The sequence below is a fragment of the Pseudarthrobacter linnaei genome (assembly GCF_055412825.1).
Genome location: NZ_JBVAYX010000005.1, coordinates 112,371 through 167,412, shown reverse-complemented (window position 1 = coordinate 167,412; position 55,042 = coordinate 112,371). Strand labels below are relative to the sequence as shown.

Here is a 55,042-nt window from a genome sequence, read left to right as displayed (position 1 = left end):
CGATCTCCAGTTCCTCCGGGGTGAATTCGGCCATCGCTGCCGCCGTGTGGCGGGCCAACGGCTGGAACATGGCGCCGCCGTCACGGTAGGCCTTGGGGGTCATCCGGAGCTGGACCTGGCGGCGGTCCGTGCCCTGCCGTTCGCGGACCACATGGCCGGAGTTGTGCAGCCGGTCGATCAATGCCGTGGTGGCGGGCGAGCTCAGGTGGAGTTCCTTGCGGAGCACACCGGGCGTAACGATCTGGTTCCTCGCGGCGTGCTGCATGATCACGGCCAGGGCGTTGAGGTCTGTCCGGTGCATGTCGTTGCGGCCGCCGGCGGAATCCACGTAGCGGTTGGCCTCCAGGCTGAATTCCTGCAGAAGCCGGACCAGCGGCGGCGGTCCGGGGGTATCGGGGGATCCGGGACGTACCGGGGGATCAATTGTCACGGTGCACCGTCCTCTCTCCCGTGGCCTGTGGCGCCTGCTCCGCAGGTGGCGCCCTCCGGAGTTTACTTCAGCGCCGCCCGGCATCGTTCCCGGGGCGTCACGCGGTATTCCGAAGTTTTAAGCGCACAAGGGTTATCTCCATTATGGAGATAGTCTATTATGGACTCAATTCTACTCGTCCGAGGCAAGCACCAGAAGGAACCATGAACAAGACTCCACACACCAGTGCCCGCGTCCCCTTCTGGCTGCGCTGGCTGGTTCCGGTCCTGCTGGTCATCACCTGGCTGGCCATCGCCGGGATCGGCGGACCGACCTTCGGCCGGCTGGAGGAGGTCTCCTCGAACGACCAGGCATCCTTCCTGCCGGCCGGGGCCGAGGCCACGGCAGTCCAGGACTGGCAGGCCAAGTTCCGGGACACCAACGAGATCCCCGCCGTCATTGTGATTGAGAGCGAATCCGCCTTCACCCCGGCCCAGCTCGGCGAGGTGGCCGCCATGAAGGGCGAGCTGGAAGCCGTCGGCGGCGCCAGCACCGTCATCGGCCCCATTCCCTCCGAAGACGCCAAGGCCGTGCAGTTCGTCGTCCCGATCGATTCGGCCGGCGAAGTGAAGGAAATCGTCAAGGAACTCCGCGACGAGGTGCAGGCGTCCGCCCCGGAGGGCATGCAGACCTTCGTGACCGGTCCGGCGGGGCTGACAGCGGACCTAGTCAGCGCCTTCGCCGGCATTGACGGCATTCTGCTGCTCGCGGCTCTCGGTGCGGTGTTCGTGATCCTGCTAATTGTCTACCGCTCGTTGCTGCTGCCAATCGCCGTCCTCTTCACCTCGGTCTTTGCCCTCTGCGCGGCCATCCTGCTCGTTTTCGGCATGGCCAAGCTCGGCTGGATCCAGCTCAACGGCCAGAGCCAGGGCATCCTGTCCATCCTGGTGATCGGTGCCGCTACGGATTACGCGCTGCTCTATGTGTCCCGGTTCCGCGAGGCGCTGACACACACCACCAACCGGACGGCCGCCGCGCTGACAGCATGGAAAAATTCGTGGGAACCCATTATCGCCTCCGGTGCCACGGTCATCATCGCGCTCCTCTGCCTGCTGTTCTCCGATCTCAACTCCAACAAGGCCCTCGGCCCGGTGGCGGCCGCGGGCATTCTCTGCGCACTCTTCGCCGCACTCACCCTCCTGCCGGCGATGATGGCGCTGCTGGGCCGCGCCGCGTTCTGGCCGTTCCTCCCCAAGCTGCTCCCGGAGACCGAGCGTGAGCCTGAAATCGTCACCGGCCTAGAGGGACAGAAGGGCCTGTGGCGCGCCACCGGCTCCCTCGTGTCCCGCCGGCCCCGGACCGTCTGGATCGCCTCCGTTCTGCTGCTCCTGGTGGCCTCCGCCGGCGTCCTGCAGCTCAAGGCCAACGGTGTCCCGCAGACCGACGTCATCCTCACCGCCTCCAACGCCGTCGACGGCCAGGACGCCCTGGCCCGGCACTTCGACGCCGGCACCGGCAGCCCGGTCGTGATCGTCGCCAACGAGGCTACGGCGCAGGAAGTGCTGGAACAGACCAAGGCGACTGACGGCGTTGGTGACGCCTACCTGCTTGCCGACGGCGGCATGCCGATCGTCACCGGCGCACCAGCTGCCCCCGGTGCCCCCGGGGCGCGCCCGGCTCCCGCGGCTCCCGCGGTGCGGGACGGCAAGGTCCTGATCAACGCGACGCTGAACTTCGCCGCCGACTCCAATGAGGCTGAAAACGTCGTGGTGGTCCTGCGCCAGGACCTCAAGAAGGTCAACGACGGCGCACTGGTCGGCGGAGTGACCGCGACGGCCCTGGACACAAACACCACCGCCCAGCGCGACCTCGTCACCATCATCCCGGTGGTCCTCGCGGTCATCCTCGTGATCCTGATGATGCTGCTGCGCTCGGTGCTGGCGCCGGTCCTGCTGGTTGCCTCGGTGGTCCTGTCCTACGGCGCCGCACTGGGCGTCTCCGCCTTCGTGTTCAACAACATCTTCGGGTTCCCGGGGGCCGATGCCACTGTGCCCCTCTTCGGCTTCGTTTTCCTGGTGGCCCTGGGAGTGGACTACAACATCTTCCTGATGAGCCGAGTCCGGGAGGAATCCCTGAAGCACGGCACCCGGCCCGGCACCCTGCGCGGCCTAGGCGTCACCGGTGGGGTGATCACCTCCGCCGGCGTGGTGCTCGCGGCGACCTTCGCGGCCCTGGGCGTCATTCCCATTATGTTCCTGGTGCAGCTGGCCTTCATCGTGGCCTTCGGGGTCCTGCTCGACACGGTTCTGGTCCGCTCCCTGCTTGTCCCGGCACTGGCCTACGACATCGGCCCGCGGATCTGGTGGCCGAGCAGGCTGGGGCGCCCCGAGACGGATGCTGCCGTGCGTGCTCTGCCCTCCGCTCCGGACCCGAAGACTGCACGGGCGGGAATCCGCTAGCCGGCACCTGAAACTGCAGCCGCCGTCACCGGTCCTGGTTCCCCCCACCAGGCAACCGTGGCGGCGGCTGCTTCTTTGAGTGGGGTGGGACGCAGCCCCAGGGCGGCCTCGCTGGCGCTTGAGTCCAGCACAAAGGGGTGCTCGAACTGGTACAGGGTCTCGGCAAGTTCCCGGGCCCCGGGGGAGAAGGCCGCCATCGTCCGCAGCACCCAGCCGGGGACCACCGCCACCCTCGGGGTGCGGGCGCCGGCAGCGGCGGCGAATGCTTCGGCGATCTTCCGCTGGCTCAGCGCCGGTCCGGTCGGGGCATGCCACACCCGGTTCCACAGCGTGGGATCCTGCGCGGCCCGGATCATGGCCGCGGCCAGATCCGGCACATACGTGAACGAATGCGGCAGCCAGGCATTGCCGATTACCAGCAGGGGTTTACCCGCCAGTGCCGGCTTCACCATGCGCTCGCCGGCGTGCGCGCTGCGGACCCTGGGACCGAAGAAATCGCTCGCCACCACACTCACGGTGTCCGTCGCGGAAACTGCCCTGGCCTTCAAGAGCTCCGTGCGGATGCCGCGCTTTCCGCCGCGGGCCGTGCGCGGGCCCGCCTCGGTCATCGGCCGGTCCGGCTCGCTGTAGGAGTACAGGCTCTCCGGAAAGACGGCCACGGCGCCCGCCTTGCCCGCCGCGGCAAGGACCGCCTGCTCGGCACGGGGAAGCTCCTCCGCCCAGGTCCTGGCGCTGTACGTCGAGCCGTGGATGCAGTGGAACACGGCCTTGGCTCCGCGGAACAGCCCGCCGAGCTGCGCCGGGTCGGACACATCCACGGCTCCCTTCTCGACGCGCGGGTGGTCGGGCCCGCTGCCGGAGCGGGTGAGCACCCGCACCCGGTGTCCGGACGCTGCGAGCTGCTCGGCCACCGTCCAGCCGACCGGTCCGGCGCCAGTGACGACGTACAGGGCCGGGGCCGATGGGGGTTCGGGCTGGGACATGGGGTGCTCACTTTCGCTGTGGTCCATCGCCTGCGGCCGGGCGGGGTCGGCCCTCGGCGGTCCCGCCCGGTGTTGAGAGCAGTGTTCTGAGATCAGAATGCAGCCTGTCCCGGCGGGCCGTCTACCGCCGTCGACCCCTGTTGCCTTCCGGCGGCGCTCGATAGACTGCCCGTGCGCCTGCCTGGGCGCGCCGAGGCTTCCAGGAAGGATCCAACCATGTCCGAAAACAACGAGTTTGATCGAACGGCAGCAGAACCCGACGACGCGGCGGCCGAGGGCCAGTACGTCGAGGGCGACTATGGCGCGGCCGGCACCGCCGGGGAGAATCCGCCCGAGGCGAAAGAAGGCGAGTACCCCACCGGTGACTACGGGGCTGCAGGTGTCAGTGGCGCCACCGCCGTCGGAGCGGAAGAGGGCGACTACCCCGAGGGCGACTACGGTGCGGCAGGTGCCGGCACGACGCCGCCCGCCGCAGTGGAGGGAGAGTACCCCGAGGGCGACTACGGAACCGCCGGCGAAGCGGACGCCCGGCGCGCCGGAAAGGGCCAAGCTGCAGGGGCGGGCGATCGGGCCGGCGCCCGGGACGACTCCGCCGGCGAAGCGGACAGCGGGGACCGCTGAGCGGCGACTTCGCGCACAGCGAAACCAGCTGCGGCCGGCCTGGCCGCCGTCTGGGAATTGCCGGAATTCCAGGGAACGGACCGCCCGATGGGGGCACCCGGCCTCCCCTCAATCCGAAGTTGAGCGCATTGCGCTCAACTTCGGATTGACTTTGAAGCGGGCCTGAGTAAAGTTGAGTGCAGATCGCTCAATAACGGCCGGATCCCCGCGGTCCGCGGCCATCTCAGCAAGTTTTTCACGGAAAGAAGGAAGCAACACATGTCACGTGCAGTAGGTATTGACCTCGGAACAACCAACTCCGTCGTCTCCGTTCTCGAAGGCGGCGAGCCCACCGTCATTGCCAACGCCGAGGGTGGCCGCACCACGCCGTCGGTTGTTGCGTTCTCCAAGTCCGGCGAAGTGCTGGTTGGCGAGATCGCCAAGCGCCAGGCCGTCAACAACATTGACCGCACCATCGCCTCCGTCAAGCGCCACATGGGCACCGACTGGAACGTCGCCATTGACGACAAGAAGTACACGGCGCAGGAAATCTCCGCCCGCATCCTCATGAAGCTTAAGAACGACGCCGAGTCCTACCTCGGTGAAAAGGTCACGGACGCCGTGATCACCGTTCCGGCGTACTTCAACGACGCCGAACGCCAGGCCACCAAGGAAGCCGGCGAAATCGCGGGCCTCAAGGTCCTGCGCATCGTCAACGAGCCCACCGCGGCAGCCCTGGCCTACGGACTGGACAAGGGCAAGGAAGATGAACTCATCCTCGTCTTCGACCTCGGCGGCGGAACCTTCGATGTCTCCCTCCTCGAGGTAGGCAAAGACGAGGACAACTTCTCCACCATCCAGGTCCGCTCCACCGCGGGTGACAACCGCCTCGGTGGCGACGATTGGGACCAGCGCGTCGTCGACTACCTGCTGAACCAGCTCAAGGTCAAGGGCATCGACCTGTCCAAGGACAAGATCGCGCTCCAGCGCCTGCGTGAGGCAGCGGAGCAGGCCAAGAAGGAACTCTCCTCCTCTTCCAGCACCAACGTCTCCCTGCAGTACCTCTCCGTCACCCCCGACGGCCCGGTGCACCTGGACGAGCAGCTAACCCGCGCCAAGTTCCAGGACCTCACCAAGGACCTGCTCGAGCGCACCAAGAAGCCCTTCCACGACGTCATCAAGGAAGCCGGCATCAAGCTTTCCGAGATCGACCACATCGTGCTGGTTGGCGGCTCCACCCGCATGCCCGCTGTCTACGACCTGGTCAAGGAACTCGCCGGCGGCAAGGAGCCGAACAAGGGCGTGAACCCGGATGAGGTTGTCGCCGTCGGCGCCGCCCTGCAGGCCGGTGTCCTGAAGGGCGAGCGCAAGGACGTTCTCCTGATCGACGTCACCCCGCTCTCCCTTGGCATCGAAACCAAGGGCGGCATCATGACGCACCTGATCGAGCGCAACACGGCCATTCCGACCAAGCGGTCCGAGACCTTCACCACGGCGGATGACAACCAGCCGTCCGTGGCCATCCAGGTCTTCCAGGGCGAGCGCGAGTTCACCCGCGACAACAAGCCGCTGGGCACCTTCGAACTGACCGGGATTGCTCCGGCCCCCCGGGGCGTCCCGCAGGTCGAGGTCACTTTCGACATCGACGCCAACGGCATCGTGCACGTCTCCGCGAAGGACAAGGGCACCGGCAAGGAACAGTCCATGACCATCACGGGCGGTTCCAGCCTCTCCAAGGAAGACATCGACCGCATGGTCAAGGACGCCGAGGAGCACGCAGCAGAGGACAAGGCCCGTCGCGAGGCAGCCGACACCCGCAACACTGCCGAGCAGCTCGCCTACTCCGTGGACAAGCTGATCGCCGACAACGCCGACAAGCTGCCGGAAGAGGTCAAGACCGAGGTCCAGGCCGACGTCGACGCCCTCAAGGCCGCTCTCGAAGGCACCGACGACGCAGCCGTGAAGACCGCGTCTGAGAAGCTGCAGGCTTCCCAGACCAAGCTCGGCGAGGCCATCTACGCCCAGGCTGGTTCCCCGGACGGCGCCACCGGCGCCCAGGGTGCGCCCGCCGGCGAGCCGGCAGCAGGAGCCGACGAGGACATCGTCGACGCCGAGATCGTTGACGAAGACGAGAAGAAGTAACCATGCCGCACCACGGTAACGAAGAAGAGCACGGTTCTTCCGAGAGCCGTCGCGACGCTGAACAGCGGGAGAACGAGCCGCAGAAACCGATCATCCACGACAACCGCAAGGTTGATCCGAAGACCGGCCAGGCCCGCCACCCCGACCAGGAGCACCACGCCGCAGGGGCCCCCGATTCCGGGGACGCCCTGTCCCAGGCGGAGGACATCCTCAACAGTGTCGAGGTGCCAGCCGCGGAGTCCGTGGCCCAGGGTGCCGACGACGCGGCGGCGGAGGAGCTCAGGAATGACCTGCGCCGCCTGCAGGCCGAGTACGTCAACTACCGCAGGCGCGTCGAACGCGACCGTGCCGTGGCAGGGGAGATGGCCGTCATCGGCGTCCTGAACTCCCTGCTCCCGGTACTGGACGACGTCGACGCCGCCCGCCAGCACGGTGACCTGACGGACGGACCGTTCGCCGCGATCGCCGCCAAGCTGGAGAACGCGCTGAAGACGTACAACCTGGAGCGCATCGATCAGACCGGCGTGGAGTTCGACCCCACGATCCACGAGGCCCTCATCCAGCAGCCCGGACCGGATGTCGAAATCGACACCGTCAGCCAGGTCCTGCGCTCCGGCTACAAGACCGGCGACCGGGTCCTGCGGGCAGCCCAGGTCATCGTGGCTGTTCCGGCGTAGCAGTACCCCATCGAACTGTCACCTCGGCACACAGATTTGAAAGGAAACGCCATTGGCTAGCCAGGACTGGGTGGACAAGGACTTTTACAAGATCCTTGGAGTCGCCAAGGACGCTTCCGACGCCGACATCAAGAAGGCTTACCGGAAGCTCGCGCGGCAGCACCATCCGGATACCAATGCGGGGAATGTCGCGTCGGAGAAGAAGTTCAAGGACATCTCCGAGGCGTACTCCGTGCTCTCCGATGCCGATGAGCGCCAGCAGTACGACGCGATCCGGGCAATGGGCGGCGGAGCCCGGTTCGCCCCGGGCGGTGGCGGCGGCGCCGGCGGAGGGGCTGGCTTCGAGGACCTCTTTGGTGGTTTGTTCACCGGTGGCGGCGCACGCCACACCGGCGGGTACAACACCTCCGGCGGCATTCCGCCGGAGTTCGCCGATCTCTTCGGCGGCGCCGGCGCCGGCGGCGGCTTCGGCGGCGGCCAGTCGTTCCAGCGTGCCCCGCAGAAAGGCGCGGACCGGACGGCGTCGACCTCCATTTCCTTTGCCGGATCCATCCGCGGGACCACCATCGGCCTGCGCGAACCGGACGGCGAAGTCATCGACGTCCGCGTCCCGGCCGGCATCAAGGACGGCCAGAAAGTGCGTGTCCGCGGCAAGGGCCAGCACGGTCCGGCCGGTTATGGGGACCTCATGGTCACGGTCTCGGTGAAGCCGCACGATTTCTACGTCCGCGACGGCGACAACCTGCGCATCCACGTGCCCGTCACCTTCCCGGAGGCTGCCCTGGGCGCCGACATCGAGGTCCCGACGATCGACGGCGACAAGGTCAAAGTCCGCGTCCCGGCCGGCACGCCGTCGGGGCGCACCCTCCGCGTTAAGGGCCGAGGCGTCAAGCACACCAAGGCCACCGGGGACCTGCTGGTGACTATCGACGTCGCCGTCCCGCGGAAGCTGAACAAGGAAGCCGAGGAGGCCGTCAAGGCCTTCGCCGCGGCCACCGCCGGCGAGGACGTCCGCGCCGAACTGGCAGCCAAGGCCCGGCTCTAGAAGCGGACGCCTGCCATGGCCATCGAGTACGACCAGCCGATCTTCGTGATCTCCGTCGCTGCGGAACTGGCCGACATGCACCCACAGACGCTGCGGCAGTATGACCGGCTGGGCATCGTCTCGCCCAGCCGCGCCCCCGGCAAGTCCCGGCGCTATTCGCAGCGCGACATCACCATGCTCCGTGAGGTGCAGCGGCTCTCTCAGGAGGGCGTCTCCCTCGAAGGCATCAAACGGATCCTCCAGCTGGAGAACCAGGTGGCGGCCCTGCAGCGGCGTGTCGCCGAGCTGAGCGAAGAACTCGAACGCCGCCCCCGCAGCCTGGAGTCCCGCATTTTCGCCGCCGGAGCCGCGGGCGACGTCGTCAGCCTGGTCCGCGGCAAGCGCCCCCGCGCCCGGACCCAGGCCGTCGTTGTGTGGAGGCCGCGGAACGGCGAGTGACGCTGGCCGCCGGCCGCCTCCAAGTAGCCCGACCGGGCAGGGGCAGGTATCCGCGCGCCCGCCCGGGTAGTCCGCGGCCGGAAAGACGGGTACAGGGTTTGCGTGACTTCGTGCCCGCCCCGCCGTTTGAATTGTCCTGGCACGAACGACTGGCATCACCGCCAGCGGAACAGCGAGGAAAGCCGGGGGGCACCGCATGTTTGATCCTTCTCCGCCGGGCATATCGGCACCTGGACCCGCGCCGAACGTGGGCAGGGCATGAACTCCGGGCTCCAGGCCCTGGCCCTGTTTGCAGGATCCCTCACGGGCTCCATCCTGCTGACCCTGGGCCAGACCATTGTCGTCATCTGTGTCTGCTTCGACATGGTCCGCGCCCTCTCGGTGCCGCGTTCGCACGGCCGCTACATGGCCAATAGCGTTTTCACCACACTGGCCTGGCCCTCGATCCTGATCTGCGCCGTCAGCGTGCTGATCGATGCCGCCAGCGGGACGTGGCGGGACGTCGCCGCCGGGGTCTTCGTGATGGTCATGGTGATCTACCGGTGGCGGCACGGCGGTGATGAGGACAGCTGGTGGAAGGGCAGGGGCAAGAAACTGGCCACGTGGTTCCGGAAGCAGGCGGGCTCCCGTTTCGTGACTGCGGCGGCCGCGCCTATCCTCCACTAACGCGGGGTCACTCCGCGCCTATCCTCCACTAACGCGGGGTCACTCCGCGCCTATCCTCCACTAACGCGGGGTCACTCCGCGCCTATCCTGGGGGTTTTACCGGCGCCAAGTGACCCCGCGTTGGTGCCCGGGGCGGGGGTGCGTCAGTCGGTGAACAGCGCGGCCAGGTCCTCGGCCGTCAGCGCCCCGCCCGAGAGGGCATCGCCTTCCATGACGTCCGCGAACAGCTGGGACTTCCTGGCCTTAAGGGCCATGACCTTTTCCTCGATGGTGTCCTTGGCGACCAGCCGGTAGACCATAACGTTCCGGGCCTGGCCGATCCGGTGCGTGCGGTCCACCGCCTGCGCCTCGGAGGCCGGGTTCCACCACGGGTCCAGCAGGAACACGTAGTCGGCCTCCGTCAGGTTCAGGCCGAAGCCGCCGGCCTTGAGGCTGATCAGGAACACCGGGGCGGCGCCGTTCTTGAACTCGTTCACGACGTCGGTGCGGTTGCGGGTGCTGCCGTCGAGATAGCAGAACTCGATCTTCTCCTCGACGAGCCGCTCGCGGACCTTGCCCAGGAAGCCGGTGAACTGGCTGAAAATCAAGGCCCGGTGCCCCTCGGCCACAAGGTCCTCCAGTTGCTCAAAGAGCACGTCGAGCTTGCTGGAGCGCACCCCGGCGAGCGAGGGGTCGATCAGCGACGGATCCAGGCTGAGCTGCCGCAGCAGCGTGAGGGACTGGAAGATGGTGAAGCGGTTCTTGTTGACGTCATCGATCAGGCCCAGGATCTTCTGCCGTTCCCGCTGCAGGTGCGTCTGGTAGACCTTCTGGTGCCGCGGGTTCAGCACCACCTCGAGGATCTGCTCCTGCTTCGGCGGCAGGTCGTGGATGACCTGCTCCTTGGTGCGGCGCATCATGAGCGGGCGGACCCGGCGCCGGAGCTTGTCCAGCTGGGCCTTGTCACCGTTCTTTTCGACCGGCTTCTGGTAGTACTCGGCGAACCGCTTCGGACTGGAGAAGAGCCCCGGCGCGACGATCGAGGTGAGCGCCCAGAACTCCATCAGGTTGTTCTCCAGCGGGGTGCCCGTGATGGCGAGTTTGAACGCCGCCGGGAGTTTCCGGGCGCACTGGTAGGCCTTGGACTGGTGGTTCTTGACGAACTGGGCCTCGTCCAGGACCAGGCCGGCCCATTCCTTGGAGGCATAGGCCTCATAGTCGATCCGGAACAGGGCGTAGGAGGTGATGACGATGTCCGCGCCCGCCATGGCCTCGGCGGGGCTCGAGCCGCTCTTGGCAAAGGTTTCGCCGACGGCGCGCACCGTGAGGCCGGGGGCGAACCGCGCAGTCTCGGCCTCCCAGTTGCCCACCACACTCGTCGGGGCCACCACCAGGAACGGTGCGGCGCCGGCGGCAGCGCCGCTCGGATCCGACGCGGGAGGCGCCGAGGCGCCGGCCAGGGTGGCGGCAGCACCGCCGTCGGACGCTGCGGCGGGCCCGGACGCCAAGTCCTTGGCGGCGCAGATCAGCGCCAGGGCCTGCACCGTCTTGCCCAGTCCCATGTCATCGGCCAGCACCCCGCCGAGTCCGTGCCGGTAGAGGAAACTGAGCCAGTTGAAACCCTCCAGCTGGTAGGGGCGCAGCTCGGCGTTGAGGGTCGCGGGCAACGGCAGGCCCTTGACGCCGCCTTCCAGCAGCCCGCCGACAGCCTCACGCCAGGCCGCGGCCTGTTCGTCCACGATGCCCAGTTGCGCGAGCTCGTCCCAGAGCCCGGCCTGGAAACGGCTGATCTGCAGCGGCGCGTCCTTGTTGTCCTGCAGTTCCCGCGCCTCTTCAATCAGCGCCCGCAGCTGGTGCAGTTCGGGCAGGTCCAGGGAGAAGTAGGCGCCGCTGGGCAGCAGCATCTTCGTCTGGCCGGCCGCGAGGGCGGAGAAAACCGCTGCGAAGGACACCGGCTGGCCCTCCAGGGAAATCTGGATGCCCAGGTCGAACCAGTCCCGTTGCTCGGTGGCCTTGGTGGAGATGGACACAACCGGGGCCTCCTCGGCCTCGCGGTAGTCGGCGATCTCGCCGGCCGTGTCCACACTGACGCCTGGGACCTCGCGGAGCCGGGGCAGTAGCTCCTCGGTGAAGGCAAGGGTGTCGAGGCCGCTGAGTTCGGCCGAGGCAGCCAGTCGCGGTGTTCCCCAGCCGCCCGTGGCCGACTCGCCCAGCGCCGGCACCACGTCCCACGGCTGTCCGAGGGCTTCGAGGGTGCGGGCCTCGGCGGGGTCGTCCCGGTAGCCGTGATCGCCGGGGTGGCGCCACAGCGGCTGCGACGTGACGAGCGTGCCGGACTTGTAGTGCCACTCCCAGTGCAGCCGGACCCGGTGGTCGGCGCCGTAATTCGCCAGCAGCGACAGGGTGGGAACAGCCAGCTGGGGCAGCACCACAGACTCGTCCGAGGCCGTGACCCGGGCGCTCTGCTTGAGTTTGGGGTAGAAGCCGGTGAGGAAGCGGCTCTCGTCCCGGGCCGGGATGTGCAGCGTGGTTCCCGCCGTGACGAAGGTCAGGAGCTCCTCGCTGAGCCCGCTCTCCAGCGGGGCGAGCGTGATGGCGGAGTCCGTTGGCGCGACTCCCGGCAGGGCGTCCGCCCCGGAGGTCAGGAAGATCCCGTGGGCCGGGCGCCCGATCGTCCCGACGGTGGCCGGATCAACCACCTCACCCTCCACGGTGATGCGGGGGGACAGGGACAGCCCGCCGTCGTCCCCGCCGGTGATGGCGGGCACGACGGCGCCGTCCCCCTCGACGGGGGCCGGAGCGGTGCCGAACCGGGTCAAATTGAGCCCGACGGCGGCTGGCTGTTCAACGAGGCGCACGGGCTCCGGGCCCCGGCTGTGGACCAGGGCGAGGCCGATCTTCCCCGCCCGGGCCAGCAGGCTCCACAGGTTCTTCCCGGCGTAAGTGTTCAGGCCCAGCCACAGTCCCGTTCCGGCGTGCTGGCGGTTCGCCTGGGCGGTGTGAGACGCGAGGAACTCCTGCATCCACTCGACGTGGGCCTCGTTGCATTCGCGCCGGTAGCTCAGGTAGCTCAGGGTGTTCCAGGAGACGTCGCCGCGGATCCATTTGCCCTTGGCGCCCATGATCACGGGACGGGCCTTCAGCTGGCGCACGCTGCGCAGCGGATCCCGGCGTCCGGTGTAGGAGAAGTGCGGGGCGGGTTCTTCAATCTCGAACTGGAGCGCCAGGGGCACCCCGCTGGTGGACTGCGTGATCCCCGGCTGGGCGATCAGCGGGCTGAGGGCCTGTTCCCAGTCCGGGACTTCGAGCACCGGTGTCTGCCGGGAGAGCCGGCTGACGTCGGCGGGAGCCAGCAGCTGGACCCGGATCGCGGGGTTGTCCTCGGCTGCGAACAACAGTGCGGCCACATGCTTGCAGTCCTTCCGGACCGGGCAGCTGCAGACACCCACGGTGCAGCTCCAGCCGCCCGCCTTCCGGACCAGTTTCGCCGTCGTCGAATACGGCACATCGGAGCCGCCCCGCACTTTTCCAAGCATCAGCCCGGTGGCGGCGTCGAAGGAAATACCGGAAACGCGGCTCCCCATGGCGTAGGCAAGTCCGGCCGCGAGGGAGCGGTCGTTGATCGCGGGAGTCTGTATTGCCAGTGCCGCACTATCGTCCGGATGGGATGGCATGTGCGCGCTACTTTCAGCAGTTGGTCATCGGCTCCATCTTAGCGAGCCTGGCCGGGGTCCCCGTACTGGGTGCCCGGCTAAGTGGATATCCGGCTAAGTGGATATCCGGCCGGGGGCGTGCCGGTCCCGGGACACCCAAACTTCGCCGGACGTTCAGCTGAGGCTCAACCCCGGTGCGGGCGGCGCCACGTAGCGTGGAAAGGGTTCGGAGCGCCACCGCCTTTCAGCAGTGAGGATTTTCCATGAGCAACAGCCTTTCCACCACCCTTTCCGCCACCGGCTACGCGACGGTCCTGCCGCAGGGGATCAGCAACGGCAGTGACGCGGACGTCGTCGACGCGAACGTGGACGTGGTCAACGCCATGTACGCGGAGCTGCTCGACATCGGGGAGATCGCACCGAACGCGCTGCGCAGCTATTACGTCGACTTTTACCTGACGCAGGCGCTGGGCGGCGGGTTCGCCCAGTACGTGTTTACCGCGCCCGACCGTGAGGACATCGACGCCTACGTCCGGGCCGGGCTGGAAAACATGGGGGCCGCAGCGCACCTGGCGCTCTTCAACCGTACCGTGGACGCTTTCGAGGCCCTCTCCGAAGAGGAAGCCGACGCGTATCTTGACGGGGACGCGGATCTGGACGGCGGCACGGACGTCCCGGCCGCGGTCCGGCTCCTGGAGGAACTCGACGGCGAGTTCGAGGCGCTGCTGGAAACCGAGGACATCACCGCGCTCAACGCCGCCTGGCTCCAGGGCCAGGCAGACCTCCTGGTCCTGGACGACGAGGAACTCGACCGACACATCGCCGAGCGGGTGTCCCGGATCCCGAACCTGGCGGAGCGCCAGGCCGAGGCGGCCGAGGATGACCTGCTGGACACCCCGGAATTCGAGGTGATCATCCGCGAGCTCTGCGACGTGGCCGGCCACACGCTCGTGAAGATCACCATGGGCGACCCCAACTATGACCGGGACGGCCAGAGAACCCTGGCGTGGCATTTCACCACGGACCAGGGCGAGTTCCTGATGCTGGACGACGAGCAGGAAGCGGTCATGATCCACCCGGACACGAAGGAGATTCTGGCCGCCGTCGAGTTCGAGGTCGAGGACGACTGAGCCCGGCCGTCGGCCGCCGGGGACGTCTTTCGCTAGTACCCGGCGGCGCCTGTGATCATTTCACCTGATGGGGCGACGAGGTACCAGACGCTGCCGACGCCCTGGCCCAGGATGTCCCCGGCCGCCAGATCCTTGGCGTAGTAGTACACGGGCATCCCGTTGACGGTGAGCTGCCTCTTGCCATCCGGGGTGGCAATGGTGCCCACGGTGCCGGTGACGCCGTCGACGGTTGGAGTGTCGGCGGTGGAGAGGGCCGGGGGCCACGCATCGAGGCAGCCGCCGGTGCAGGTGCTCGTCCCTGAGTCTTTGACGTCCTTCGTGTAGTAGTAGACGCTCATGCCTTTGCCGTCGACCACAATCCTGCCGGCGGCCGAATCCGCGACCTTGAGGGCCGGGGCGGCCGCGGCGGGTGCTGAGGTCGACGCCGGAGCCGAAGTCGCCGCCCCCGACGTCGGCGACGTGGCAGTGCCGCTGGTGCCGGCACAGCCGGAGAGCAATGCGGCGAGGGCGAAAGCGGACAGGCCGATGCCAAGGTGCTTTTTCATCTGCTGCTCCTTTACTCGAACCGACCAACGGGCCAGGCCGGCGCTACCCGATACGACGGCCCCGGGGGAAGAATGGTTCACAGCAGGCCTTGGGCGGTTCCCCGGAACCCGCGCGCGTGAACCGTTCTTCCGGTCCGCGCGTCATAGGGGGCAAGCGCAGAAACCCTAAGGGCCAAGGGAGGGCGGTCATGTCGCTGGACGAAGACGTGGTGGCGGCGATTTACCGCGACCACGGGCCGGCCCTCCGGCGTTTCGTGCTCAGTGCCTCCCGCGACCCGCAACTGGCGGATGACGTGGTGCAGGAGACCATCCTGCGGGTCTGGCAGCAGGCCCCCCAGATCACCGGCAGCCTGCGCAGCTACCTGTTCAGGACGGCCCGCAACATCATGATCGATAACTACCGCAAGGCCCAGCGCCGGCCCCGTGAGACGTCGGACCGGGAGCTGGCGGACCCGGCCGACGGCGCGGAACGCGTGAACGAACTTCTCAACCGGGTGCTGATGGAAGAGGCGCTGCTGCGGCTCAGCGCCGAGCACCGGGACGTTCTCGTGGCCCTGCATTACCGCCGCTACACCGTCCAGGAGGCATCGGTCAGCTTGAAGATCCCGAGCGGAACGGTAAAGTCGCGGGCGTTCTACGCCGTGCGGGCGCTCCGCGCGATCCTCGATGAGATGGGGGTGGAACGGTGAGCGGCACGGAGCGGCACCAGCTGCTCGGCGCCTACCTTCTGGGCGGCCTGGAGCCTGAGGAGGCCGCCGCCTTTGAGCAGCATCTGTTCAGCTGCGCGGACTGCCGGCGTGAGCTGGACGAACTGGCCAGCCTCCCCGCGCTGCTGGACGCGCTTCCGGTCCCCGACGCCGTCGCGCTCGCCGCCGCTGCTCCGGCTGCTGCCGGGCGGGAACCGTCGCCGTCGGATCCCGCGCCGGATCCCGCGCCGGCCGCCGAGCCCCGGCGGCTGCTCGAGGAACTGTCCACGCGCCGCCGGAGCGCACGACGCCGCTGGACCGCGGCGCTCGCTGCGGTGGCCGCGGTGTGCCTCGCCCTCGGAATCCTGGCCGCGCCGCTGTTCAACCAGCCGCCCAAACCGGACGCCAGTTACTCAGTCCAGGCAAGTGAGGGGCTGCAGATCACGGTGGGCATGGTGAAGAAGACCTGGGGCACCGAACTCGCGGTCGACGGCCGGAGCCTGCCGGTGGACGGCACCTTCTCGCTCTGGGTGAAGGACAGTGACGGCGTGGAAGACCGCGCCTGCGCGTGGACGGCAACGCCCAGCGGCAGGGTCAGGATCACCGGGGCCACGCCCCTGCAGCTCTCCAACATCGCCAGCGTCGAGATGCGGGACGGGCAGCAACAGACGATGGCGGTTATCGCCGTGCCGCGGGGATAACAGCCTCGGCATCACGGCCCCGCATTAACTGTCGGACCTCCCTGCTCTACTCATGGTGGGGGAGCCGACGGCTTCCCCACCACCTGCGGCACGCACGTCCGCACCGGCGATTGGGGATTCGTTATGGAACAGGCTTTTGTGGTTGTCACTTCCGGCAAAGACCTGGCGCTGCAGCTGACGGCGGCCGGGCGGACCAGGCCGGCGGCGGTTATCTCCTGGCATCCGGAGCAGCGGGAAAACCGCATCGACGTCGAACGCATCGCCCGGGAAGTCGGTGATCTGGCCGACGTTTTCTGGCTGGAAAACGGTCCGGAGAGTTATGCCTTCGGCGACATCCTCCCGTCCGGCGCCCACGTCTTCGGCAATGCGGCACGGGTCTACGCGGAGGATCTTCGCTGGATGACGGCCGTGCACCGCAGCCCGCTGCGGATGGCCCGGGACCGCGAAGCTGCTGTCCGTGCGACCGAGGACATCATCGAGGACGTGCTGGGCCTGATCACCGTGGTCCCGCCGAAGTCCGCGCCGGTCCGCACCCTGCCCCGGCGCGTCCGGGGCACTGTCAAGGCCTTCGCCAGCGCAGGTTCCCGGGCCATCGTCGAGCTGGGTGACGGCAGCTGCTGCACCATCCAGCGCGAGCACGTGGTCCCGCCGGTCCGCCTTGACTGGATGCTGGACCTGGGCCAGCCCGTCGAGGGCGGTCTCAACGCCGAGGACAGGACGCTCGACATCAACGGGCTGAAGACCGTGCCCCGTCTCGCCGAGCTCTACCGGCCCGGCGACCTGGTCCTCGCCCTGGCCGAACAGGTCAGCGCCAAAAACGCGAAGCTCACCCTCTACCCGGGCTCCAGCTGGACCGTTGACCAGGCCCGGATCTCTTCCAACCCCCTCGACGCCGCCGACAGCCTCGTGACGGAAGGCGAGGTGGTGGTGGCGCGGTTCCTGCGGGTAAACGGGGCGGTGGTGTTGTCCCTGCTCGACGTCGACGATGACGCCGACGTCGTGCCCGCGCCCGCGCTCCTGGCCGGCGGTACGCCCTGGCTGCGGTCCGGGCGGCACCTTACCGAGCAGCCCACCTCGGGCCGGACGTTCCCTGCCGAGGCTCCCGCCGGCTCCGGCCCCGGGGGAGCCGGGTCCGGAGCGCAGGGCAACGGTTCCGCGGCGGCGGGACCCGCCCCGGGGCCCTCGGCCGCGCTGATGACCGTCCAGCTCCAGCTCGAAGCCGAACGGAGGAAGGTCTCAGCCCTGCAGGAACTTGTCGTCGCCGCCAGCGAGGCCGGGGCCGGACTGGTCAGCCTCCAGCAGGAGCAGGACGCCCTTCGGCGGGAACTTGGGACGGAACAACAGCTTGCTGAGGATGCCCGGGGGGCGCTGGAGGACGCCCAGGTCCGGCTCGCCCGGCGAAATGAGGAACTCCTGGACCTCAGGGCCTACAAGCGCCGGACGCAGCCCGCGCTCAAACGCGCCCTGGCTGGCGGTTCGGACGCGCTGTTCGCGACGGCCGGAGAGCGCCTGCGGCACGACGTGTACCTCGCGTGGGCCAATAACGTTCCGGGGTCCGAGAAGGCACGGCAGCCGCTGCCCCCGGACTGGAGGGCCGGACCGCAGTTTGCGGCGTCCCTGTACGGTTTCACCGAGCCAGGCATCGTGGCAAAGGCGCTCAAGGCCATGGTGGAGGTCCTGACCGGGGCGGCGGAGCGGAACGCGGCGCGTGAGGTCCACGCGCTGCGGGCCCATACGGGCGCAGACACGGCCCAGCGAGTGCGTGAGGACGGGGCAAAGTGCTTCCGTGCGGCGATCGAGCAGAATGTGGCCTCGGCCCGGCGGCTGCACTTCTGGCGTCTGCCGGACGGATCGATTGAGCTGTCGCGCGTCGTGGTCCACGACGACTTCAAGCCCTGACCCCGGCAGGGCGGGGCAAGGGCTGGCCGCCGCGCAGAACCGCGGCCAGCCCGAAGTCACCATCGACCGCCACGATATCCGCGCGCATGCCTGGCTTAAGGCTGCCGATCTGGTCCTCGAGGCCCAGGATCCCCGCCGGAACCAGGGTCGCTGCCTTCACCGCGTCTTCGGGCGGCACCCCGGCCCCAATGGTCCTCCGGACCACCTCGAGCAACGTGGCCGTGCCGCCGGCGAGGGCCCCGTTGCTCTTGAGCGCGGCCACGCCGCCGTGCACCGTCACGGCGGAGGGGCCAAGCTGGTAGTCGCCGTCGGGCAGCCCGGTCGCCGCCATGGAATCGGTGATAAGGACGACGTTGTCGGTGCCGGCCAGCTCGAACACCATCAGCACCGTCTCGGGGTCCAGATGGACGCCGTCGCCAATGAGTTCCACGGCCACGGTGCCGTTGGCCGCCAGGCGCAGGCACGCCGCCGCAGGTCCGGGGTTCCGGTGGTGGAGCGGCGGCATCCCGTTGAACAGGTGCGTCACCGTGGGCCGCCGTCCTGCTCCGGTCCCGTCGGCCCGCAAGGATTCGGCCGCCCCGGTCAGTGAGGCAGCGGCGGTGCGGGCGTCGGCGGCGGTGTGGCCCAGCGACGGCGTGACACCGTTGCCGGTGAGCATGCTGACCAGCCGGCCGGCTCCGGGCAGTTCGGGGGCATACGTCATGGTCCTGAGCGTGCCGCCGGCCGCGTGCAGCAGCCGGTCGAGCAGACCCAGGTCCGGGATCCGGAGCCACTCCGGATTCTGCGCCCCGCAGCGGGCCGGGGAGAGGAACGGGCCCTCGGCGTGGATGCCCGCAATGAGCCCCTCGTCCGCCAGCGGTCTCAACACCCCGATTCCCCGGAGGAGTTCCTCCGCGGGCGCCGTCACAAGGCTGGCCAGCAGCGTTGTTGTTCCGCTGCGGTGCAGGAAGCCGACGGCGTCGCGGCATGCGCGGCTGTCGCCGGTGGGGAAGCCGCCGCCGGCCGCGCCGTGGCAGTGCAGGTCGATGAGTCCGGGGAGGATCGAGCTGCCCGGCGGAAGGGTGATTTCCCGTGCGCCGCGGAAGCCTGCGGCGCCGAACCCTCGCCTGGGCCCGGCGTAGGCGATCCGGCCGCCGGCCACCGCAACGACTGCATCAGGTGTGGTGTGCCCGTCCGAGATCAGTGTTCCGGCCAGGACGTAGGGGGACTTCGGGGCGGCTGCGCGGGGTTCCGGGCTGGGCATGGTCGGGCGACTACATCTTGGCGAGTTTTGCCCGCACCATCATGAAAATGCCGTAACAGATCAGGCCGATGCCCACGGCGGCCAGCATGTACATGCCGAAGGGCTGGTCGCGCAGGCCCTTCAGCCCGCCGTCGAGCCCGGTTGACTCCTCGGGGTGCACTTTGGCTGTCGCGATGACTATCAGCACGCCGGCCAGCAGCAGGGCGATGCCCTTGGCGGTGTAGCCGACGACGCCGAGGACGGTTACGGCCGTCCTGGCCTTCGCCGAGTCGGGGAGCCGGAGGTGTTTGGCGAAGGACTGCCGGAAGCCGCGGATGGCATAGACGATGCCGGCAATTGCGATGCCCGCGCCGACCGCGAGCAGGAGCAGATAGCCCCCAGGGGCTTTCATGACGGACGCGGTGAGGTCGCTCGTGGAGGTGCTGTGGTCCTTGCCGGCGCCGCTGGCGAAGGAGAACAGGGTGACGGCGAGCCCGGCGTAGACCACGGCCTGGAGAGCGGCCTTGGCCTTCTTTGCCATCTTTTTCTTCGCCGGAAGGTGTTCAAAATCGAAGATGGCATCGCTGGTCTGCCACACGGCGAGGGCCACACACGCCGCGAAGGAACTCCACAGCAGTACCGGCCCGGCCGGCTGCTGGGCGAGTTGCTCCACGGCGCCGCTGACGTCGGCATCGCCCTGGCCGCCCATGGAAAGCCGGATCGCGACCAGGCCGATCAGCAGATGCAGGACGCCGCTGACTGCAAACCCGGCCCGCGCCGCAAGCTCCAGCGTCCGGGAGTTGGTGATGTCCTCGGCCGCGTCCGCGGCGTCCTTCAGTTCTCTTTTGATGATGGATCCTTCAACTGACTCGGTGGTTCTGCCGGATCGCAGGTCCGCCCGGTTCGTGCCTCTGACGTAATCGTGCCACGCCGAACCCGCCGGGAACAGCACTCCCGCGTGCCCGGGTCCTGCGACGGTGACTCACCTCGGTCGGGCGCTCAGCGGCGGCGGTAGCTGAGGTCGAAAATGAGCCGTCCGGCCTCGTGCGCCTTGTTCTCGAAACTCGTCAGGATCCGCCCGTCAAACCGCGGCGCCCAGCCGCCTGTCTCGTCGGAGCCCTCGTTGGGGCCGGTGTGTTCGGTGCTCACGGGTGCGCGGCCCTCCTTGACAGGGGCCCCGCCCACGAGGGACTCGACGCCGGATTCCCACACCTGGGTGAGGGGGCTCTCGGCGCCGCTGCGCTCGCCGTCGTGCAGGTTCTCGAAGTCGGCGGAGTCGGCCAGGACCTCGCGCACATGGACGGCATAGTTGGACCAGTCCGTCGCGATGCGCCATAGTCCGCCGGGTTTGAGGGCCCGGGCGGCGAGGTCGGCAAAGGCTGGCTGGATGAGGCGGCGCTTGTGATGGCGGGACTTGTGCCACGGGTCCGGGAAGAAGACCCACAGTTCCGTGACGGAACCGGCCGGCAGCATGGTGGCGAGCACCTCCGGGGCGTTCGCTTCCACAACGCGGACGTTGTTCAGGCCGCGGCTGTTGATCTTGATCAGCGTGTTGGCAAGCCCCGGGGTGTAGACCTCAACGGCGAGGAAGTCCTTGTCAGGGTTCTCCTCGGCGGCGTGGCACACGGCGTCGCCGAGCCCGGAACCGATCTCCACGATCAGCGGGGCCATCCGGCCGAATTCGGCCTCGGCGTCGAAGACGTAGTCCGGATGCACCGAGGTGTTGGCGACGTGGCGGGGAACCTCGACGGCCCAGCGGTCAGAGTGTTCGTCCCAGGCCACCTGCCGGCGGCCGTGCAGGCGGGTGCCGCGGCGCACAAAGCTGACCGGACGGCCTCCATAGGTGCCAAAGGAGGCCTGGGTGCCGGGCGTCACCGGGCGCGAAGGCTGCGGTGTTTCGGGGGATTCTGGGGATTCACTCATCCCTTCCAGAATAGTGGAATCCCGGCGCCCGCCCGGGCGGGCAGGCGCCAGCTTCCCCGTCGGGGGTCCGTGGCAGACTGTCCGCATGGATGACGCAACACGCGAATACTGGGACGGGCAGGCAACCTCTTTTGACCGGGAAGCAGACCATGGTCTGCTTGACCCCGGCGTCCGCCAAGCCTGGACGGAGCTGATTCTGCCTCTGATGCCCCTGCCCGGCAGCGAGGTCGCTGATTCGGGCTGCGAGACCGGCAGCCTGTCCCTACTGCTGGCGGAGGAGGGCCATCGCGTCCGGGGTCTGGACCTGTCCGGCCGAATGGTGGAAGCGGCCCGGGTCACGGCTGCCAGGGCCGCCGTCGCCGGGCTGCCCGCGGCTGCGGAGTTCCTGCAGGGTGATGCCTCGGAACCGCCGTACCCTCCGGCGAGCTGCGATGTGGTGCTGGCCCGCCACGTCCTCTGGGCACTCCCTGATCCGGATGCGGCCCTCGGCCATTGGTCAAGGCTATTGCGGGAGCCAGGGACATTGCTGCTCGTGGAAGGGCTGTGGGGCACTGGCGCAGGCATATCCTCGGCGGAATGCCGTGAACTAGTGCTTCGGCACCGCCACCACGCCGAGGTCGTGGCGCTGGCAGACCCGGCCCTGTGGGGGAAGGAAATCAGCGACGAACGCTACCTGATCCTGAGCCGGAGCTGACGGAACCGCCTACGGCGACGATGTTGACACCTCCGCCTGCACAGGGCCTGCCAGAATGGGTCCGTGACCATACCGAAAAGCTCCCAGGACTCCACCGCCAGCGGCACCGAGGTCGGGGACCGCCCGGGCCTGCTGGTGGACGCCGAAATCGATGACGTGCCCGCGGCTGAGCCCACGCGGGTCGGCAGCCGCCGCACCCTGGCCTACCTGGGTGTGTGCCTGGTCCTGATCGGGCTGAATCTCCGCACCGTCTTCTCCAGCTTTTCTGCAGTACTGCCCGAGGTGACGGCCGACGCCGGGCTGCCGGGCTGGGCGGTCGTCGTCCTCACCACGGTCCCGGTCACCCTGCTCGGGGTGTTCGCCCCGCTCGCTCCGGTCCTGGCCCGCCGCTTCGGGGCAGAGCGCGTGCTGCTGGGCGCGATGGCGGTGCTCACGGCCGGACTGCTGCTGCGCCCGCTCGACGCCGGGGACGCCGGGCACCTGCCCGCCCTGCTGGCAGGGACGGCGGCCTGCGGTGCCGCGATCTCGCTCTGCAACGTGCTGCTGCCCGGACTGGTGAAGCGTGACTTCCCGCACCGGCTCGGCCTGATGGGCGGGCTCTACACCACCGCGATCTGTGCCTCCGCAGCCCTCGGCGCCGGGTTCACCTACCCGGTCTTCAGCGCGACGGGGGACTGGACTGCGGCGCTGCGGTTCTGGGCGCTGCCCGCCGGCGTCGTTCTTCTGCTCTTCCTGCCGCTGGCCATCCGGCAGCGCCACGGCCGGCACCAGAGTGCACACGGCGGAGTGAACGTGTGGCGCTCACCGGTCGCCTGGCAGGTGACCATGTTCATGGTGCTGCAGGCGATGATGTCCTTCAGCGTGTTCGCCTGGCTGGCCCCGATCCTACGCGAACGAGGGGTGGACGGCGGCACCGCCGGGGTGATTGTCTCCGTCTCGATCCTGCTGCAGATGCTGGGGTCCCTGTTCGCCCCGGCGCTCGCCACCAGGTTCCGGGACCAGCGCGCGATCAACACCGTGGTGGCGCTCATGACCGGCGGCGGCTTCGCTCTAAGCATCTTCGGCCCGCTGGAGCTGATCTGGCTGTGGACCGGGCTGCTGGGACTGGGCCAGGGCAGCCTGACCGCCGTCGCGCTGACCATGATCATGGTCCGCACCCGCGACGGCCACACCGCCGCGCACCTGTCCGGCATGATGCAGGGCGTCGGCTACGGGGTGGGTTCCACCGGCACCCTGATGGTCGGCCAGCTGCACCAGGCCACCGGCTCCTTCACGGCAGCGGGTGTCCTGTTCCTTGTGGTCGGATCGCTGGCCGCGGTTTTCGGCTACCGCGCCGGGAGGAACCGCTTCATCGGCGGCTGACCGGCGGGCCGGCTGACCGGCAGACTAAAGGACGCTACTGACGGCAGGGGCCTACGGGCGGCGGGCCTGCAGGTACTGATCGGTGAGGTGGCCGGCCATGGCCAGGCAGGACGTGGCGGCCAGCGACGGCGCGGATGGCCTGGTGCGCCCCGCCCGCCGGCTGTGGCATGCTTCCCCTTTAGCCAACATCCCCGTTCCGCCAACATCCCCGTTCCGCCAACATCCCCGTTCCGCCAATCCCCGTTCCGCCAATCCCCGTTCCGCCAGGAACCGTCGACCGGCCAGAGGCCCGGGCCTCACCACCGGCTGAGGTTCACCGGTTCGGTCCACAACTAGCGATCAGGCCACGACCTTGCCCCGTACCGCCCCCGCCCCGAGTCTGGATTCAGCCGGCATCTTCAACCGCGACTATGTGCTGGTGACGCTGGGCGCCTGTGCTCTCGTGTTCCTGGTCGCCTTCGAATCGCTGGCCGTGACCACGATCATGCCGCTGGTCAGCCGCGAGCTGGACGGGGCTGCCCTTTACGCACTGGCGTTCGCCGGCCCGCTCGCCACCGGCGTCATCGGTATGGTGGCCGCCGGCAGCTGGTCCGACCGGCGCGGGCCGGTGGCGCCGCTGTATGCCTCTGTGGCCCTCTTTGTGCTGGGCCTGCTGATCGCCGGAACAGCGGCGACCATGCCTGCCCTGGTGGCCGGCCGGCTGGTCCAAGGCCTGGGCGGCGGCGCGATGACGGTGTCGCTGTATGTGGTGATCGCCCGGGTCTATCCGCCCGTGCTGCACCCGAAAATCTTCGCCGCATTTTCCGCAGCCTGGGTGATTCCCTCGCTGGTCGGTCCCTTCGCCGCCGGCCTCGTGGCGCAACTGGTCAGTTGGCACTGGGTGTTCCTCGGCGTGGTGGGGCTCGTGGTGCCGGCCCTGTTGATGGTGGTGCCGGCCCTGCGGGGGCTGCACGGCACGCCCGACGGCGGAACCCGGAAGGCCGCCGCGCCGGGGGACATGTCCCCTGAGGCTCCGCGGAAGTCCTCGGGCTCCACCCGGCTGGCCTGGGCCGCGCTCGCGGCGCTCGCCGTGCTCGGCCTGAACCTCTCCGCCCGGCTTCCGGTGGCCGGCGGGGTCGCGGCGGTCGCGGCCGTCGCCGTGGCCCTCATCGCCGTCCGCCCGCTGGTGCCGCGGGGAACCCTGACGGCACGCCGTGGCCTGCCCAGCGTCATCCTCACCCGCGGACTGGCCTCTGCCGCGTTCTTCGGCGCCGAGGTGTACCTGCCGTACCTGCTGGTGGAACGCTACGATTTCTCTCCGACGTTCGCCGGGCTGGCGCTCACCGGCGGGGCCGTCTCCTGGGCCGCGGGCTCGGCGGTGCAGGGCCGGCTCGGGGCGCGCCTGGACCACCGCCGCGCGGTCCGGATCGGCGCGGCGCTCGTTCTCGGCGCCGTCGTCCTGGTGCTGGCGACCACGGTCCTGAACTGGCCGGGCGCCGTCGCGATCGCCGCCTGGGTCTTCGCCGGAGCCGGCATGGGGCTGATGTACTCGCGCCTGAGCGTGATGACCCTGGCCCTGTCCAGCAGGGAAGACGAGGGCTTCAACAGTTCGGCGATGTCCATTTCCGACTCGCTCGGCGGGGCGCTGTCCCTCGCCGCCACGGGCATCATCTTTGCCGCGTTCCCGACGACTTCGGCCTCTTTCGGGGGCGTCTTCGCCCTGACGGCCGTGATCGGCGGCGCCGCGGTGGTCATAGCAGCGCGGGTCACCGTGCGCCGATAGGTCCCGCCGCCACGCCCGGCCCGGCCGCTTGCGCGAGACCGCCGACAACGTGCCCCGCCGCCACGCCCGGGCCGGCCGGTTGCGCGAGATCGCCGGTAACGTGCCCGGTCGCCGGAATCTTCCGGCGACCCCGCACGTTACCGGCGACGCCGACGCAGGACATCGAGAGGCGTCCTGCGGTGGCCGTCGGCCGGTCCAGGCTCAGCGGGCGGCGAGACGGGTGGCGCGCAGCACGGCGTCCGTCAGCGCGGCAGCCTCGCCGTCGGGCCCGGTGGCGCTGCGGTGCCGGGTGTCCACGACGTCGAGCCGCCACTCGGGAGCCTCAATCCCCAGCTCGCGGGCCAGTTGCTCCGCCGTATAGAACCGTTCCGCCGCATGATCATGGTGCTGACTCCACGGCGGAAGCCCGTCGGGGTGGTGCCCCACGATCAGCAGCGTGCCCCCGGTCCGTACCGCCGCGGCGGCCAGCTGCAGGGCCTGCTGCCAGGGCATCACGGTGGAGTGCAGGAACTGCGCCGTGACCAGATCGAAGAGCTCCCCGGGAACCCAGGTGGCGAGATCCTGCCGCACCCAGGTGATGTTCCCAGTCTGGCCGCGTTCCTGCGCATGCGCCTCGGCCCGCTCCAGCGCGACGGCGGAGACGTCGACGGCGGTGACTTGCCAGCCGCGGCTGGCAAGCCAGATGGCGTCCGCGCCTTCGCCGCAGCCCAGGTCAAGGGCAGTCCCGGGAGGAAGATGCGCGGCCTCGGCGATCAGCTGCGGATTAGGCTCGCCGCTCCAAATTTTGGCCCGGCTGCGGTACTTCTCGTCCCACATTTGGGCCGCACTGCCAGTGCTGTCGTGCTCGGCGTGCTCCGCGTGCTCGGCGTGCTCGGTGTGCTCCGCGTGCTTGGGGTGCTTGTGGTCCGTCATCGTTGTCCTCGCCGGTTCTGGGGTGTCGGGGGGGGGTGGGTCGCTTCCCACATCATGGCAGGGGAAGGCTCCGGACGACACCGGAAAATCGGCTGCGCCCGAAATTGACACAGGAAGATCACCGCCTGGAAACGCCCGCGAAACCTCGGTGGTGGAGGCTGGAGCCGGAGAGCGGAACGACGCTGGGGTTCATCCGGATCTGAGAAAGGAACAGGCCATGACTGTAGACGTTGTGCAGCAGGTGACATCGTGTGAGGAGCTGTCTGTGGGGGACAGAGTTGAAGCGTGGCACAACGGCAAGCTCTTCCACCGGGGTGAGGTAATCCGGACGGTGGCGGCCACAGACCTTTTCTGGATCTTGGAAGAACGGACCGGAACCCGGCGGCTGATCGACGCCGAGGTGCTGGTGATCCGGCGGGTGGCGGTCCCGGCGTCGCACGTCCCGCTGTTCCAGTCCCCCAGCCTGGCGCACTGAGGGACAAATCGGCCCTGGCCCCCCTCGGATGATAGACTGAGGGAACTTGATGTGCAGTGATGCCCACTTTGGTCTTGAATGATCGGTCCGGTTCATCAACCGGTTCCCCTGCGGATTTCTTTCGGATTCCTTCAGGGAGTGGGACTTTTTCATGTGAGAGGCACATCCTGCGTCGATGAACGCGTTCTATTTGGTCCCGGCCGCCGCCCCAACTGGCAGCTGGCCGGTTGATCACCTGACTTTTCTTCGGCGAACCCCTGGGCCAACCGGCACCGGGGGCCGATATCCGCACGGATACCGCCTGAAAGACCTTTGAAACATATGACTACTTTCGCTGCCCTCGGCACGCCCAAGGCGCTCGCCGACACTCTTACCGCCCAGGGGATCGTTGAACCGTTCCCCATCCAGGTCAAGACCCTGCCGGACACCCTGGCCGGACGCGACGTCCTGGGCCGCGGCCGCACCGGCTCCGGCAAGACCATTGCCTTCGCCATCCCGCTTGTAGCACGACTCGCTGAGCGGGAAGCCAAGCACTTCCGCAAGCCCGGCCGCCCGATGGGCCTAGTCCTCGCGCCGACCCGCGAGCTGGCCACCCAGCTGAACGCGACCATTGAGCCGATGGCCAAGGCCATGGGCCTGAACACGACCGTTATTTATGGCGGCATCTCCCAGGCCCGCCAGGAAAAGTCGCTGCGCGCCGGCGTCGACATCGTCATCGCCTGCCCGGGCCGCCTCGAGGACCTGATCCGCCAGCGCGTCCTGACCCTCGAAGGTGTCGAGATCACAGTGCTGGACGAGGCCGACCACATGGCCGACCTCGGCTTCCTCCCCGTGGTCAAGAAGCTCATGGACATGACCCCCAGCCAGGGCCAGCGCATGCTGTTCTCCGCCACGCTGGATAACGGCGTGGACAAGATCGTCCAGCGCTACCTGTCCAACCCGCTGACCCACGCGGTGGATGAATCACAGGCTGCGGTCACCACGATGGAGCACCACGTGCTCGTCGTCAACGACCAGACCGTCAAGAAGCAGCTGATCGTCGAGCTCGCCTCGGGTGCCGGCCGCCGGGTGCTCTTCCTGCGCACCAAGCACCACGCCCGCAAGCTGGCCAAGACCCTGACCGACGCCGGCATCCCAGCCGTCGACCTGCACGGCAACCTCTCGCAGAACGCCCGTGACCGGAACCTGGCCGAGTTCTCCTCCGGTGAGGTCCGCGTCCTGGTCGCCACCGACGTCGCCGCCCGCGGTGTCCACGTCGACGACGTCGAGCTGGTCATCCACGTGGATCCGCCCACGGAGCACAAGGCCTACCTGCACCGCTCGGGCCGTACCGCCCGCGCCGGCTCCGACGGCACCGTGGTCACGCTGACCCTGCCGGAGCAGCAGTCGGACGTCAAGAAGCTGATGAAGGCTGCCGGCGTCGAGGTTAACTTCGAACGCGTCACTGCCAACTCGCCGCTGGTTGCACAGCTGGTCGGCGAAATGGCGGACAAGATCGACCCGCGCACCCGCGCCGCACTGCTGGCCGCCAGGTCCAACCAGGGCGGCGGCAGCTCCACCGGCGCCAACGCCGAGCGCAAGCGCGCCCGCCGCACCACCCAGGCCGCACCCACCGCGGGTGGCCGTGGCGGACGTGGCGGACGCGGACGCGTCGGAACTGAGGCACCCCGCACCGATCTGCCCCGCGCCGAGCGCCGTGCCGTGGCCTACGAGGGCCAGGCCGCCGCGCGCAACGCTGCAGAGCGCGTCATCGAACGGAATGAGGACCGGCAGGATGCCGAGCGCGCCGAACGCCGCAGCGTCCGCAGCCGCTCAACCTCCTACGGCACCCACCGGAACGACGTTCCGGCCGCCGGTGGCCGCGCCTCGGCAGGCCGTGGTTCAGACGGCCGCGCCGCAGAAGGGCGCAGCGACGCCCGGGGCGCTTCGGCTCCCCGCACCGGCGCACCCCGCACCGGGGCTCCCCGCACCGGGGGCGCCACCGGCGGACAGCGCGGCGGGCGTCCGGCAACGGGCCAGCGGGCAGCTGCCGGCGCCAAGAGCGGCGGCAGCAACGCCGGTGGCAACTCGGCTGTTTGGTCCTCCAACACCGGCGGCACCTCGGGCGGATCCTATGCAGGCGGCGGCAACGGCCGTTCCAGCGAAGGCCGTCCGGCACGCAGCGGCGGCCCCCGCCGCGCGTCCGCCCCGGCGTCGAACGAACGCCGCAGCCGCTAAGGGTTCGCGTTCTCGCTACATAAAGTAACTCGCGCTACGCGAAATGCCGGACGCTACGGGAATACCGCAGCGACCGGCATTTCGCGCAGCGCCAGCCACGTAGCGCAGCGCCAGCGTCGAAGCGCAGCGCAAACCACGAAGCGCGGTGCCAGCGTCGAAGCGCAGCGCAAACCACGAAGCGCAGCGCAAACCACGTAGCGCGGTGCCAGCGTCGAAGCGCAGCGTCAGCTACGAAGCGCAGCGCAAACCACGTAGCGCAGCGCCAGCTACCAGCCGCGGGCGCGCCACTCCTCCAGGTGCGGGCGTTCCGCACCCAGGGTGGTGGGCTTTCCGTGGCCCGGATGCACCACGGTGTCATCCGGATACGCATCGAACAGCCGCTCGCTGACATCGCTGATCAGCTGGGCGAACCGGTCCGGATCGTTCTGGGTGTTGCCCACGCCTCCCGGGAACAGCGAGTCGCCGGAGAAAATGTGCGCCGGGCCCTCCGGGTCCTCGTACACGAGCGCGATCGACCCCGGGGTATGGCCGCGCAGGTGCACTGCTGTCACGTCGAAGCCGTCGAAGTTGCCGACGTCCCCGTGATCCAGCAGAACATCCACCGGCACCGGCAGCTCCGGGGCGTCATCCGTCCCGGACGCCGTCTTCACCCCGGTGGCCGCCACCAGGCCCGGCAGCGCCCGGACGTGGTCCCAGTGCTGGTGGGTAGTGGCAACCAGGGCCAGCTTCGGCGCCGCAGAAGTATCCGCGGCGGCGTCGGCAAGCAGCCCCTGGATGGCGGCCAGATCATCGGCCGCATCGATCAGGAGCTGCGCGCCCGACGCTGTGCTGGTGAGCAGATACACGTTGTTGTCCATCTCGCTGACCGAAATGCGGCGGATGGTGATGTCACGTAACGAGTGAATGAGCGAGTCCATGGGCTTCAGTCTACGGAAGACGCTATTCACGGCCCTGGGACACCCAGCTGGGGTCCGCGGAGCGGGAGCCGACGACGGCGTCCGCAGCGGCGTCGAGTTTCTCGAGTTGCGCTACGGTGATGTCGAGCGTCAAAGCGCCGAGGTTCTCATCGATCCGGTCCGCCCTGCGCGTCCCGGGGATGGGGACCACGGGCAGCCCCAGCTTCCGGCCCTGCGCGAGCAGCCAGGCCAGAGCCACCTGGGCAGGAGTTGCAGCCTGCCCGTCGGCGGCAAGTTCAGCCGCGACGGACTGCACGGCAGCGACCACACCCTGGTTGGCGTCCAGCGCCGCCTCGGCGAAGCGCGGGATGTTGCGACGGAAGTCGTTGCTGCCCAGCGTCGATGCGTCCACGGTGCCGGTGAGGAATCCCCGGCCCAGCGGCGAGTAAGGCACAAAACCCACCCCCAGCTCGGCCGCGGCAGGAACGACGTTTTGTTCCACATCGCGGCTCCAGATGGACCATTCGCTCTGGACCGCGGCGATCGGGTGGACGCTGCTGGCTTCGCGCAGCTCCTCGGCCGTCACCTCAGACAGGCCAAGATGCCGCACCTTGCCGGCCTGCACCAGCCCCGCCATGGCCTCCACGGTTTCCACTATCGGAACGCGGAGGTCCCGGCGGTGCATGTAGTACAGGTCGATGGTGTCGGTGCCCAGCCGTTGCAGGCTGCGGTCCACGGCCTGCCGCACATGCGCGGCGTCCCCCCGGATATCCGAGTAGCCCGCGGACGGGGTGCCCACCAAGCCAAACTTGGTGGCGAGCTGCACCTCGCCCCGGCGTTCCGCCAGGAGCCGGGCGATCAGCTCCTCGTTGCTGCCGCCGCCGTAGATGTCCGCCGTGTCGATGAAGCTGACCCCGGCATCCACCGCATGGTGCAGGGTCCGCAGGGCCTCGGCCGGATCGACCTCCCCGTACACCGGGGTCAGGGCCATGCCGCCGAACCCCAGCGGACTGACCATCAAACCGTCGCCGAGCATGACTGTTGCTGCCTTCATCGGGGCCTCTCCTTCGCTGTTTATACCCCTAACCCGGGGCCGCTCCGGAGTATTCCTGCGCTCCCGCCCAGTTACTGCCGGCAGTCGGGCCGCCGCCACGGCGTGTCGCCCCGGATCACCGGTCCGGTCGGACACTAACTGGGCGGGAGCGCCGGGGTAGCCGCGGATTTCCCCGCCGGCAGCAGCTTCAGCCCGGCCGCGCAGCCCACAATCCCCGCGATGAACAGCAATTTCAGCGGACTCGCCGGTTCGACGCCGGTCGCCATCGCCCAGCCGACCGTCAGGGCAGCGCCGATCCCCACCCAGACTGCGTAGGCCGTGCCGAGCGGAATGCTTTTCACGGCCAGGCCCAGTCCGGCCATGCTCAGCGTCGCAGTCAGCGCGAACACGAGGGTCGGCAGTGGGCGGGTGAAACCGTCGGACAGGCCCAGGGCCGTGGCCCAGACCGCCTCCAGCACGGCGGAGGCGAGCAGGATGAGCCAGGCCACGGTGGCGGCGGGCGCCTGGGTGGCCAGTTTCGGCGTGCGGTTCGCGGGCATGGTCACGCCACCAGCTTCAGGCCGGCCACGCACGCGACGATCCCGCCGAGCAGCAGGATCCGCGCCGCGGTGGCGGGCTCAACCTTGGTGATCATGGCGTAGGCGGAGGTCAGCACCACGCCGACACCCACCCAGACTGCGTATGCGGTGCCGGTCGGGATGGACTGCATGGCGACTGCCAGCCCGCCCGTGCTGGCCAGCACGGAGAGGAGGAAGACGGCGGCCGGTGCAATCCGGCGGCGGCCCGTGGCCTGCGCGGTCCGGTGCAGGGCAGCGGCCCAGACGGCCTCCAGCGACCCGGAAAGTATGAGAATTAACCACGACATGACAGCTCCTGTGGCCAGTCTTGTCGCGTGCCGGGTACTGAACCGTCGTCCGGAGGCCCCTGTGGCGGGGTCTTGATTCCAGCCTAGCAACACCCCCGCGGAGAGGCGAACCCGCCCAGGATCCCCGCCCTGCACCCGCGCGAACCCCACCTTCGAGTCTCCCCGCCGGCCCCCTCGCCTCGCAAGCTCGCCCAGGGAACCCCACCATCGAGTGCTCCAGAACCGCCGTATTGAGGGTTCATAACGGCAGTTCCGGAGCACTCGATGGGACGGCGCCGGGTCAGAGCACGGTGGCTCCGCTCCAGATCCGGAACTTCCTGCCCACGGGATGGACGCTGCAGCCCTCCGCGGCGGCGGCGAGGTCCCCGGCGGCGATGTCCGGGGCGGCCGAGACGATGGCGCGGCCGTCCGGATTGACCAGGGTTGCACGTTCCCCGATCCGGCGCAGTGCGGGCAGGGCGCCGCGCTCCAGCCGCTGCACGGTGACGTCCATCCCCACAATGCCCACCACCGGACCGTCCGCCCGGCAGAAGACCGGGTGCGTGAAGGTCAGGACGTATTCGTCCGTGCACAGGAAGTCCACGTACGGCCCGGTCACGTGGGCCTGCCCGGTCTCCACCGGGACGCGGAACCACTCGGACTTGACGTAGCGGCTGATGGAGTTGGGACTGAAGTTGGCGAGGGCGTCCACGTGCTCCAGTTCCGCGCCCTGCCACCAGGCAATGTAGCTGCGCTCGGGCCCCAGCAGCCCGGCATTGGCGAGGAATCCCGCGCCGGCAAAGTACCCTTCCGGCGTCCTGACCAGGTCCTCGACCACCGGCCGGATGAGTTTGTCCACGGCGGTACCGGTGACCCTGCCGGAGAGCGCGGCGAGGGCGCTTCCCGTGTCCGCCGCCCACGCCGCGAGCCGGTCCTCGATCCCGGTGATGGCAGCATCCAGTTCCCCGGCATGCACGGCGATGGTGTCCATGGAGGCGGTGGTTTCCGACATCGGGGTCTCTGCCTTTAGCTTGAAGGAACCGGGGGTGGTCAGTAGCGTTTGGACTGCTCAGTCAGCAGCCAGTCCGTGGTGGCGGTGACCAGCGCTTTCACCGCGGCTTCCGCCGCGGCCGGCTCACGGACCTCGATAGCGGCCGCGACCTCCTCGAGGAGCCCGGTGGTCGTGGCGCGGTAGCCGGCGTCGGCGCACGGCAGCAGCGTGAGCGTGCCCAGGTCGGCCTGCAGCCGGATCAGTTCCCGGGCCAGCCTGGCCGAGCGGGCGATGGCGGCCACCTCGAGCAGGAACTCGGAGAGCGCCAGCCGCCAGTGCAACGGATCCTCCTCCGCCGTCGGGATGAAGGAACGCAGGGTGGCCATGTCCGCTGCATCGGAGCGCCGGGCCGCGACGCTGGCGCAGGCTGCGGCGATGGCCTGGTAGTGCAGCCCCAGGTCGCTGATCTGAAGCCGGGTCAGTTCCCGCAACTGGTCCAGGGCCCGTTCCCGGGAGGGCAGGACGTCGTCGGCGATGAAGCTTCCCCCGCTGCGGCCCCGGGCCGTGCGGATGATGCCCGCGGTCCGCAGCTGGGACAGGGCCTCGCGCGCGGTCACCGCGGAGACGCCCAGGGCGGCGGCGAGTTCGGTCTCGTTGGGCAGCCGCTGGCCGCTGGTGAGCAGCCCGGTTTCCACCGCCTGTTCAATCCGGCCGCACACCTCGTCCACCAGGCCGCGGGATTTAATAGGGGTGAAAACGGCCGCCAGGCTGCGGGAGGCGCTCTGCGGTGTCAGCAGCATCCGGGCCTCCCTGGCAGTTTCTGGCGTCGCGCCCCCGCACCTGGTCCTGGCACCAGGAGCCGGCGCGCTGGGGGCTGCCGGCGTCCGGTTGATGCCATCCTAATCCGGGCGCTCGTGGGGGTCTATACACAAAACCTATGGAGTAATAGTATTTGGCCCATCAGCCCGCTGTGTGGCCTGGAGCACATCCCGCTGTGTCGCATCTAAGACGATCCGGCAACGGAGTTAGGCGCACCCCATGACCGAAACGCTCGCCGCCGGAAGTCAGGCCGAAACGGACGCGGTTCCGGCGATCCGCATGCGGAGACTCACCAAAATCTTCGGGGACACGGTCGCCGTCAACAACCTGGACCTGGATATCCGCCAGGGCGAGTTCTTCTCCATGCTCGGGCCCTCGGGCTCCGGCAAGACCACCGTCCTGCGCCTGATCGCCGGCTTCGAACTGCCCACATCCGGAAGCATCGAGCTTGAGGGCAAGGACGTCACCGGCATGGCGCCTTTCGAACGAGACCTCAACACCGTTTTCCAGGACTACGCACTGTTTCCGCACATGTCCCTCGTCGACAACGTTGCCTACGGCCTGCGCGTGCGGGGCATGCCCCGGAAGGAGCGCCAGGAGCGGGCCCGCGAAGCCCTGGAGCGGGTGCAGCTGGGGAAGTTCGTCGGACGCAAGCCCGCCCAGCTCTCCGGCGGCCAGCGCCAGCGGGTAGCCCTGGCCCGGGCGCTGGTGGTGCAGCCGAAGGTCCTGCTGCTGGATGAGCCGCTCGGCGCCCTGGACCTGAAGCTCCGGCAGCAGATGCAGGTGGAACTCAAGGAACTGCAGCGTTCGCTCGGCATCACCTTCATCTTCGTCACCCATGACCAGGAGGAGGCCCTGACCATGAGCGACCGGATCGGCGTCTTTAACAACGGGAGCCTGGAACAGATCGGCACGGCGCACGAGATCTACGAGCGCCCGGGCGGTGCGTTCGTGGCCAACTTCGTCGGCACCTCCAACATCTTCGACGCCGCCCACGCCCAGAAACTCTACGGCCGCGCGGAGCAGGTCTGTATCCGGCCGGAACGGCTGCGCCTGTCCTGGACGGCGGCACCGGAACCGCGCGCCGGCGTCACCTCCCGCCCCGGAACCGTCACCGCCCTGGTCTACGTCGGGCACGCCACCCAGGTGCGGGTGCAGCTCGACGACGGTCCCGCCGTCGTCGTTCTCGCCCCGGAGACGCTGCCCGGTGACGACGCGGAACTGCTGGACCGGCGCGTCACGGTGAGCTGGGACGACGACGCCGCCGTCTGGCTGCCGCCCGGCGGCTCCTGAAGTTCCAGCCGTGCACCGCCACGCGGAACCAGCTTCACCCCCACAACGAAAGGTAAGGATCATGGCATCAAGAAATCGGGCCTCCCTCGTGGTTGGGGTGGCCGCGGCGGCAGCGCTCGCACTGGCGGGCTGCGGCACCACCGGCGGGGGATCGGCCACCCCGACCCCGCAGCCGGTCAAATCTGAAATCGGCCAGGGCGAAGGGCAGCTCACCATCCTTGCCTGGCCGGGCTATGTCGAGGACGGCAGCAACGACCCCGCCGTCGACTGGGTGACTCCCTTCGAGACCGAGACCGGGTGCAAGGTGAGTTTCAAGCCTTTCGGCACCTCGGACGAAGCCGTGACCCTGATGCGCACCGGCCAGTACGACGTCGTCTCGGCCTCCGGTGACGCCTCCCTGCGGCTGATTGCCGGCAACGACGTGGAGCCCGTCAACATGGACCTGCTGAAGAACTACGCCGACGTGTACCCGTTCCTGAAGGACAAGGCCTGGAACACCGTGGACGGCCAGAACTATGGGATGCCCCATGGCTGGGGAGCCAACCTGCTGATGTACTCCGTGGACACCGTCGCCCCGGCACCCAGCTCGTGGAGCGCAGTGTTCGACGACGCCGCCCAGCACAGCGGAAAGGTCACCGCCTACGATTCCCCGATCTACATCGCCGACGCCGCCGTGTACCTGATGGCCAAGAAACCCGAACTCGGGATCAAGAACCCCTACGCGCTGGACAAGGACCAGCTCGCGGCCGCCGTTGAACTGCTGAAGGAGCAGCGCAAACACGTCGGCGAGTACTGGAGCGACGTCGTCAAGGAGGTCCAGGCCTTCGCCAGCGGCAGCACGGTGGTCGGCACCACGTGGCAGGTCGGCGCCAACATCGCCGTGGCAAACGGGACCAATGTGCAGACCCTGCTGCCCGAAGAGGGCGCCACCGGCTGGTCGGACACCTGGATGATCGGTTCGGAGTCCAAGAACAAGAACTGTGCCTACCTGTGGCTGGACTACATCGCCAGCCCCGAGGCCAATGCGGCGGTCGCGGAGTACTTCGGCGAGTCGCCGGCCAACCCCAAGGCCTGCGAGCTGACCAAGGACAAGGCGCACTGCGAGACCTTCCACTCCGGTGACGAGGCCTACGCGGAGCAGATCTGGTACTGGACCACCCCGGTGGCCGAATGCCTGGACGGCCGCACGGACGTCAAGTGCACGGATTACTCGGAGTGGACGAAGGCCTGGACGGAGATCAAGGGCTGACATGACACTCCAGACGCAGCACCCGGTCCCCGGGGCGCCGCCAGCTGCAGCAGCCGTGCCCCGGCCCAAAGCCCACAGGTTCTCGGCGCTGCTCCACCGCTCGCCGAACCTTCGGCTGGCGGGGCTGGTGACCGCCCCCGCCGGCTGGCTGGTGCTCGTCTACATCGCCGCCCTCGCGGCGCTGCTGATCACCGCGTTCTGGACCGTGGACACCTTCACCGGCAAGGTGTCCACGGTCTGGACCACCGACAACCTGGTGACGGTCCTGACCGATCCGGTCTACCAGCGGATCACCCTGCGGACCCTCTGGATCGCCATCGCCGTGACCCTGATCGACCTGGTCCTGGCACTGCCCATGGCGTTCTTCATCGCCAAGGTGGCCGGACCGCGCTGGCAGAAGCTGCTGGTGGTGGCCGTGCTGATGCCGCTGTGGGCCAGCTACCTCGTCAAGGCCTACGCCTGGCGGAACGTGCTCGCCGACGGCGGGCTGCTGGAGTGGCTGGGGGCACCGATCGGGCTGGAATCCCCGGGGTACGGCGAAACCGCCGTGATCCTGACGCTGGCGTACATCTGGCTGCCGTTTATGATCCTTCCGATCTATGCGGGGTTCGACCGGGTCCCTGATTCGCTGCTGGAGGCCTCCGGGGACCTGGGGGCAAAACCGCTGACCACCATGCGGCTGGTCATGTTCCCGCTGCTGGTCCCCTCCATCATTGCCGGAACGATTTTCACGTTCTCGCTCTCGCTGGGGGACTACATCACGGCCCAGATTGTCGGCGGCACCACCCAGATGCTCGGCACGGTGGTCTACGCGAACGTCGGGGCCGCGAACAACCTGCCGTTCGCCGCCGCCGTCTCGCTTGTCCCGATCGCCATCATCACGCTGTACCTCTTCATCGTCCGGCGCTCCGGCGCCCTCAACAGCCTGTGACCAGTGGCGGCGTTTAGCCCGGAACAGCCGGCAGGAGCACCATGAGACTTTCCCGAAGCGCCAAAGTCATCCTCGGCGTCGTCACCGCGGTCGTGTTCCTCTTCATCTATCTGCCGCTGCTGCTGGTGGTGGTGAACTCCTTCAACGCGGACCGGACGTTCGGCTGGCCGCCGCAGGGGTTCACCCTGGAGTGGTGGGGGCGGGCCTTGGATTCCACCGGCGTCCGGGAGGCCGTGGTGTCCTCGCTCTGGGTGGCGCTGGTCTCGACCATCATTTCGCTGGTGCTGGGGACGCTCCTGGCGCTGGCGCTGCTGCGCTACAAGTTCTTCGGCCGGGATGTCATCAGCCTGCTCGTGATCCTGCCCATCGCGCTGCCCGGCATCGTGACCGGCATCGCCCTGAACAACATGTTCACCACCATTCTGGGTGTCTCGCTGAGCATGTGGACGGTCGTGATCGCACACGCCACCTTCTGCATGGTGACCGTGTTCAACAACGTCATTGCGCGGCTGCGCCGGATGCACGGCGGGCTGGAGGAGGCGTCTGCGGATCTGGGCGCCGGTGTGTTCACCACGTTCCGGCTGGTCACGTTCCCGCAGCTCCGCTCCGCCCTGCTGGCCGGTGGCCTGCTGGCCTTCGCGCTGAGCTTCGACGAGATCATCGTGACCACGTTTACCATCGGTGCCGGGGACACCACCCTGCCGATCTGGATCCTGCAGAACCTCTTCCGGCCCAATCAGGCGCCGGTGGTCAACGTCGTGGCCGTCGTCCTGATCGTCGTCTCGATCGTGCCGATCTGGCTCGCGCAGCGGCTGTCCGAGGACTCGGTGGGGATCGGCGCCACGCGGGTGAAGGTGACGGAGGGCTAACCCGCGACGGGGTCGATTGACACGACGGCCAGGAAGCCGCGGCCCAGGACCTCGGGAGTGTCAGTATCGGAACCGACGACGGCGTCATAGCGGGCGAGCGTGGTCGGCTCTTGCCCCTGCGTCCCCGGGGAACCAACAGCTGGCTCCCCGCCGGACGGCGCGCCCGGCCCGGCGCCGGCGGTGCCGGGAGTGACCGAAGCCTGGCCCTGGAGCAGGATTCCGAACTGGCCCTCGAACACCGGATGCGCCCGCTTCTTGGACAGCTCGATGATGGAGGTGTAACCCTTGAACACGCCGCGGCGGGTGATGACGTTCAGGTCACGGATATCGCCCGTCGGAAGCGCCCCGGACGCAACAGCGTCGCCGGAGAACCGGAACGGGCGGTACTTCTCGAGCGGGTGCTCGGACCCGTCGACGCTCAGCAGCAGCAGTTCGCCCTCCACCACGGTGAGGACGCGGTCCAGGCCGGGGAACGCCGAGAAATCGCCGGCCTTGGACATGTCGGCGATGCTGACCCGCCAGTCCCAGTCTGCGGCCGGGGGGCCGTCCTGCGGGGGGCAGTCCTGCGGGACGGTTGCCGCGGAATGGCTGGCCACCTCGCGGGTCACCCCGCCGCCGTTGCGCCAGGGGTGGGCTTTCAGCTCGGCATAGCGGATGATCTGCATCCCTCCACCCTATCCGCCGGCCGGGAACGTAGTCGGGGGCCCCGGCCGCTGCCAGCAGCGTCGAGGTCCGACTTCTCGCCCATGTTCTGGACCAACACGGGCGCCGAATCCAACCTCGGGGACAGGTGAGGCGCCCGTCTTGCCCCGGTCCTTGCTAACGTCGGAGGCAGAAACAAGGTAAACACCGAAGAAGGAACCCGAATGTTCGTCAAGGTATGCGGGCTCAGCACCCCCGAGTCGGTCCGGGCCGCGGCGGCGGCCGGGGCGGACGCCGTCGGCTTCGTCCTGACCCGCAGCCCCCGCGAAGTGACGCCGGCGCAGGCACGGGAACTCCGGGCCCACGTCCCGGCCGGCGTCCCCGCCGTCGGCGTCTTCCGGCACGAAGCCGCGGCGGACGCCGTCGCGCTGGCCGGCGAGGCCGGGCTGGGCTGGGTCCAGCTGCACGGCGACCGCACCCCCGCGGACGTGCGCACCGTGCACGACGCCGGGTTCAGGCTCATCCGGGCCGTCACCATGTCCGCCGCGCCCGAGGCGTTCGCGGACTGGGGCGAGGACCTGCTCCTGATCGACGCCGCCGTCCCCGGCTCCGGCGAGGCCTGGGACTACGCCCTGGTCCGCGACAAGGGGCTGGCGGGGCGCAACTGGCTGCTGGCCGGCGGGCTCGATCCCGCCAACGTCGCCGGCGCCGCCGCGCAGGCAGGTGCCTGGGGCGTGGACGTCTCTTCCGGTGTCGAGTCCTCCCGAGGGGTGAAGGACCTGGGCAAGATCCGGGACTTCGTGGCGGCGGCAAAGCCCCCGGCCGCGAAACCCTGAACTGCGAAACCCTGAACTCCGCGGCAGGAATGCCGGCGGACCCTCCCGTGTTGGTCCTTACATGTTGCGCATCGGATTCTTGTCCTTCGGGCATTGGGGGCCCGGGCATGAACCTGATGAGCTCCACGTTGCTCACCGAGGACACGGGGTGCCCTTCGACCAGCTTCAGGCCGAGCAGATCGGCATGTTCCGGCAGGCCTGGGCCGCCACCGGCCATCGGCATGAACCGCGCGTCTCGGTGAACCGCGCGTCTCGGTGAGCCGCAGCGTCCTGCCGATCGTCGACGAGGAGGACCGCCGGTTCTTCGGTCTCAGCGCCCTGCGGGAGAAACGCGACCAGGTCGGGGTGATCGACGGCCTGGTGGCCCGTTTCGGCCGGAGCTACGTGGGCGCCCCTGACGCCATTGCCGAGGAACTGGCCGCCGACGCCGCGGTGCGGGACGCCGACACCCCGCTGCTCACCGTCCCCAACCAGTTGGGTGTGGACTTCAACGCCAAGCTGTTGGGCACCGCGGTCCGGGACATCGCCCCGGCGATCGGCTGGGCGCCCAAGGCGCGGCTGTAGCGGCCCCTCCGGTTCCGTGGAAGGCTGGCCGGGCCGCGGCGCCGTGGCTAGCATGGCTCTGTGGGGGAGTACCCCGATGACCCGGCGGGCCCGGCCCGCCACCTGCGAAGGAGACCGTTGTGACCCTGCCCGAAGGTTTGACCCCCGGCGTCTGGACACTGGACCTGTCCCACAGCGAAGTCGGCTTCACGGTCCGCCACGCCGGCATCAGCAAGGTCCGGGGCCGCTTCAACGAGGCCGCGGCGGAAGCCCATGTCGGCGAATCCCTCGCCGACTCCAGCCTGCATGCCGGCATCAAGACCGCCAGCTTCGACTCGGGCGATGCCAACCGCGACGCCCACGTCCGCGGCGCTGACTTCTTCGACGTCGAAAAGTATCCGGACATGACGTTCCGTGCCACCGGCATCAGGGGCGACGGCGAGGACTACGTGCTGACCGGCGACCTCACCATCCGCGGCGTCACCAAACCGGTGGACCTGGAAGTTGAATTCACCGGGATCGCGGTGGACCCGTTCGGCGCCACCCGGGCCGGGTTCAGTGCGGAGGCGGACATCAGCCGCAAGGAATTCGGCCTGACCTGGAACGCCGCGCTAGAGGCCGGCGGGCTGCTGGTCAGCGACAAGGTCAAGATCAATGTCGAGGCGGCCATGGTGAAGCAGGAGCAGCCAGCCGGGCGGTCGAACGTCTAGAAAAGCAGCAGGACGAAGCCGCCGACCGTGGAAACGATCCCCACCCCGGTGAGGATCCAGCCCACGGCCCAGGCGGCATTGTCCGGCTTCGGCGGGGTGAGTCCCCAGCGGGACGGGTGGCAGACGTCATAGTAGAGGTCGACGTCGGACCCCACCACCAGGCCGTGCGACTCGGCCGCCGGCAGCAGGGACCGGTGGTCGGCGTCGTGGTGGTCCGTCCAGCTGTAACCCGTGAAACCGCCGGCGCTGATCACTTTGCCGGTGGTCCCGGCCCACTCGCAATGGCGCCGCCGCAGAATCCAGCCCCACACCAGCAGCGGCAGGCCCAGCACGAAACCCACCCACGTCATGACTTCGAGAATGGGGCCCAGCAGGTCCCCGATGCTTGTCATCTGCGCGTGTCCCGGGCGGGCGGCGTCAGCGCGTGACGCGCGAGCGGCGCAGGAAGAACATGATGCCGGCGCCCATCAGGACCAGGAGGCCCACGTAGAGCAGGAACTGCACGGCCTCCACCACAAGCCCGACGACCAGCAGGATGAGCGCAACGATCAGGGCAATCTTCAGGAGTGCAGGCATGCTCCCAGTATTGTGCCCTTTCGTGCGTACGCAAAGCTCCGTGCCCGCCGTCAGCGTCACGGGACACATTTCAGGAATTGTTCAGGGTGAACCCCTAGCCCGGATCGGCCTCCGGCGGGGGAGAATGGAGCCATGAAGACATTGCTTAACATCATCTGGCTGCTCTTCGGCGGGCTCTGGCTCGCGCTCGGCTACTTTGTGGCCGGGATCATCTGCTGCCTGCTGATCGTCACCATCCCGTGGGGGATCGCGTCGTTCCGCATTGCCAACTATGCGCTCTGGCCGTTCGGGCGCACGGTGGTGGACCGTCCGGGCGGCACGGGCGTGTTCTCGCTGCTCGGGAACGTCATCTGGCTGCTCGTCGCCGGCATCTGGATCGCGATCGCTCACGTCGTGACCGCCTTCGCCATGGCCGTCACCATCATCGGCATCCCGCTGGCCATCGCCAATCTCAAGCTCATTCCGGTCTCGCTCATGCCGCTGGGCAAACAGATCGTCCCGACCGACAAGCCCTTTGTGACGGCCTACAGCAAGGCCTACCGCTAACCGTTGTAGAGGAGAAGCCCCGCAATGTCCGAGCACGTCACAGCCGTTCCCGCAGCGTCCGGCCAGGGTGGGTCCGCCGCTCCGCCCGAGGACCTCATGCTGGTCATCACCCGCGAATTCCAGGCCCCCATCGCCCGGGTGTGGTCCGCCCTGACGGATCCGGACCAGGCAGCGGCCTGGTGGGGTCCGCGCGGGTTCCACGTTCCCCGCCCGAGCATCGACGCGGACCTGGAGATCGGCGGCCTCTACCGGGCCTGCATGATCCAGGACAGCACCGGGGAAGAACACTGGTGGAGCGGCGTCCACACGGACATCGAACCGCCCAATCTCTTCATCTTCACCCATGCCTGGGACAAGCCGGACGGCACCCGCGGCTTTGAGACCGAGGTGACCTTCCAGCTGGAGGAGATCGACGGCGGCACCCGGATGACGTTCTTCCAGGGCCCCTTCGACTCGATCGAGAACCGCGACGGCCAGGGCGTCGGCTGGCGCGAGTCCTTCGACCGGCTCGCCGACCACCTCCGCCGCGACCCCTGACCGACCAAGGCAACACCAGACAACGCGGGGTCACATAACGCCCATACCAAGGGGATGTATGGGCGCTAAGTGACCCCGCGTTGCTGTTGAATTGCGGCCGGACGCTGGCTGTGTGCCGGGTGAACCTACCGGAGTTCGGCCTGCAGGTTCCGCCGCGCCGAGTCCAGCCACAGCTCCCGGGCCCGTTGGGTGTGGAATAGCGGATCCAGCCGCAGGAGCTGGCGGACGACATCGGCGCGGCCGACGTCGAAGTCGTCGTCGCCGATGTGCGCAAAGTCCTGCCGGACGGCGGCCAGGTACCGGGCGTAGGCTGCCGGCGCCCCGCCGAGCACGGAGAGGTCGGCGTCGCTGAGCAGGGCGGCGGCCCCGTCGCCGGTTTCCGGCTGGTGGTCCGCCGTCATCCGCACCAGCCGGGCCACCTCGTCCACCTCGGCCGCGGGAAGCCCGGCGCGGGCCAGCCGGTCCTCGGCGAGCCGGGCCGACTCCTCCTCATCCTGGCCCGCGATGCCGCGGTAGACAGCGTCGTGGAACCAGGCGGCGAGCAGCACGGTGCGGGGCGGGCCGGCGGGCCCGGTGAGGAGGTCCAGGGCCTCCAGGACCGCCAGCAGATGCGTGCGGCCGTGGTACTTCCGGTGCTCCTCGCCCCAGCGGTCCAGCAGGTCCAGGAAGAGCGCGTCGTGGCCGGGCAGGACGGTGTTCCAGCGTGTCAACAGGGGGAGTTTGAGCGAGCCGCTGCGCTGCCGGGCCGGGATCCGCAGGCCGCTGGCGATCAGTTTGCGGACCAGGACCCGTCCCTCGACCGGCACGGCCCCGGAGGCCACGAGGGCGCTGTAGCGGGCTTCGGCGACGTCGTAGTGGTCGCCGTCGAACGCCCTGGCCGGGATGCCGGCCGCCGCCGCGAAGGCGTGCAGTTCCTCCAGCGAGGTGTCCGAGACCAGGTGCGAGAAGTGTGTCCCGTGCGCCGGCCAGAGCGGAGGGTCCAGGTAAATGGGCATGGGGAAGTCTAATCCGGCCGCGGATCAGCCCTGGCTGGCGTCAGCAGCGGCAGTGTCGGACTGCTGCTCCGCCTGGGTCCGCGCACGGAGCGGCTTGGAGCGCACGCCTTCGCCCTTTTCATTCAGCTGGGTCTCATGCTCGGCTTCGGCGATCTCCGCAGGCGTGATCTCGCCTCCTGAGTTCCAGGCCTTGATCGCGGCCCAGGCCACCGCCACGAGGGGGACGGCAAGGATGGCGCCGATGATGCCGGCAAGGATGGTGCCGGCTGTGAGGGCCAGCAGGATGACGAGGGCGTGGACGTTGAGCGCCTGGCCCATCACCACGGGCTGCAGGAAGTTGCCCTCCAGCTGGTTGACGACGATCACGACGATGATGACGACCAGGGCCGCGAGCGGGCCGTTGGCGACCAGCGCGACGAGCGCCGCGAGGATGCCGGCCAGGGTGGCGCCGATCAGCGGGATGAAGGCTCCGATGAAGGTCAGCGCGGCGAGCGGCAGCGCGAGCGGCACTCCCATGATCACCAGCGCCAGGCCTATGAAGAACGCGTCCACGAAGGCGACGATGGAGGTGCCGCGCACGTAGCCGCCGAGCACGTTGAGGCTCCGCTCCCCGGAGCGGCGTGCCCTGACCAGCTTCTCGCCCTTGAAGGCCCGCAGCATGAACGCCCAGATGCTTTCGCCGTCCTTCAGGAAGAAGAACAGGATCACCGCCATGAGTACGGCTCCGGTGATGAAGTTGCCGGCCGCGCTGAGCCCGGAGATGGCGCCCGCGCCGACGGTGCTGCTGGTGGCGAAGTCGATGGCGGCGTCGCGCGCCTGCTGGATCTGCTGGTCATCGATGGGGATGGGGCCGGTGCGGATGAAGTCGTAGACGCGGTCGAAGCCCTCCGTGGCCTTGCTGGCCAGTTCGTCCGCCTGGCTCATGACGGCGAAGACGATGCCGGTGATCACAGCCCCGAACGCGAGCAGGAGCGCCACGAACGACACGGTGGTGGCGGCGGTGCTGGGCCAGCCGCGGCGGCGCAGCCAGTGGACGAAGGGTGCGATCGCGGCGGCAAGGATCAGCGCCAGCAGCGCCGGAATCACCACGAGCCGCACCTGGATCAGGGCGTACACCACGACCACGGTCAGAACCAGCAGCAGGAGGACCTGCGCGGTCCTCGTGCTGGCGCGGCCCAGGCTGTCGTTCCAGGGGGTTGTCTTGTCCGGGCTGCCCATGCTGCTTTGTCTCCCACTATCGGATGGTCATGATACTTACCAACCGTCTCACAGCCGGAGGTCCCAGCCCGCGGGGACTGGCCCGTTCATCAGGAAGTGGCGGGACCGATGTTCTGGTTGCCGCGGAAGGTGTTCCCCGGGTCGAACTCGCGTTTCACCCCGCCCGGCCGGGCGTAGTTCTCGTCCCCGGAGGCGGCCCGGACCCGTTCCTGGCCCTCGTCGCCGATGAAGTTCAGCCGCACGCCCCCGGTCGAGGAGGGTGCGATGTCCTCAGGGACAACCGTCCACTTCTGCGGTCGGATTCCGATCTGCGGCGAGGTAGCCCCCTCCAGACCGCAAATGCGGACTAGAGTGTACCTATGCCCAATATTCGAGTGTCCAAAGCGGCCCGGCTGCTGGGTGTCAGCGATGACACCATCCGGCGCTGGACGGAGAACGGCAGCCTGACCCCGCTCAAGGACGACGCCGGCCGGCTCGCCGTCGACGGGCTGGAACTCGCGCGGCTCGCCCGGGAGCAGGCCCAGCTTCCGGCTGATCCGGCCAAAGCGGGCAGCTCGGCCCGCAACCGCTTCACCGGCCTCGTCACGGCGATCACCGCCGACACCGTCATGGCCCAGGTGGAACTGCAGTGCGGGCCGTTCCGGGTGGTGTCCCTGATGAGCAGCGAGGCCGTGCGGGAGCTTGGCCTGGAGCTTGGCTCGGTTGCGACCGCCGTCGTCAAGGCCACCACGGTGATCATCGAAACGCCCAAAGGCAAGGGGGCCGTTTGAGGCCCGCACCCTGGTCCGCCGCCGCGCTGGCGGCAGGAGTTGCTGCCGCCGCCCTGGCGGGCTGCGCCGCACCGGCTGGGGATGCCGGCAGGACCGTCACCGTCTTCGCAGCGGCTTCCCTCAGGGCCCCCTTCACGGCGCTCGCCGAGCAGTTCGAGGCCGCGAACCCCGGAACCACCGTGACCCTCAGCTTCGCCGGGTCCTCCGACCTCGCCACCCAGATCAGCCAGGGCGCCCCGGCGGATGTCTTGGCCGCAGCCGACGCCAACACCATGGCCAGGCTGAGCGGCGCGGGACTGGTGGAGGGCCCGTCCCGGGACTTCGCGAGCAATGTGCTGACCATCGCCGTGCCCCCGGGGAACCCCACGTCCATCGCCTCCTTTGCCGATCTCGCCCGGCCCGGCGTCAGGACGGTCATCTGCGCGGCGCAGGTCCCCTGCGGCGCGGCCGCGAAGGCGGTCGAGCAGGACACCGGCGTCACGCTGAAGCCGGTCAGCGAGGAATCGTCCGTGACCGATGTCCTGGGAAAAGTCACCTCGGGGGAGGCCGATGCGGGGCTGGTCTATGTCACGGATGTTAGGACCGCCCGGGACAAAGTGCAGGAAGTCCCCTTCCCCGAGTCGGCGCAGGCCGTGAACACCTATCCGATCGCGGCGGTGCGGACCGGCCAGCACAAGGAACTCGCGGCCACTTTCATCGAGGCCGTGATGGGTCCCGACGGCCAGCGGCTCCTCCGCGGCGCCGGCTTCGGAACCCCCTAGGTGCGCATGCGGAGGGACAGCACCTACAACGGGATTCCGCGCTGGGTCGTGGCCGTGGCCGCCGTCGGGGCGCTGTTGGTGCTGCTGCCGCTTGCGGCCATGCTGGGTCGGGTCAACTGGCCGCAGTTCATCCCGCTCATCACCTCGGAATCCTCGCTCACCGCCCTGGGGCTCAGCCTCCGCACGGCCGCCGCGAGCACGGTGCTGTGTGTGCTGTTCGGGGTGCCGCTGGCGCTGGTGCTGGCCCGCGGTGACTTCCCCGGCCAGCGGCTGCTGCGGTCCTTCGTCCTGCTGCCGCTCGTGCTGCCCCCTGTGGTGGGCGGCATCGCGCTGCTGTATGCCTTCGGCCGCCAGGGCCTCGTGGGGCAGAGCCTCGAAATCGCCGGCATCCAGATCGCGTTCACGACGACGGCGGTGGTGCTCGCCCAGACCTTCGTGGCCCTGCCGTTCCTGGTGGTCAGCCTCGAAGGCGCCCTCCGGTCGGCCGGCAGCCGGTACGAGGCCGTCGCTGCGACCCTCGGTGCGCGCCCCACCACCGTGCTGCGCCGGGTCACCCTGCCGCTGGTCCTGCCCGGGCTCGCATCCGGGGCCGTGCTCTCCTTCGCCCGGAGCCTGGGCGAATTCGGCGCCACGCTCACCTTCGCCGGCAGCCTGCAGGGCGTCACCCGCACGCTGCCGCTGGAGATCTACCTGCAGCGGGAGACCGACGCCGACGCCGCCGTCGCGCTGTCCCTGCTGCTGGTCGTCGTGGCGGTCGTCGTCGTCGGGCTCTCCTACCGGGGGCCCGCGCCCGCCGGTTCCGGCGGCGGGACGGCCCGCCCCGGCACCCGAGGGCGGGTGGCGGCGTGACGTTCACGCTCGACGCCGCCCTCGCCGCCCGCCGTTTTGAGGTGTCGCTGAGCCTGGCGCCGGGCGAGACGGTGGCCGTGCTCGGCCCGAACGGGGCCGGGAAATCCACGCTGCTCTCCGTGGTCGCCGGGCTGCTCCGTCCGGACACCGGCCGGGCCGCAGTGAACGGCCGGGTGCTGTTCGAGCTCGGTCCCGGTGTGCACACCTGGACCGCGCCGCACCGCCGCGGAACCGCCCTGCTGGCCCAGGACCCGCTGCTGTTTCCGCACCTGAGCGCCCTCGAAAACGTCGCCTTCGGGCCGCGGAGCGCGGGGGTTGCGAAGCGCGACGCCCGGGAGACCGCCCGGCACTGGCTGGCCGAGGTCGACGCCGCCGACCTCGCCGACCGCCGGCCCGGGGAGCTGTCCGGCGGGCAGGCGCAGCGTGTGGCGGCGGCCCGTGCCCTGGCCGTGAACCCCGAGATACTCCTGCTGGACGAGCCCCTCTCCGCCCTGGACATCCACGCGGCTCCGCTGCTGCGTCGGCTGCTCAAGCGGGTGCTCGCCGGGCGGCGCGCCATCATCGTCACCCATGACGTCCTGGACGCCTACATGCTGGCGGATCGGGTGATCGTGATGGAGGAGGGCCGGATCACCGAGGACGGGCCCACCCGCGAGGTCCTCCGGCGGCCGCGCAGCCGCTTCGCCGCAGGGCTGGCCGGGCTGAACCTGGTGGCGGGGACCGTGACTCCCGCCGGGATCCGGTCGTCCGAGGGCCTGGAGTTCGCGGGCCAGCACGACGCCCCGCTGGTTCCCGGGCAGGCCGGCGTGGCGGCGTTCCCGCCGTCGGCCGTGTCGGTGTTCCTGGACGAGGCGCACGGCAGCCCGCGGAACTCGTTCCGCGTCACGGTCACGGACCTGGAGCCGCACGGGGACCAGATCCGGGTCCGCGCCGGCGAGCTGACCGCGGACGTGACCCCTGCCGCGTCCGCGGACCTCGGGCTGGCGCCGGGCCTTGAGGTCTATTTCGTGGTCAAGGCGGCGGTGGTGTCGATCTATCCGGCCTGACGGCGGCCGGCGGCGCCGGGCTCCCCGCGGTCCTTGCGGACGGGGTGCTGGCTGACGATAGACACCCGGTTGAAGGCGTTCATGGCGATCACCAGCCAGCTGATGGCGGAGAACTGCCCGTCCGTGAGGTGCTTCCGGGCGGCGGCGCCCTCGTGCTCGCGGGCCCGGGCGTCCGAGATGTTGGTGATGGCCTCGGCCAGGGTCAGTGCTGCACGTTCCGTCTCGGTGAAGAGGTCCGTGTCCCGCCAGGCCGGCAGGACGGCCAGGCGCTGGGCGGATTCGCCGTTTTTCACGGCGTCGCCCACGTGCAGGTCCAGGCAGTAGGCACAGCCGTTGATCTGCGAGATGCGGACATTCAGCAGCTCGATCAGCGTCCGGTCCAGGCCGGCCTCGTCCGCGGCCTCCTTGGCTTTCAGGCCCAGTCCGTTGAGGGCCCGCCAGGCGGCCGGGTGCTCCTTGTCCAGAAAGATGGACCGGGTGGGGTGGTGCTGCGCTGCCGCTTTCTCATCCATGGTCAAAAGACTACCCACGGAAAACTTCAAAAAATGGTGCGTGACAGATCTGTCATATGTATGACAAGATGCAAGAACCACAAAATGTCATGGAAGCGGCTTCCTGGGCAGCTCCACGGAACTGGTCCGCCGACGTCGTACCAGCGCCCATCAATCGACGGCCGGCTCCTTGGGGGAGTCGACCGTCGAATGGGTTTAACGGGGTCTGGTCCGCAGTGCACTCCCTCGGGGCATGTCCACTCCTGCGCCCGAGGAGTGGGCATATCGGGACTATGTCCGGCCGCCCGCCCGCGCGGAGGGCATGTCCATTCCCAGACCTGGCCCCCACCCCGCGCAGGGGGCATGTCCATTCCTGCGCTCCAGCCCTTGGGGACATGTCCATTCCTGGGCCCCGGGAGTGGGCATATCGGGGATATGTCCAGCCCCTCGTGCGCACGGGGGGCATGTCCCCCGGGGTGGGTGGGTGTGTCCCGGGGGACTCCGGCCCTAGACAGCAGTTTCGCCGTCGGCAAACATGGAGCCAAAGGGACCCCCTGCAAAGTTGAGCGGAGTAGACTCAACTTTAATATCAGCATGTTCCCGGAAGGAGCTCTCTTTGGACGCCAAATTCACCACCAAGAGCCAGGAGGCTCTTGCGGCAGCCGCCATGAATGCCTCGACGGCGGGCAACCCCCAGCTCGAGCCCGCCCATCTGCTGAAGGCGCTGATGGACCAGCGCGAGGGTGTGGCCGTGGCGCTCCTGCGCGCCACAGGCACGGACCCGGATGCCGTCAGCGTCCAGGCCAGCACCGCGATCAAGGCCTTGCCGTCCACCTCCGGCAGTTCGGTGCAGCAGCCGCAGCTGTCCCGCACCGCCCTGCAGGCCATCAAGAACGCCCAGAACGAGGCCGAGCGGCTCGGGGACACGTTCGTGTCCACCGAGCACCTGCTGCTGGGGCTCGCGTCCGGAAGTGACGCCGTCGGCAAGCTGATGCGCGATGCCGGCGCCTCCCACGAGGCCCTGCTCGCCGCCCTCCCGGGTGTCCGCGGCGACCGCAAAGTGGACACCGCCGACCCCGAAAACACCTTCCAGGCCCTGGAGAAGTACGGCACCGACCTCACCGCGATTGCCCGCTCCGGCAAGCTGGACCCGGTGATCGGCCGCGACGCCGAGATCCGCCGGATCATCCAGGTGCTGAGCCGCCGGACCAAAAACAACCCCGTCATCATCGGCGAACCCGGCGTGGGCAAGACCGCCGTCGTCGAAGGCCTCGCCCAGCGGATCGTCGCCGGCGACGTGCCTGAAAGCCTGCGCGGCAAAACCCTTATCGCCCTGGATCTCGCGTCCATGGTGGCCGGCGCCAAGTACCGCGGCGAATTCGAGGAACGGCTCAAGGCCGTCCTGGAGGAAATCAAGGGCTCCGAGGGCCAGATCGTCACCTTCATCGACGAGATCCACACCGTGGTGGGGGCCGGCGCGTCCGGGGACAGCTCCATGGACGCCGGGAACATGCTCAAGCCCATGCTGGCCCGCGGCGAGCTGCGGCTGATCGGTGCCACCACGCTGGACGAGTACCGCGAAAACATCGAGAAGGACCCCGCGCTGGAACGCCGTTTCCAGCAGGTCTACGTCGGGGAGCCGAGCGTGGAGGACACCATCGGCATCCTGCGCGGACTCAAGGAACGCTATGAGGCGCACCACAAGGTTGCCATCGCCGACTCCGCCCTTGTCGCCGCCGCCACCCTCTCCAACCGCTACATCTCCGGCCGCCAGCTCCCGGACAAGGCAATCGACCTCGTCGACGAGGCCGCGTCCCGGCTGCGGATGGAAATCGACTCCGCCCCGGAGGAGATCGACCAGCTGCGCCGCCAGGTGGACCGCCTGACCATGGAGGAACTGGCCCTGGCCAACGAGACCGACCCCGCATCGGTGGAGCGGCTGGCCGCACTCAGGGCCGACATGGCCGATAAGAAAGAGGAACTCGCCGGGCTCAACGCCCGCTGGGAAGCCGAGAAGGCGGGCCTGAACCACGTCGGCGACCTGAAGGCCCGGATCGACGAACTGCGCTCCGCCGCGGAAAAGTACCAGCGCGAAGGTGATCTGGAGGCCGCGTCCCGCATCCTCTACGGCGAGCTCCCCGCCCTGGAGCGGGAATTGAACGCCGCCGCCGAAGAAGAGTCGGCGCGGATCGCCGGCGGCGGTGCGAAGCAGGAGCTCATGGTGGCCGACGAGGTCACCGCCGACGACATCGCCGAGGTCATTTCCGCCTGGACCGGCATCCCCGCCGGCCGCATGCTGCAGGGCGAGAGCCAGAAGCTGCTGGAGATGGAGCACGTGCTCGGCGAGCGGCTCATCGGCCAGACCAAAGCCGTCACCGCGGTCTCGGACGCCGTTCGCCGGGCCCGGGCCGGCATCAGCGACCCCAACCGGCCCACCGGCTCCTTCCTGTTCCTCGGCCCCACGGGCGTCGGCAAGACCGAACTGGCGAAGGCCCTGGCGGACTTCCTGTTCGATGATGAACGCGCCATGGTGCGGATCGACATGTCCGAATATTCGGAGAAGCACTCCGTCGCCCGGCTCGTCGGGGCGCCCCCCGGCTATGTGGGCTATGAGGAAGGCGGCCAGCTCACCGAGGCCGTCCGCCGCCGCCCGTACTCCGTGCTGCTGCTGGACGAGGTGGAGAAGGCCCACCCCGAGGTGTTCGACATCCTCCTGCAGGTGCTCGACGACGGCCGGCTCACCGACGGCCAGGGCCGCACCGTGGACTTCCGCAACGTGATCCTGGTGCTCACGTCCAACCTCGGCAGCCAGTTCCTGGTGGATCCGGCCCTGGACGCCAACGCCAAACGCCAGGCCGTCATGGCCACCGTGCACGCCTCCTTCAAGCCCGAGTTCCTGAACCGGCTCGATGAAGTGGTGCTGTTCGACCCGTTGAGCGTCGAGGAGCTGTCCCGGATCGTGGAGCTGCAGGTCAAGGAACTGGGCGAACGCCTCAAGGGCCGCCGGCTCAATCTGGAAGTCACCGAGGGGGCCCGCGCCTGGCTTGCGGTGACCGGCTTCGACCCGGCCTACGGGGCGCGGCCGCTGCGCCGCCTGGTGCAGCGCGAAATCGGCGACCGGCTGGCCAAGGCCATCCTGGCCGGCGACATCACCGACGGCGACACCGTGCTGGTGGACACCGCGCCGGACCTCACGGAGCTGACCGTGGGCGGCGTCGACGCCTCGGACCGGCCCGACGGCGGCGCCTCCACCGGCAGCGGGCTCTCCGTCCGCCGCAAGGACTAACGCGGCCTTAAACAAAGGCCTGCCAGCCGGAGCGTCTCCGGCTGGCAGGCCTCTTTATGCACAACCCCCTGGAGGACCGGCGGGACCCCTTTTAGGGGACCAGCGATTCCATGATGACGTTCCCGGCATCCGCGGTCACGTAGCAGTCCACGCGGCGGTCGCCGTTGTCCCAGCTCGAGGAGCTCGGGTAGGCGAGCCTGTAAGTGAGCGCATAGCCGGTCTGCTTCTCCGTCAGGGGCGCGGCCTTGCAGACGTCCAGGGCCTTTTGCTTGAGCGGATCGCGGCCCGGATAGGAGTCCGGGTCGGCGTAGCGCTCGATCGCGATCAGTTGGGCCGAGTGCCCCGTGCCGCAGTCCACAATGGTCGACTGCGGCGCCTCCGGATCGAAATCCTTGAAACAGTCGCCGAGCTGGAAGTCCAGCGGGCCGACACCCTCCAGAGGCAGCGGTCCCCGGCTCGCGGGGGCGGCCGACGTCGCGGCGGCCGTCAGGGCAGCGTCCGCAACGGGCTGCTTGCTGCCGCCGCCCAGCGAGCTTAGCCCCCAGATGAGCAGACCCATGACGACGACGGCGGCGGCTGCGGCGGCGCCGATCCGCGCGGAACTCTGGCGTCGTACCCAGCCGCCCAACTGTGACGCTTTGTCCGAGGCCACCTTTCCGGCCCCTGCCAGAGCGGCGGCCGCCGCGGCAGCGGTCCCTGCAGCGCGCGCTTTCCCTGCGGGACTTGCAGCACCTGCGGCACCTGCAGCACCTGCAGCACCTGCGGTCCACGGGGCGCGCCCGGCGGGGCGGGTTCGCTGCAGCCCGGCGTCGGGCCCGTTGACCGGCGGTGCGGAGGGGCGGGCGGGCAGCGGCGTGGGCGGAGCGGCCGGCGGGGCAGTTGGCTGACTTGACGGCCGGGTGGCTGGCGGAATCCCTGGCGGGGACGCTGGCGGCACAACGGGCGTTGCGGACGTGGGCGGCGCCGACGGTTTCGGGGGCACGGCAGACGGTGCAGCAGGCACGGACCGCGCGCCGGGTCCACCGGCCGGGGGAACCCCAGGCATGCCGGCGTTGCCGGGCCTTTCGTTCTCTTCGGTCACTGAGAATTCACCACTTCCGTGCATCTGGGCCGCGGCAGGACGCCCGGCGGGGGGACCCGTTTCCGGAAGTCCACTACGGAACTCTATCGAAGATGCCGGGCGGCCTGCATGCCGCCGGGGAGCCGTCCGGAGCGGCGGTCCGCCCGACACCGCCGGGAGCGGCCTTCCCGGGGAGCAGTTACCGCTGAAAGCATGTAATCTAGGTGTACGACAAATTGACCAAACATTCCGGGGCCTCACCAACGCCAATGGTGACCACCTCCGGTCCGAGTACAAAAGGGGGTCACGCCATGGGGCGCGGCCGTCAAAAGGCAAAAGCTACCAAGCAGGCTCGGGACATCAAGTACTACTCCCCGAACACTGACTACACTGCTCTTCAGCGTGAGCTCAAGAGCTCTGAGGTCCGTGCGCCGAGTCGTTTCTCGAGTGAGCCTGTCGAGCCGGATTATTCGGCCTATGTGGACAAGTACGCGGACGATGTGGAAGAGGACGACGACGAGGTAGACTCCCGTCGGATAGGTTAGTCGACACTTCTTTCCGGCATGCACCTCCGCCAGCGGATTGCCGACCACATGATTTCAGGCCCGCCGGCCATTCCCAGCAATGGGAGTGGCCGGCGGGTTTTCTGCTACCCGAAAGGACCGCCATGACCATGCGCACGGGCTTCACCGAGGGGGAAATCTGCTGGACGGACCTCCAGACCAGCGACGTCGCGGCGGCCAAGGCGTTCTATGCCGCGGTCTTCGGCTGGCGCTTCGAGGACCTGCCCACCCCGGACGGACGGAGCTACGCCCAGGCATTCCTGGACGAGGACCTGGTCACCGTGATCGCACCCCAGAACCCACAGCAGCAGGCCGCCGGAGCCCCCGGCCAGTGGAACGTCTACTTCGCGTCCTCCGACGCCCGGGAGCTCGCCGGCGGTCTGGTCCACGCCGGCGGCACCCTGGAGTTTGGCCCCGAGGAGGTGGGCGGCACCGGTGTGATGGTCTTCTTCGCCCCGCCCGGCGGCGGCACCACCGGCGCCTGGCAGGCCGGCAGCCACTTCGGCACCGTCCGCGGCGGAGAGCCCGGCGCCCTGGCCTGGGCCGAACTGCTGACGCCCGAGCCGCAGTCCGCCGTCGGATTCTTCCAGCATGTGTTCGGCCAGGACGTGACCGAGTACCCGCAGGACGACGGCGGCAAGTACAGCACGCTGGTGGTCAACGGCGCGGAGGTCGCCGGCATCGCCGCGGTTCCGGCGGATGCCGAGGGCACGCTGAAGCCGGGGTGGCAGGTGTACTTCGGGGTGTCCAGCGTCGCGGGGGCAGTCGCGGCGGCCGAGGCTGCCGGCGGAAGCGTCCTGATCGCACCGGACGAGGCCGAGGAAGCCGGCACCATCGCCACCCTCGAGGACCCGCAGGGCGGCGTGTTCAGCATCCTGGAGGTCTGAGCCGCGTTAAACAGATCGAGCGCTCCATAACTGCCGTTTTGGAGGTGCCAAACGGCCGTTTCGGAGCACTCGATGAGGGGTCAGGCGTAGGCGTTGACCAGCCGGACGGCGCCGCCGTCGACGCCCTTGGCGCCCTGGACGTAGTCCGGTCCGGTCTTGACGATGGAGTCCGAGTTTTCCTCCACGGTGCCCATGACCCAGGCCGGCAACCCGCGCTCGTTGAGCCGGTTCACGGCGGCGTCGGCGGCCTCGGGGGAGACGATCGCCACCATGCCCACGCCCAGGTTCAGGGTGCGCTCCAGGTCGGCCAGCGGGACGTTGCCCAGCTCGGCGACGAGCCGGAAGATGGCCGGAAGCTGCCAGGTGGCGCGGTCCACGGTGGCCAGCAGGCCCTGCGGCAGGACGCGGGCCAGGTTGGCGGCGAGGCCGCCGCCGGTCACGTGGCTGAAGCCGTGCACGGCCTGGCCGGCTGCGGAGCCGTTCACTGGGAAGGTGCGGGCCAGGTCCAGGCAGTCGGCGGCGTAGACGCGGGTCGGTTCCAGGAGTTCCTCGCCGAGGGTGCGGCTGAATTCGGAGACGTGGCGGTCGAGGGCCCAGCCGGCGTGGTTGATGACGCGGCGGACCAGGGAGTAGCCGTTGGAGTGCAGCCCGGAGGAGGCCATGCCGATCACGACGTCGCCGGCGCGGACACGGTCCGGGCCCAGCAAATCGGCGGCTTCGACAACACCGGTGGCGGCACCGGCGACGTCGTATTCGTGCTCGCCCAGCAGGCCCGGGTGCTCGGCGGTTTCGCCGCCCACCAGGGCGGTGCCGGCCACGGAGCAGGCGGCCGCGATGCCGCGGACGATGTCCGCGATGCGTTCCGGGACCACCTTGCCGCAGGCGATGTAGTCGGTCATGTACAGCGGCTCGGCGCCCACCACGACGATGTCATCGACCACCATGCCGACGAGGTCGAAGCCGATGGTGTCATGGATGTCCATGGCCTGGGCGATGGCGACCTTGGTGCCGACGCCGTCGGTGGAGGTGGCCAGCAGCGGGCGCTTGTAGGTGAGCAGCCTCGAGACGTCGTACAGGCCGGCGAAGCCGCCGACGCCGCCGACCACCGAGGAGTTGTGGGTCGCCTTGATGGCGCCCTTCATCAGTTCGACGGCGCGGTCGCCTGCTTCGACGTCGACGCCGGCGGAGGCGTAGGTGATGC

General features: G+C 69.0%; 54 protein-coding genes, 1 pseudogene and 1 riboswitch (2 of these 56 only partly in view). Of the genes and pseudogenes, 32 read left to right on the top strand and 23 right to left on the bottom strand.

The genetic code is table 11. The features are described from left to right. Window positions 1–430, bottom strand: partial view of a MarR family winged helix-turn-helix transcriptional regulator gene (locus ACZYZ3_RS07260; RefSeq protein ID WP_463963150.1) — the 5' portion only. 110 nt of this gene lie to the left of the window's left edge; 430 of the gene's 540 nt are visible here — the first part of the coding sequence; it begins with the start codon at window positions 428–430; its stop codon lies off the left edge, out of view. Between the two features lie 203 nt (window positions 431–633). On the opposite strand from ACZYZ3_RS07260, the gene ACZYZ3_RS07255 reads away from it, so the two are divergent. Continuing rightward, window positions 634–2,868 carry an MMPL family transporter gene (locus tag ACZYZ3_RS07255; protein WP_463963149.1) on the top strand — a complete coding sequence of 745 codons (2,235 nt, stop codon included), beginning with the start codon at window positions 634–636 and terminating at the stop codon, window positions 2,866–2,868. Here ACZYZ3_RS07255 and ACZYZ3_RS07250 read toward each other — a convergent pair. Beyond that, entirely contained in the window at window positions 2,865–3,851 is a 987-nt protein-coding gene (locus tag ACZYZ3_RS07250) for an NAD-dependent epimerase/dehydratase family protein (RefSeq protein WP_463963148.1), read from the bottom strand. The two genes, ACZYZ3_RS07255 and ACZYZ3_RS07250, sit on opposite strands and share 4 nt — an antisense overlap. Before the next feature lie 216 nt (window positions 3,852–4,067). Here ACZYZ3_RS07250 and ACZYZ3_RS07245 point away from each other — a divergent pair, with 216 nt between their 5' ends. The 6 genes from ACZYZ3_RS07245 to ACZYZ3_RS07220 all read left to right on the top strand — a co-directional run bounded on the left by ACZYZ3_RS07245 (window position 4,068) and on the right by ACZYZ3_RS07220 (window position 9,419). Then, entirely contained in the window at window positions 4,068–4,472 is a 405-nt protein-coding gene (locus ACZYZ3_RS07245; RefSeq protein ID WP_463963147.1) for a hypothetical protein, read from the top strand. 258 nt (window positions 4,473–4,730) lie between these two features. Further along, on the top strand, window positions 4,731–6,593 hold the full coding sequence (dnaK, locus tag ACZYZ3_RS07240; protein ID WP_463963146.1) for a molecular chaperone DnaK: 1,863 nt from the start codon (window positions 4,731–4,733) through the stop codon (window positions 6,591–6,593). A gap of 2 nt (window positions 6,594–6,595) precedes the next feature. Beyond that, complete coding sequence (locus ACZYZ3_RS07235; RefSeq protein WP_463963145.1) at window positions 6,596–7,270, top strand: nucleotide exchange factor GrpE; 675 nt, start codon at window positions 6,596–6,598, stop codon at window positions 7,268–7,270. Between the two features lie 52 nt (window positions 7,271–7,322). After that, window positions 7,323–8,315 (top strand): DnaJ C-terminal domain-containing protein, encoded by a 993-nt coding sequence (locus tag ACZYZ3_RS07230; protein WP_463963144.1) that lies wholly within the window; start codon window positions 7,323–7,325, stop codon window positions 8,313–8,315. Window positions 8,316–8,330: 15 nt separating this feature from the next. Continuing rightward, window positions 8,331–8,753 (top strand): heat shock protein transcriptional repressor HspR, encoded by a 423-nt coding sequence (locus ACZYZ3_RS07225; RefSeq protein ID WP_463963143.1) that lies wholly within the window; start codon window positions 8,331–8,333, stop codon window positions 8,751–8,753. Window positions 8,754–9,011: 258 nt separating this feature from the next. Further along, window positions 9,012–9,419 (top strand): hypothetical protein, encoded by a 408-nt coding sequence (locus tag ACZYZ3_RS07220; protein ID WP_463963142.1) that lies wholly within the window; start codon window positions 9,012–9,014, stop codon window positions 9,417–9,419. Window positions 9,420–9,562: 143 nt separating this feature from the next. On the opposite strand, the gene ACZYZ3_RS07215 is transcribed toward ACZYZ3_RS07220, so the two are convergent. Next, window positions 9,563–13,072 (bottom strand): DEAD/DEAH box helicase, encoded by a 3,510-nt coding sequence (locus ACZYZ3_RS07215; protein WP_463963141.1) that lies wholly within the window; start codon window positions 13,070–13,072, stop codon window positions 9,563–9,565. 242 nt (window positions 13,073–13,314) lie between these two features. On the opposite strand from ACZYZ3_RS07215, the gene ACZYZ3_RS07210 reads away from it, so the two are divergent. Next, the gene (locus ACZYZ3_RS07210; RefSeq protein ID WP_463963140.1) at window positions 13,315–14,181 is read left to right on the top strand and encodes a DMP19 family protein; all 867 of its coding nucleotides are present in this window, start codon (window positions 13,315–13,317) and stop codon (window positions 14,179–14,181) included. Between the two features lie 32 nt (window positions 14,182–14,213). Here the strand turns inward: ACZYZ3_RS07210 and ACZYZ3_RS07205 are convergent, their stop codons facing one another. Further along, window positions 14,214–14,726 carry a COG4315 family predicted lipoprotein gene (locus tag ACZYZ3_RS07205; RefSeq protein WP_463963139.1) on the bottom strand — a complete coding sequence of 171 codons (513 nt, stop codon included), beginning with the start codon at window positions 14,724–14,726 and terminating at the stop codon, window positions 14,214–14,216. Between the two features lie 188 nt (window positions 14,727–14,914). On the opposite strand from ACZYZ3_RS07205, the gene ACZYZ3_RS07200 reads away from it, so the two are divergent. From ACZYZ3_RS07200 to ACZYZ3_RS07190, 3 genes are all read left to right on the top strand, one after another. After that, on the top strand, window positions 14,915–15,415 hold the full coding sequence (locus ACZYZ3_RS07200) for a sigma-70 family RNA polymerase sigma factor (RefSeq protein ID WP_463963138.1): 501 nt from the start codon (window positions 14,915–14,917) through the stop codon (window positions 15,413–15,415). Next, window positions 15,412–16,113 carry an anti-sigma factor family protein gene (locus ACZYZ3_RS07195; RefSeq protein WP_463963137.1) on the top strand — a complete coding sequence of 234 codons (702 nt, stop codon included), beginning with the start codon at window positions 15,412–15,414 and terminating at the stop codon, window positions 16,111–16,113. Before ACZYZ3_RS07200 ends, ACZYZ3_RS07195 begins: the two co-directional genes overlap by 4 nt. A 123-nt stretch (window positions 16,114–16,236) precedes the next feature. Then, window positions 16,237–18,012, top strand: a complete 1,776-nt coding sequence (locus tag ACZYZ3_RS07190) for a hypothetical protein (protein ID WP_463963136.1) — start codon at window positions 16,237–16,239, stop codon at window positions 18,010–18,012. Here the strand turns inward: ACZYZ3_RS07190 and ACZYZ3_RS07185 are convergent. The 3 genes from ACZYZ3_RS07185 to trmB all read right to left on the bottom strand — a co-directional run bounded on the left by ACZYZ3_RS07185 (window position 18,002) and on the right by trmB (window position 21,157). Next, window positions 18,002–19,255 (bottom strand): N-acetylglucosamine-6-phosphate deacetylase, encoded by a 1,254-nt coding sequence (locus ACZYZ3_RS07185; protein WP_463963135.1) that lies wholly within the window; start codon window positions 19,253–19,255, stop codon window positions 18,002–18,004. The genes ACZYZ3_RS07190 and ACZYZ3_RS07185 overlap by 11 nt on opposite strands. Before the next feature lie 10 nt (window positions 19,256–19,265). Beyond that, the gene (locus tag ACZYZ3_RS07180) at window positions 19,266–20,072 is read right to left on the bottom strand and encodes a DUF1206 domain-containing protein (RefSeq protein WP_463963213.1); all 807 of its coding nucleotides are present in this window, start codon (window positions 20,070–20,072) and stop codon (window positions 19,266–19,268) included. Window positions 20,073–20,233: 161 nt separating this feature from the next. Further along, the gene (gene trmB, locus ACZYZ3_RS07175) at window positions 20,234–21,157 is read right to left on the bottom strand and encodes a tRNA (guanosine(46)-N7)-methyltransferase TrmB (protein WP_463963134.1); all 924 of its coding nucleotides are present in this window, start codon (window positions 21,155–21,157) and stop codon (window positions 20,234–20,236) included. Window positions 21,158–21,242: 85 nt separating this feature from the next. Between trmB and ACZYZ3_RS07170 the strand changes: the two genes are divergently transcribed. The 3 genes from ACZYZ3_RS07170 (at window position 21,243) to ACZYZ3_RS07160 (ending at window position 24,975) form a co-directional block, all read left to right on the top strand. Continuing rightward, entirely contained in the window at window positions 21,243–21,851 is a 609-nt protein-coding gene (locus tag ACZYZ3_RS07170) for a class I SAM-dependent methyltransferase (protein WP_463963133.1), read from the top strand. A 69-nt stretch (window positions 21,852–21,920) separates the two neighbouring features. Further along, a complete protein-coding gene (locus tag ACZYZ3_RS07165) occupies window positions 21,921–23,213 on the top strand; it encodes an MFS transporter (RefSeq protein WP_463963212.1) in 1,293 nt (430 codons plus the stop codon). 352 nt (window positions 23,214–23,565) lie between these two features. After that, window positions 23,566–24,975, top strand: coding sequence for an MFS transporter (locus tag ACZYZ3_RS07160; protein ID WP_463963132.1), 1,410 nt, complete (start codon window positions 23,566–23,568; stop codon window positions 24,973–24,975). 201 nt (window positions 24,976–25,176) lie between these two features. Here the strand turns inward: ACZYZ3_RS07160 and ACZYZ3_RS07155 are convergent, their stop codons facing one another. Next, window positions 25,177–25,887: an SAM-dependent methyltransferase gene (locus ACZYZ3_RS07155; RefSeq protein WP_463963131.1), complete on the bottom strand. Its 711-nt coding sequence runs from the start codon at window positions 25,885–25,887 to the stop codon at window positions 25,177–25,179. A 217-nt stretch (window positions 25,888–26,104) separates the two neighbouring features. Between ACZYZ3_RS07155 and ACZYZ3_RS07150 the strand changes: the two genes are divergently transcribed. Continuing rightward, complete coding sequence (locus tag ACZYZ3_RS07150) at window positions 26,105–26,362, top strand: hypothetical protein (RefSeq protein ID WP_463963130.1); 258 nt, start codon at window positions 26,105–26,107, stop codon at window positions 26,360–26,362. Window positions 26,363–26,683: 321 nt separating this feature from the next. After that, complete coding sequence (locus ACZYZ3_RS07145; RefSeq protein WP_463963129.1) at window positions 26,684–28,579, top strand: DEAD/DEAH box helicase; 1,896 nt, start codon at window positions 26,684–26,686, stop codon at window positions 28,577–28,579. 266 nt (window positions 28,580–28,845) lie between these two features. Here the strand turns inward: ACZYZ3_RS07145 and ACZYZ3_RS07140 are convergent, their stop codons facing one another. The 6 genes from ACZYZ3_RS07140 to ACZYZ3_RS07115 form a co-directional block, all read right to left on the bottom strand. After that, complete coding sequence (locus tag ACZYZ3_RS07140; RefSeq protein ID WP_463963128.1) at window positions 28,846–29,496, bottom strand: MBL fold metallo-hydrolase; 651 nt, start codon at window positions 29,494–29,496, stop codon at window positions 28,846–28,848. Window positions 29,497–29,518: 22 nt separating this feature from the next. Next, complete coding sequence (locus tag ACZYZ3_RS07135) at window positions 29,519–30,529, bottom strand: aldo/keto reductase (RefSeq protein ID WP_463963127.1); 1,011 nt, start codon at window positions 30,527–30,529, stop codon at window positions 29,519–29,521. A 134-nt stretch (window positions 30,530–30,663) separates the two neighbouring features. Further along, window positions 30,664–31,068, bottom strand: a complete 405-nt coding sequence (locus ACZYZ3_RS07130; RefSeq protein ID WP_463963211.1) for a DMT family transporter — start codon at window positions 31,066–31,068, stop codon at window positions 30,664–30,666. Between the two features lie 2 nt (window positions 31,069–31,070). Beyond that, window positions 31,071–31,394: a DMT family transporter gene (locus ACZYZ3_RS07125; protein WP_463963126.1), complete on the bottom strand. Its 324-nt coding sequence runs from the start codon at window positions 31,392–31,394 to the stop codon at window positions 31,071–31,073. Window positions 31,395–31,403: 9 nt separating this feature from the next. Next, a riboswitch (guanidine-III (ykkC-III) riboswitch) is annotated at window positions 31,404–31,469 on the bottom strand. A 205-nt stretch (window positions 31,470–31,674) separates the two neighbouring features. Continuing rightward, on the bottom strand, window positions 31,675–32,385 hold the full coding sequence (locus ACZYZ3_RS07120) for a cache domain-containing protein (RefSeq protein WP_463963125.1): 711 nt from the start codon (window positions 32,383–32,385) through the stop codon (window positions 31,675–31,677). Between the two features lie 38 nt (window positions 32,386–32,423). Next, window positions 32,424–33,164: a FadR/GntR family transcriptional regulator gene (locus ACZYZ3_RS07115; protein WP_463963124.1), complete on the bottom strand. Its 741-nt coding sequence runs from the start codon at window positions 33,162–33,164 to the stop codon at window positions 32,424–32,426. 238 nt (window positions 33,165–33,402) lie between these two features. On the opposite strand from ACZYZ3_RS07115, the gene ACZYZ3_RS07110 reads away from it, so the two are divergent. From ACZYZ3_RS07110 to ACZYZ3_RS07095, 4 genes are all read left to right on the top strand, one after another. Further along, window positions 33,403–34,476: an ABC transporter ATP-binding protein gene (locus tag ACZYZ3_RS07110; protein WP_463963123.1), complete on the top strand. Its 1,074-nt coding sequence runs from the start codon at window positions 33,403–33,405 to the stop codon at window positions 34,474–34,476. A 61-nt stretch (window positions 34,477–34,537) separates the two neighbouring features. Beyond that, window positions 34,538–35,725: an ABC transporter substrate-binding protein gene (locus ACZYZ3_RS07105; protein ID WP_463963122.1), complete on the top strand. Its 1,188-nt coding sequence runs from the start codon at window positions 34,538–34,540 to the stop codon at window positions 35,723–35,725. A gap of 1 nt (window position 35,726) precedes the next feature. Next, the gene (locus ACZYZ3_RS07100; protein WP_463963121.1) at window positions 35,727–36,656 is read left to right on the top strand and encodes an ABC transporter permease; all 930 of its coding nucleotides are present in this window, start codon (window positions 35,727–35,729) and stop codon (window positions 36,654–36,656) included. A 41-nt stretch (window positions 36,657–36,697) separates the two neighbouring features. Further along, window positions 36,698–37,525, top strand: coding sequence for an ABC transporter permease (locus tag ACZYZ3_RS07095; RefSeq protein ID WP_463963120.1), 828 nt, complete (start codon window positions 36,698–36,700; stop codon window positions 37,523–37,525). Here the strand turns inward: ACZYZ3_RS07095 and ACZYZ3_RS07090 are convergent. Beyond that, window positions 37,522–38,190: a HutD/Ves family protein gene (locus ACZYZ3_RS07090; protein ID WP_463963119.1), complete on the bottom strand. Its 669-nt coding sequence runs from the start codon at window positions 38,188–38,190 to the stop codon at window positions 37,522–37,524. The genes ACZYZ3_RS07095 and ACZYZ3_RS07090 overlap by 4 nt on opposite strands. Before the next feature lie 201 nt (window positions 38,191–38,391). Here ACZYZ3_RS07090 and ACZYZ3_RS07085 point away from each other — a divergent pair, with 201 nt between their 5' ends. From ACZYZ3_RS07085 to ACZYZ3_RS07075, 3 genes and pseudogenes are all read left to right on the top strand, one after another. Continuing rightward, window positions 38,392–39,003: a phosphoribosylanthranilate isomerase gene (locus ACZYZ3_RS07085; RefSeq protein WP_463963118.1), complete on the top strand. Its 612-nt coding sequence runs from the start codon at window positions 38,392–38,394 to the stop codon at window positions 39,001–39,003. Window positions 39,004–39,107: 104 nt separating this feature from the next. Then, a pseudogene (locus tag ACZYZ3_RS07080) lies at window positions 39,108–39,567 on the top strand (LLM class flavin-dependent oxidoreductase); the annotation flags it as partial. Window positions 39,568–39,686: 119 nt separating this feature from the next. Beyond that, a complete protein-coding gene (locus ACZYZ3_RS07075; protein ID WP_463963117.1) occupies window positions 39,687–40,256 on the top strand; it encodes a YceI family protein in 570 nt (189 codons plus the stop codon). Here the strand turns inward: ACZYZ3_RS07075 and ACZYZ3_RS07070 are convergent. Beyond that, complete coding sequence (locus ACZYZ3_RS07070) at window positions 40,253–40,648, bottom strand: hypothetical protein (RefSeq protein ID WP_463963116.1); 396 nt, start codon at window positions 40,646–40,648, stop codon at window positions 40,253–40,255. The genes ACZYZ3_RS07075 and ACZYZ3_RS07070 overlap by 4 nt on opposite strands. Before the next feature lie 25 nt (window positions 40,649–40,673). Beyond that, window positions 40,674–40,832 carry a hypothetical protein gene (locus ACZYZ3_RS07065; protein WP_463963115.1) on the bottom strand — a complete coding sequence of 53 codons (159 nt, stop codon included), beginning with the start codon at window positions 40,830–40,832 and terminating at the stop codon, window positions 40,674–40,676. Between the two features lie 132 nt (window positions 40,833–40,964). Here ACZYZ3_RS07065 and ACZYZ3_RS07060 point away from each other — a divergent pair, with 132 nt between their 5' ends. After that, on the top strand, window positions 40,965–41,378 hold the full coding sequence (locus ACZYZ3_RS07060; protein ID WP_463963114.1) for a YccF domain-containing protein: 414 nt from the start codon (window positions 40,965–40,967) through the stop codon (window positions 41,376–41,378). A gap of 24 nt (window positions 41,379–41,402) precedes the next feature. Beyond that, entirely contained in the window at window positions 41,403–41,915 is a 513-nt protein-coding gene (locus ACZYZ3_RS07055; RefSeq protein ID WP_463963113.1) for an SRPBCC family protein, read from the top strand. A 125-nt stretch (window positions 41,916–42,040) separates the two neighbouring features. Here the strand turns inward: ACZYZ3_RS07055 and ACZYZ3_RS07050 are convergent, their stop codons facing one another. The 3 genes from ACZYZ3_RS07050 to ACZYZ3_RS07040 all read right to left on the bottom strand — a co-directional run bounded on the left by ACZYZ3_RS07050 (window position 42,041) and on the right by ACZYZ3_RS07040 (window position 44,370). Continuing rightward, window positions 42,041–42,910, bottom strand: a complete 870-nt coding sequence (locus ACZYZ3_RS07050; protein ID WP_463963112.1) for a DUF4031 domain-containing protein — start codon at window positions 42,908–42,910, stop codon at window positions 42,041–42,043. 24 nt (window positions 42,911–42,934) lie between these two features. After that, entirely contained in the window at window positions 42,935–44,128 is a 1,194-nt protein-coding gene (locus tag ACZYZ3_RS07045) for an AI-2E family transporter (RefSeq protein ID WP_463963111.1), read from the bottom strand. A gap of 89 nt (window positions 44,129–44,217) precedes the next feature. Continuing rightward, entirely contained in the window at window positions 44,218–44,370 is a 153-nt protein-coding gene (locus tag ACZYZ3_RS07040; RefSeq protein ID WP_463963110.1) for a BBE domain-containing protein, read from the bottom strand. A 117-nt stretch (window positions 44,371–44,487) separates the two neighbouring features. Between ACZYZ3_RS07040 and ACZYZ3_RS07035 the strand changes: the two genes are divergently transcribed. Genes ACZYZ3_RS07035 through ACZYZ3_RS07020 form a run of 4 tightly spaced genes read left to right on the top strand, consistent with a single transcriptional unit; the run spans window position 44,488 to window position 47,554 of the window. After that, window positions 44,488–44,898, top strand: a complete 411-nt coding sequence (locus ACZYZ3_RS07035) for a TOBE domain-containing protein (RefSeq protein ID WP_463963109.1) — start codon at window positions 44,488–44,490, stop codon at window positions 44,896–44,898. Beyond that, window positions 44,895–45,659: a molybdate ABC transporter substrate-binding protein gene (modA, locus tag ACZYZ3_RS07030; RefSeq protein WP_463963108.1), complete on the top strand. Its 765-nt coding sequence runs from the start codon at window positions 44,895–44,897 to the stop codon at window positions 45,657–45,659. Before ACZYZ3_RS07035 ends, modA begins: the two co-directional genes overlap by 4 nt. Before the next feature lie 6 nt (window positions 45,660–45,665). Next, window positions 45,666–46,508: an ABC transporter permease gene (locus ACZYZ3_RS07025; RefSeq protein WP_463963107.1), complete on the top strand. Its 843-nt coding sequence runs from the start codon at window positions 45,666–45,668 to the stop codon at window positions 46,506–46,508. Then, window positions 46,505–47,554: a sulfate/molybdate ABC transporter ATP-binding protein gene (locus tag ACZYZ3_RS07020; RefSeq protein WP_463963106.1), complete on the top strand. Its 1,050-nt coding sequence runs from the start codon at window positions 46,505–46,507 to the stop codon at window positions 47,552–47,554. Before ACZYZ3_RS07025 ends, ACZYZ3_RS07020 begins: the two co-directional genes overlap by 4 nt. On the opposite strand, the gene ACZYZ3_RS07015 is transcribed toward ACZYZ3_RS07020, so the two are convergent. Then, entirely contained in the window at window positions 47,542–48,066 is a 525-nt protein-coding gene (locus ACZYZ3_RS07015) for a carboxymuconolactone decarboxylase family protein (RefSeq protein WP_463963105.1), read from the bottom strand. The genes ACZYZ3_RS07020 and ACZYZ3_RS07015 overlap by 13 nt on opposite strands. Window positions 48,067–48,661: 595 nt before the next feature. Here ACZYZ3_RS07015 and clpB point away from each other — a divergent pair. After that, window positions 48,662–51,331, top strand: coding sequence for an ATP-dependent chaperone ClpB (clpB, locus tag ACZYZ3_RS07010; protein ID WP_463963104.1), 2,670 nt, complete (start codon window positions 48,662–48,664; stop codon window positions 51,329–51,331). 91 nt (window positions 51,332–51,422) lie between these two features. Here clpB and ACZYZ3_RS07005 read toward each other — a convergent pair whose 3' ends face one another. Then, complete coding sequence (locus ACZYZ3_RS07005) at window positions 51,423–51,983, bottom strand: septum formation family protein (RefSeq protein ID WP_463963103.1); 561 nt, start codon at window positions 51,981–51,983, stop codon at window positions 51,423–51,425. Between the two features lie 719 nt (window positions 51,984–52,702). On the opposite strand from ACZYZ3_RS07005, the gene ACZYZ3_RS07000 reads away from it, so the two are divergent. Together ACZYZ3_RS07000 and ACZYZ3_RS06995 are read left to right on the top strand one after the other, a co-directional pair. Continuing rightward, the gene (locus ACZYZ3_RS07000; RefSeq protein ID WP_282381218.1) at window positions 52,703–52,936 is read left to right on the top strand and encodes a DUF3073 domain-containing protein; all 234 of its coding nucleotides are present in this window, start codon (window positions 52,703–52,705) and stop codon (window positions 52,934–52,936) included. A 122-nt stretch (window positions 52,937–53,058) separates the two neighbouring features. After that, window positions 53,059–53,841 (top strand): VOC family protein, encoded by a 783-nt coding sequence (locus tag ACZYZ3_RS06995; protein WP_463963102.1) that lies wholly within the window; start codon window positions 53,059–53,061, stop codon window positions 53,839–53,841. Between the two features lie 80 nt (window positions 53,842–53,921). Here ACZYZ3_RS06995 and purM read toward each other — a convergent pair whose 3' ends face one another. Beyond that, window positions 53,922–55,042, bottom strand: the 3' portion of a protein-coding gene (gene purM / locus ACZYZ3_RS06990; RefSeq protein ID WP_463963101.1) for a phosphoribosylformylglycinamidine cyclo-ligase. The gene runs 52 nt beyond the window's last position; only the last 1,121 of its 1,173 coding nucleotides appear in the window; its start codon lies beyond the right edge, outside the window — the gene reads right to left on this strand; its stop codon occupies window positions 53,922–53,924.

Bases quoted from the DNA above. Each gene is read 5' to 3' on its own strand.
- ACZYZ3_RS07255 (WP_463963149.1), top strand. From the start codon at position 634: ATGAACAAGACTCCACACACCAGTGCCCGCGTCCCCTTCTGGCTGCGC.
- ACZYZ3_RS07250 (WP_463963148.1), bottom strand. From the start codon at position 3,851: ATGTCCCAGCCCGAACCCCCATCGGCCCCGGCCCTGTACGTCGTCACT.
- ACZYZ3_RS07245 (WP_463963147.1), top strand. From the start codon at position 4,068: ATGTCCGAAAACAACGAGTTTGATCGAACGGCAGCAGAACCCGACGAC.
- dnaK (WP_463963146.1), top strand. From the start codon at position 4,731: ATGTCACGTGCAGTAGGTATTGACCTCGGAACAACCAACTCCGTCGTC.
- ACZYZ3_RS07235 (WP_463963145.1), top strand. From the start codon at position 6,596: ATGCCGCACCACGGTAACGAAGAAGAGCACGGTTCTTCCGAGAGCCGT.
- ACZYZ3_RS07225 (WP_463963143.1), top strand. From the start codon at position 8,331: ATGGCCATCGAGTACGACCAGCCGATCTTCGTGATCTCCGTCGCTGCG.
- ACZYZ3_RS07220 (WP_463963142.1), top strand. From the start codon at position 9,012: ATGAACTCCGGGCTCCAGGCCCTGGCCCTGTTTGCAGGATCCCTCACG.
- ACZYZ3_RS07215 (WP_463963141.1), bottom strand. From the start codon at position 13,072: ATGCCATCCCATCCGGACGATAGTGCGGCACTGGCAATACAGACTCCC.
- ACZYZ3_RS07210 (WP_463963140.1), top strand. From the start codon at position 13,315: ATGAGCAACAGCCTTTCCACCACCCTTTCCGCCACCGGCTACGCGACG.
- ACZYZ3_RS07205 (WP_463963139.1), bottom strand. From the start codon at position 14,726: ATGAAAAAGCACCTTGGCATCGGCCTGTCCGCTTTCGCCCTCGCCGCA.
- ACZYZ3_RS07200 (WP_463963138.1), top strand. From the start codon at position 14,915: ATGTCGCTGGACGAAGACGTGGTGGCGGCGATTTACCGCGACCACGGG.
- ACZYZ3_RS07190 (WP_463963136.1), top strand. From the start codon at position 16,237: ATGGAACAGGCTTTTGTGGTTGTCACTTCCGGCAAAGACCTGGCGCTG.
- ACZYZ3_RS07185 (WP_463963135.1), bottom strand. From the start codon at position 19,255: ATGCCCAGCCCGGAACCCCGCGCAGCCGCCCCGAAGTCCCCCTACGTC.
- trmB (WP_463963134.1), bottom strand. From the start codon at position 21,157: ATGAGTGAATCCCCAGAATCCCCCGAAACACCGCAGCCTTCGCGCCCG.
- ACZYZ3_RS07170 (WP_463963133.1), top strand. From the start codon at position 21,243: ATGGATGACGCAACACGCGAATACTGGGACGGGCAGGCAACCTCTTTT.
- ACZYZ3_RS07155 (WP_463963131.1), bottom strand. From the start codon at position 25,887: ATGACGGACCACAAGCACCCCAAGCACGCGGAGCACACCGAGCACGCC.
- ACZYZ3_RS07150 (WP_463963130.1), top strand. From the start codon at position 26,105: ATGACTGTAGACGTTGTGCAGCAGGTGACATCGTGTGAGGAGCTGTCT.
- ACZYZ3_RS07145 (WP_463963129.1), top strand. From the start codon at position 26,684: ATGACTACTTTCGCTGCCCTCGGCACGCCCAAGGCGCTCGCCGACACT.
- ACZYZ3_RS07140 (WP_463963128.1), bottom strand. From the start codon at position 29,496: ATGGACTCGCTCATTCACTCGTTACGTGACATCACCATCCGCCGCATT.
- ACZYZ3_RS07135 (WP_463963127.1), bottom strand. From the start codon at position 30,529: ATGAAGGCAGCAACAGTCATGCTCGGCGACGGTTTGATGGTCAGTCCG.
- ACZYZ3_RS07130 (WP_463963211.1), bottom strand. From the start codon at position 31,068: ATGCCCGCGAACCGCACGCCGAAACTGGCCACCCAGGCGCCCGCCGCC.
- ACZYZ3_RS07125 (WP_463963126.1), bottom strand. From the start codon at position 31,394: ATGTCGTGGTTAATTCTCATACTTTCCGGGTCGCTGGAGGCCGTCTGG.
- ACZYZ3_RS07120 (WP_463963125.1), bottom strand. From the start codon at position 32,385: ATGTCGGAAACCACCGCCTCCATGGACACCATCGCCGTGCATGCCGGG.
- ACZYZ3_RS07115 (WP_463963124.1), bottom strand. From the start codon at position 33,164: ATGCTGCTGACACCGCAGAGCGCCTCCCGCAGCCTGGCGGCCGTTTTC.
- ACZYZ3_RS07110 (WP_463963123.1), top strand. From the start codon at position 33,403: ATGACCGAAACGCTCGCCGCCGGAAGTCAGGCCGAAACGGACGCGGTT.
- ACZYZ3_RS07105 (WP_463963122.1), top strand. From the start codon at position 34,538: ATGGCATCAAGAAATCGGGCCTCCCTCGTGGTTGGGGTGGCCGCGGCG.
- ACZYZ3_RS07100 (WP_463963121.1), top strand. From the start codon at position 35,727: ATGACACTCCAGACGCAGCACCCGGTCCCCGGGGCGCCGCCAGCTGCA.
- ACZYZ3_RS07095 (WP_463963120.1), top strand. From the start codon at position 36,698: ATGAGACTTTCCCGAAGCGCCAAAGTCATCCTCGGCGTCGTCACCGCG.
- ACZYZ3_RS07090 (WP_463963119.1), bottom strand. From the start codon at position 38,190: ATGCAGATCATCCGCTATGCCGAGCTGAAAGCCCACCCCTGGCGCAAC.
- ACZYZ3_RS07085 (WP_463963118.1), top strand. From the start codon at position 38,392: ATGTTCGTCAAGGTATGCGGGCTCAGCACCCCCGAGTCGGTCCGGGCC.
- ACZYZ3_RS07070 (WP_463963116.1), bottom strand. From the start codon at position 40,648: ATGACAAGCATCGGGGACCTGCTGGGCCCCATTCTCGAAGTCATGACG.
- ACZYZ3_RS07065 (WP_463963115.1), bottom strand. From the start codon at position 40,832: ATGCCTGCACTCCTGAAGATTGCCCTGATCGTTGCGCTCATCCTGCTG.
- ACZYZ3_RS07060 (WP_463963114.1), top strand. From the start codon at position 40,965: ATGAAGACATTGCTTAACATCATCTGGCTGCTCTTCGGCGGGCTCTGG.
- ACZYZ3_RS07055 (WP_463963113.1), top strand. From the start codon at position 41,403: ATGTCCGAGCACGTCACAGCCGTTCCCGCAGCGTCCGGCCAGGGTGGG.
- ACZYZ3_RS07050 (WP_463963112.1), bottom strand. From the start codon at position 42,910: ATGCCCATTTACCTGGACCCTCCGCTCTGGCCGGCGCACGGGACACAC.
- ACZYZ3_RS07045 (WP_463963111.1), bottom strand. From the start codon at position 44,128: ATGGGCAGCCCGGACAAGACAACCCCCTGGAACGACAGCCTGGGCCGC.
- ACZYZ3_RS07035 (WP_463963109.1), top strand. From the start codon at position 44,488: ATGCCCAATATTCGAGTGTCCAAAGCGGCCCGGCTGCTGGGTGTCAGC.
- ACZYZ3_RS07025 (WP_463963107.1), top strand. From the start codon at position 45,666: ATGCGGAGGGACAGCACCTACAACGGGATTCCGCGCTGGGTCGTGGCC.
- ACZYZ3_RS07015 (WP_463963105.1), bottom strand. From the start codon at position 48,066: ATGGATGAGAAAGCGGCAGCGCAGCACCACCCCACCCGGTCCATCTTT.
- ACZYZ3_RS07000 (WP_282381218.1), top strand. From the start codon at position 52,703: ATGGGGCGCGGCCGTCAAAAGGCAAAAGCTACCAAGCAGGCTCGGGAC.
- ACZYZ3_RS06995 (WP_463963102.1), top strand. From the start codon at position 53,059: ATGACCATGCGCACGGGCTTCACCGAGGGGGAAATCTGCTGGACGGAC.